Source organism: Flavobacterium anhuiense (assembly GCF_900101855.1).
Classification (GTDB): domain Bacteria; phylum Bacteroidota; class Bacteroidia; order Flavobacteriales; family Flavobacteriaceae; genus Flavobacterium; species Flavobacterium anhuiense.
Map to the genome: position 1 here is coordinate 554,941 of NZ_FMVC01000002.1, position 57,671 is coordinate 612,611.

Sequence of the window (57,671 nt, forward strand, 5' to 3'; positions counted from 1 at the left end):
ATTAAGAAAAACATCAATCAGAGAAGTTTAATAATTCTGTACACCAATTTTGAAACCATGGACGGTTTAAATCGTCAATTACCTTATTTAAAAGGAATTGCCAAAAGCCATTTATTGGTTGTGGTTTTCTTTAGTAATACAGAATTAAACGGTATCATCAACAAAAAAACCACTACAATTCAGGAAGTTTATGACAAAGTAATTGCCGAAAAATTCATGTTTGAAAAACGCCTAATCGTAAACGAATTGAAGAAATATGGAATCCATTCTGTCTTAACGCAGCCAGAAAATCTTACGCTTGACGCCATTAATAAATATTTGGAGATTAAATCGAGAGGAATTTTATAGTCTTGCTTAATCTGTTAACTTATGGTTATTTTACAGATTGGCTTTACTATTATCTCCATTATTAAATTAGTTTTGAAAGAAAATAACAATCTAAGAACACCAACTTAAAACAGATAAAATGAAAAAAACAATTCTAATTCTGTTCGTATTATTAGGCATTCAATCTCAAGCGCAAAAAACAGAAAATATCATCATCATTACAACAGATGGTTTTAGATGGCAGGAAGTTTTTAAAGGCATTGATCCCACAATTGCCAATGACAAAAAATTCAATCAAGGAGACAGTGCCTACATTTATAAAAAATATAGCGATGCTAATGTTAAAGAAGCACGTAAAAAACTAATGCCTTTTTTCTGGTCTGAAATTGCTTCTAAAGGTCAGATTTATGGAAATCGAGATTTAGGAAACAAAGTTGATGTTGCCAATCCGTACTGGTTTAGCTATCCTGGTTATAGCGAAATCATGACTGGAAATGTCGATTTAAAAGTCAACTCAAACGGATACAAAGCCAATCCAAACGTAAATGTTTTAGAATTTTTAAATCAGCAATCTAAACTAAAAGGCAAAGTTGCCGCTTTTGGCGCATGGGATGCTTTTGACCGAATTTTAAATGAAGAAAGAAGCGGTTTTCCTGTAATTTCAGCCTTTGACAAAGTAGGCGGAAATAAACCAACAGCAGCTCAGCACTTATTAAATGAGATGCGTGACAACTCATATAAACCATTTCATATGGATGAATGCCTAGATGTTTTTACGCATTATCAAGCTTTAGATGAACTAAAAAATAAAAAGCCAAAAGTGCTTTATATTGCATACGGAGAAACGGACGAATGGGCACATCATGGGCAATACCGTTCGTATTTGGACGCAGCCAATCAAGTTGACAAATGGATTCAGGAAATCTGGAATTTTGTTCAAAATGATCCACAATACAAGAACAAAACTACTTTATTCATAACCGTAGATCACGGACGCGGCGACAAAGTAAAATCGCAATGGACAGATCACGGTTCTGATGTTCCTGGAGCTTCAGAAATTTGGTTTGCCGCAATGGGACCTGAAATCGCTCCAAAAGGCGAAATAACAACACAATCTCAATTCTATCAAAAACAATTTGCTCAAACTTTAGCAAAATTGATGGGATATGATTTCAAAACCGATCATCCTGTAGAAACTGAGATTAAAGAAGTTTTTGAGAAATAGTTTTTTATAGCCACAAATTCACGAATTTTATTTTGATTATGAAACCAAATAATTCGTGAATTCGTGGCTATTTTAAATTATTGCGAGAAGAAAAAAACTCAGTACCTTAGCGCCTTAGAAACTTAGCATCTCAAAAAAAATGAAACAAATTACTTCAGTTCAAAATCCGTTTATCAAATCTTTGGTTTTACTTCAGGAAAAAGCCAAGGCCAGAAAACAAACCGGAACATTTTTGATTGAAGGACAACGCGAAATTTCATTAGCCATAAAAGGTGGTTATGAAATCGAAACGGTTTTATTTTTACCAGAATTAGTTTCAGAATCAGAAATCAATAAATTAATCCAAGCTCCTTTTCAGATTATCGAAATCAACAAGGAAGTTTACCAAAAACTGGCGTATCGCGACACTACAGAAGGTATTTTAGCCGTTGCCAAAACTAAATCTTTAAAATTATCTGATTTAAAACTATCTGATAATCCATTAATTTTGGTTGTAGAATCTTTAGAAAAACCTGGAAATATTGGTGCTGTTTTACGAACTGCCGATGCTGCCAATTTAGATGCAGTTTTGATCGCCAATCCAAAAAGCGATTTATACAATCCAAATATTGTCCGTTCGAGTGTTGGTTGCCTTTTTACGAATCAGATTGCAACTGGAACAACAGCAGAAATTATTGCTTTTTTGAAAGAAAAAAAGATCAATTTCTACAGCGCCACTTTACAAAATTCAACTTCATATCATACCCAGAATTTTACCACTCCAACCGCTTTAGTTGTGGGCACAGAAGCAACGGGTTTGACGCAAGAATGGCGTGACGAAGCAACTCAAAACATCATTATCCCAATGCAGGGAGAAATAGACAGTATGAATGTTTCTGTCGCTGCCGCTATTTTAATTTTCGAAGCAAAAAGACAGAGAGGATTCTAATTTAAAAGGTGCAAAGGAACAAAGATGCAAAGGTTCTGAGGTTCAAATTAAAAGTCTTCAACTTTTAATTTTTAATCTTTAATTTTTAATCAAAGAAAATGACTGCTTCAATGTCAGGCTGAGACGAGTCGAAGCCTTATTCCTACATGGAAAATCTAAAATCTGCACTCTAAAATCAACAATCTAAAATCTTGTGTATGTTCAAACTAATTCTTATTTTTAGTACTTGAACTATGCCGTTATGACAGAAATAGATATCGAAAAAGAAAACAAAGCTATTGCGCAGGAATACAAGGAATTACTTCGAATAAGTTACCAAACTTTAACCCCAGCAGACAAAAAATTAATTAGAAAAGCATTTGATGTTGCCGTCGATGCACACAAAGAGCAGAGACGTAAATCGGGCGAAGCTTATATCTTTCATCCTATTGCAGTTGCAAAAATTGTTGCCTCAGAAATTGGTCTGGGAGCGACCTCTATCGCCGCGGCTTTACTTCACGATGTTGTAGAAGATACGCCAATGACCGTTGAAGACATTGAGCGTTTGTTTAATCCTAAAGTGGCACAGCTGGTTGAAGGACTTACGAAAATCTCATTAGTTCAAAAAGATTTGAATGCTTCGATGCAGGCTGAGAATTTCAGAAAAATGATTCTGACCCTGAATGATGATGTTCGTGTAATTTTAATTAAACTTGCCGATCGTCTTCATAATATGCAAACCATGGATTCGATGGCGGAGTACAAACAAACTAAAATCGCATCTGAAACTTTATACATTTATGCTCCTCTAGCCCACCGTTTGGGACTTTATAACATTAAAACCAAATTGGAGGATTTAGGATTAAAATATACTGAGCCTGCGGTCTATGATGACATTGTAAGCAAAATTCGCGAAACTAAAGAACAGCAGGACGCATATATCAAAGACATTTCGGAGGTTTTGAAGAAATCTTTAGACAACGAAGGCATAGATTATATCATCAAAGGCCGACCAAAATCGATTTATTCTATTCGCCGAAAAATGCGTGCGCAAAACGTAACATTTGATGAAGTTTATGATAAGTTCGCACTTAGAATTGTGTACAAAGCCGATCCGCATGAAGAAAAATTCATAGCCTGGAAAATCTATTCTATCGTAACAGACCATTATAGACCGAGTCCGAGCCGTTTGCGTGACTGGATTTCATCTCCAAAATCAACTGGTTATGAAGCCCTTCACATCACCGTTATGGGACCAAAAGGACGTTGGGTTGAAGTTCAGGTGCGAAGCGAGCGTATGGACGAAATCGCCGAAAAAGGTTACGCAGCTCATTACAAATATAAAAATGGAGCAACAGAAGAAAGCGGCTTGGACACATGGCTAAACTTACTACGTGAAGCTTTAGAAAACCCAGAAACCAATGCAGTTGATTTTGTGGAAGATTTTAAAATGAATTTGTATTCTAAAGAAATCTTCGTCTTTACTCCAAAAGGAGAAATTAAATCGTTGCCAAAAGGTGCCACTTCTCTTGATTTTGCTTTCAGTATTCACTCTGAAATTGGAATTAAAACTCGCGGAACTCGGGTAAACGGACGTTTAGTCCCGTTGAATTATGAACTAAAAAGCGGTGATCAGGTCGAAGTAATTACTTCTCCAAACCAGAAACCAACGGTAAACTGGCTGGAATACGTAACAACTTCGAGAGCTAAAAATAAAATCAAAAACGTTCTGAACGAGAACACCAAAAAAATTGCAGAAGAAGGAAAAGAATTACTGGTTAGAAAATTAAAACACCTAAAAGTTACCTTTAACGAACAGGTTACAAACGAGTTAGTAAATTTCTTTAAACTAAAAACCAGTTTGGATTTATTTTATAGAGTTGGAATTGGTGCGATCGAAAATCAGCAGTTAAAAGATTATGCAGCGCAGAAAAGCAATTCGTTTATTAATTTCTTCAAAAATAAAATTAAACGAAATAAAGATACTGCAGCCGAAGATATTCATAAGCCAGTCATTAGCAGCAATTACGATATGCTTGTTTTTGGAACCGAACATGACAAGCTAGATTACAAACTTTCGCAATGCTGCAACCCTATTCCAGGTGATGACGTTTTTGGTTTTGTGACTATTAACGAAGGAATCAAAGTGCATAAAAAAGACTGTCCGAATGCAATTGGAATGCAGTCTAACTATGCTTACAGAATCATGAGTGCCAAATGGATCGATTCTTCACAAGAGGAATTCAAAGCCATTATCAATATTACAGGAATGGATGTTTTAGGACTTACCAACCAACTTACACGAGTAATTTCGAATAATATGAGCGTTAATATTCAAAGTATTTCTTTGAGTACAGACGCCGGAATTTTCCACGGTCAGATTGCGGTAATTGTAAAAAACAATACCATTTTGAAGAAAATGATCAATGCCATTAAGAAAATTGACGGGGTCGATAAGGTTACCAGAGAGTACAGAACCTAACTTTTTAGGGAAACTATAAGAATTTTGTAACGAAACTTTAAACCCGAAACTTTTATTCATTAAAAATAAAAAATTATCTTTGCCGGATATGACACTTATTTCAACTGACAACACTAAGAATCAAGAAATTGTAAAAAATGTTTTTACACTATATCTTGAACAAAAAGGGCATCGCAAAACTCCTGAGCGTTATGCTATACTTCAGGAAATTTACGATAGCGAGGAGCATTTTGATATCGAAAACCTTTATATCAAAATGAAAAACAAGAACTATCGTGTGAGTAGAGCTACTTTATACAACACGATTGAGTTATTGTTGGACTGCGCTTTGGTTAGAAAACATCAATTTGGACAAAATCAGGCTTACTACGAAAAATCATATTTTGATAAACAGCATGATCACATCATTATGACAGATTCGGGAGAAGTAATTGAATTTTGTGATCCAAGAATTCAAACCATCAAAAAGACTATCGAAGAAATTTTTGATATCGAAATTACAAATCATTCGCTTTATTTCTACGGAAACAAAAAGCAAAATTCAAATTCATAGTCTATTCAATTAGACTTTTTCAAAAAAAAATAAAAAAAAGAAAATTAACTACATAATCAGTAGGACAACTTTGATTGTCCCAACGCAAATTAAAACAGAATGACCGTAGATTTATTACTAGGATTACAATGGGGAGATGAAGGTAAAGGAAAAATTGTAGACGTACTTACCTCAAATTATGATATTATTGCACGTTTTCAAGGAGGACCAAATGCAGGACATACATTAGAATTTGACGGAATTAAACACGTACTTAGAACAATCCCTTCTGGAATTTTTCATAAAAACTCAGTAAATGTTATCGGAAATGGTGTTGTAATTGATCCTGTAGTTTTTCAAAAAGAAATTGAAGGTTTAGAAAAATTCAACCTTGATATCAAAAGCAAATTAATCATTTCGAGAAAAGCACATTTAATTTTACCAACTCACCGTTTATTAGATGCTGCTTCTGAAGCTTCTAAAGGTAAAGCTAAAATTGGTTCTACTCTTAAAGGAATTGGGCCAACTTATATGGACAAAACGGGTAGAAATGGTTTACGTGTTGGAGATATTGAATTAGAAGATTTTAAAGAGCGTTACAGAGCTTTGGCTGACAAACACGAAGCCATGATTGCTTTTTATGATGTTAATATCCAATACAATTTAGCTGAATTAGAAAAAGAATTCTTTGAAGCTATTGAAGAACTTAAAAAATTAGATTTCATCGACAGTGAAGAATACATGCACCAAGCTCAAAAAGCAGGTAAATCTATTCTTTGCGAAGGAGCTCAAGGATCTTTATTAGATGTTGATTTCGGAACTTATCCTTTCGTAACTTCATCAAACACTACTGCTGCTGGAGCTTGTACTGGTTTAGGAATTGCTCCTAACAAAATCAAAGAGGTTTACGGAATTTTCAAAGCTTACGTTACACGTGTTGGTAGCGGACCTTTCCCAACTGAACTTTTTGACGAAGTTGGCGCTACAATGGCAAAAGTAGGTAACGAATTTGGTTCTGTAACAGGAAGACAAAGACGTTGCGGATGGTTAGACCTTGTTGCTTTAAAATATGCAGTTCAAGTTAACGGAGTTACTCAGTTAATGATGATGAAAGGTGATGTTCTTTCTGGTTTCGAAACTTTGAAAGTTTGTACAGAGTACAACTACAAAGGACAAAACATTTCTCACTTCCCTTATAACATTGAACCAGAAAACGTTACTCCAATTTACAAAGAGTTTAAAGGATGGAAGCAAGATTTAACAGGATTGACAACTTACGATCAATTGCCAATTGAGCTAAAAGAATATATTGAGTTTATTGAAAAAGAAATCGAAGTGCCAATCAAAATCGTATCGGTTGGACCAGATAGAAAACAAACAATAACAAAATAATACATTTAAACGCTCTGATTATCAGAGCGTTTTTTTTGACTATTACCGACATGAGAAAAAATCCAGAAATTGAGATCACAGAAACCAAATTGTTATCCGACAATTGGTATATATTAAACAAAGTTACTTTTAACTATAAAAAAGAAAATGAAAAAGTAGAATCACATATTCGTGAAGTTTATGACCGCGGAAATGGAGCTGGAATTTTACTATATAATTCAACAAAAAAGACTGTTATTCTAACCAGACAATTTCGTTTGCCAACTTATCTTAACGGAAATAAAACGGGAATGATGATTGAAGTTTGTGCTGGACTTTTGGACAAAGACAATGCAGAACAAGCTATTATTCGCGAGACAGAAGAAGAAACAGGATATCGAATTTCTAAAGTTCAAAAAGTTATTGAAACGTATATGTCACCAGGTTCCGTAACAGAGATTTTGTATTTGTTTGTTGGCGAGTATGACGAAAGCATGAAAGTAAGTTCTGGTGGTGGACTTGACGCAGAACAAGAAAACATCGAAGTTTTAGAATATACTTTTGATGAAGCTTACGCTATGATTGAATCTGGAGAAATTACTGATGCTAAAACTATTATGCTTCTGCAGCATGCAAAAATTAAAGGCTTGATTTAAAAGTTTTTTGAGTATTTTAGATCAATCAAAAAATCTAAAATGCTCAAATTCAAAATAGCTCTTATTTTCTTTTTACCGCTTTTCGCTTTTTCTCAAAACGAAAAATGGCCAGCAGAAAAACTCAAGCAAGATTTAACCATTTTTAAAGAAATAAGAGAAAAAGCCAATTCTGGACTTTATAAATACAGAACAAAACAGCAGATTGACAGTATTTATTCTTGGGCTTTTTCGCAGATCAATACGCCCAAAAGCCTTATAGAATTTTATAAAATAGTTTTGCAGATTACCGATTTTGAAGGAAGTCTGCATAACGACACTACACTTCCTGAAGATTTTGAAAAGAAATATTCGTCAGGAAATGTTTTCTTTCCTTTTCCTGTAAAACTTATTAATGATCAGCTGGTTGTTAATTTTCAAAATTCTAAAATTCCGTTGGGCTCTCAAATTTATAGCATTAACGGAATCGAGACTTCAAAACTACTGTCAACTGTCTACAAATATTACACAACAGATGGTTATAACATCACAGGGAAATCAATTGGAATTGGGAGTTCTTTTGCCAAATATTTTGAAATGGAATATGGTCCGCAAAAGAGATTTACAGTAGAATATTCGCTTCCAAATCAAACCAAAAGATTAAAAAAAACAGTTTCAGCTGTTTCAAACGAAATTCGAAAAGAGAATTTCAAAAAACGCCATTCACTTCCCATTGATAGCATACAATACAACCGTGCAAAGGATAAATATTCTTTTAAAGTCATTTCTAATAATACCGCTTTACTTTCTGTCCATACTTTTGTAATTGGCCGAAATGCAAAACATAAAGAACATTTGGCTTATAAAAAATATTTGGATAGCTGTTTTAATTATCTTTCAAAAAACAATCAAATAAAGAATTTAATTGTTGATGTAAGAAATAATGGCGGCGGAACAGATCCTAACGACATTGTTACCTTTTCTTATTTAGCAGAAAAACCGTTTCGTGAAAATGCATCTGCATATGTTAATTTCCAGAAAATTCCATTTGCTGAATATTTAGTTTATGAAGAAACGGAACCGCAGAAAAAACAGGAAGAAAAAAAGGATTTTGAAGATGAATTGAAAGAAGAATTTCCAAAGTCGGAAAACGGGAAATACATTCAAGACGAAAAATTCAACCCATTATTACAGGCTGAGAAAAACAGTTTTAAAGGTCAGATTTATTTATTGATAAGTCCGAGAATTGCTTCTGCTGGATCACTATTTGCTTCATTAGTTGCAGGAAACACAAAAGGAATTGTTATTGGAGAAGAAACCATGGGCGGCTATTTCGGACACAATGGCCACACGCCTATTGAATATGAATTGCCCAATACAAAAATTAAAACACAATTTTCTATTGTAAATCTAGAACAAGATGTTCCTAAAAAGCCCAATCAGATTTTTGGAAGAGGCATAATTCCAGATTATGAAGTGAAGCAGACTTTTGAAGATTTTATGAAAAACAGAGATACGCAATTGGAATATACCTTGAAATTGATTGAGGAATAAATTGAATATTTTCGGAAATTTTTTTCATCAGAACACAATTTAAAATTCCTGAATACTCAAACAAAATTCTGATTATAAATCACTTAACTTTTTAATTTTTCTAAAAACAATAGCTATATTACCAACACTTCAGAAGAAAAATGAGCTATTTGAAATTTCTAAATGAAAATCCCGAAACCAATTCAAAAAATTATGTAACCCTTTTCAGCTATCAGATGTATAACTTTATATTCATAAAAATACCAACCTATGAAAAAGTTATATTACACAGCAAACGCCCTACTGATTTTAATGTTAGTCTTATTAGGTTCTTGCAAAAAAACCGATACTATAACATTGACTGAAAATAAAAAAGAAAAAAAGAAAGTAATTGAATATAAAAAGCCAGAAACAGTTTCTTATCAAATCACAAATACAAAAGAATGGCTGAAACTTAATGAAGCTGACAGTTCTAAAATGGACATTGTTTACGCTTTAAACAGAACAGATAAAGCCAATTTTAAAAAACTGGATTCTGTTGTAATTCCAGCAGATTTTAGCGGAGATTTGGTTTATTATCTTCCATTTCCATTACACGTTTCTGCATTAGAAGAAGTTTCAAAAATTATCCTTTTTTCTTATCCGACGCAGACCTTTGCCGCTTACGAAAATGGTGAATTGATGCGTACGGGTCCAACCAATATGGGAAGAAAAAAAGATCCTACTCCTACTGGATTATTTTTCACCAATTGGAAAGCAGAAAAAACAACCAGTACATTTAACGATGAGTGGGAACTAAAATGGAACTTTAATATTGAAAATAAACTAGGAGTTGGCTTTCATCAATACGATTTGCCAGGATATCCTGCTTCTCATTCTTGTTTGAGATTATTAGAAAAAGATGCCAAATATCTTTACACTTTTGCTGACGAATGGATTCTAAAAGACAAAGAAAATGTAAAAGTAAAAGGAACTCCTGTTGTAGTTTTTGGAAGTTATGATTTTGACGGACCAAAACCTTGGCTAAAATTAGCATCAGATCCGGAAGCTCTAAATATTCCAGAATCTGAAATTGAAAATCAGGTAAAACCGTTTTTAAAAGAGATTTTAGAAAATCAAAATCTAAGAGAAGCCGAGCCTACAAAAACAATATAAATATACTCTCGATATAAAAATCAGCTGAAATGATATACTTTATTTCAGCTGATTTTTTTATGTTTAAATATTTAGCTAAAAAACTCAGTACCTCAGCACCTTATAACCTTAGCGTCTTAAAAAAACAATTCATAAATAAGCGATCGTTCATTTATTATTCATATCTTTGTACCATAATTAATTAGAATTATGAGAACAAGAGATATTAATAAAGAAGAAATTGTAAAACAAAAAGCAATAGAAATGATCGTTAACCAAGGCATAGAAGGCTTTGGAATGAACCGTTTGGCAAAAGAATGCGGAATATCTGTTGCTACACTTTATATATATTATTCAGACAAGGAAGATTTGATTCGTAAAATTGGAATCGAAATTGGCCAAAACTTCTTTGAAAAGATGTTTGACGGTTTCTCGACAGATATGTCTTTCAGAGACGGATTACGAAATCAATGGGAAAATCGTATTTATTTTACTCAAAATTTTGCGCTCCAAGCCACGTGTTTTGAACTTTTAAGGCATTCTACTTATGGCGATGCAATCATACAAGAAGTGACAGGAGAATACAAACAAATGATGACTGAGTTTATGCTTTCGGCAATTGAAAGAAAAGAACTTATTTCTGTTCCTTATGAAGTCTTTTGGAGTATTGCTTACGGTTCGCTTTATTCTCTTCTAGAATTTCACAGAGACGGAAAATCAATGTCTGGAAAATCTTTTGTTCTTAAAGAAGAAATTAAAAATGAAGCTTTTAATTTGGTTTTAAAGGCGCTGACTCCATAAATAAATTCCAAATCCCAAATTCCAAATCCCAAATTCCAAATTCCAATCCTGGAACCTAAAGGCAAACTCCAAAAACTAAATTCCAAGTTCTAAATTCTAAATTCTCAATACTTTATCACTCTGTGCAAAGTGGCAGAGCAATTTCAATAATATTAATTTCAATAAAAATGAAAACTTCAATTATAGAAAATAAAAAAATTGCCATTATTGGCGGCGGTCCAGTTGGACTGACTACAGCTAGAATTCTTCAAATTAATGGTGCTGATGTCACTGTTTACGAAAGAGACATTAATGCCCAAGCTCGAACTTCGGGCGGAACCCTTGACATTCACTCAGATTCTGGTCAGTTTGCGATTCAGAAAGCAGGTTTAATGGAGGAATTCTACAAATATGCTCGACCAACTGGAGAAAAAATGGCTGATATGGATGGAAACATTACTTCTGACGAAATGCCAGATGAAACCAATGCTTTCTCACGTCCAGAAATTGACCGAAATGATCTTAGAAAAATTATGCTGGATAATCTTAAAGAAGGAACAGTTGTTTGGGACAGTCAACTGGTTAACATCGAAAAAACAGAAAATCAATATGTTTTAGAATTTAAAAACGGCACAAAAACAACCGCAGACTTTGTGATTGTTGCCAATGGCGGACGATCTAACGCTAGAAAATTTGTCAGCGATCAAGAACCTCAGCTTTCTGGAACGTATATTATTCAGGGTGAAATTGTAAATCCTGACCAAGATTATCCTGAGTTTAAGCCGAAATACGGAAATGGAAATGTAATGGCAATGGGCGAACACAAAATGTTTTATACGCATACCATGCGCGATGGTTCTGTGCATTTCGGAGTTTCATTTAAAGCTAATGAAGATTGGATTTCAAATCACGGAATCAACTTTGAAGATGATAAAGCAGTGATTGCTTTTTTAAATGAGACTTTTAAAAACTGGAACGATGATTACAAAAAATTCTTTGCTGCCTCGACTGAATTTTCTGGTTTGCCATTGCGTTTATTTTCTTTGGAAGAATCTTGGAAAGAACATTCAAATATTACGCTTGTTGGCGACGCAGCTCACTTAATGCCTCCATTTGCTGGCGAAGGCGTAAATATGGGATTGTTTGATGCTTTTCATCTAACGCAAAATTTAACCAACGGAAAATGTGAAACTATTGATGAAGCAATTGCCGATTACGAGAAAAAAATGTTTGGTTACGCATTAGAAGCGCAGCGTATGACAAAGAAAATGGAAGATTTACTGCATTCTGATATTGTGACTGAAGATATTTTAAATAGTAGATTCTAATTAAAATGAGATAATAAAATTAAAAAAGGCGTAAGAATTAAATCTTACGCCTTTTTCTATAGGTTAATTGATTAATATTTCAATTTCATCTAACAAGAGCTGTTTTCTTTTTATTCCATAAAGCCTTTTCAATAAATTCAAAATACTAAATGGATTACTTCCTATCATTGAATAAAACACAGCCATATCTTCATAATTATGAACTGAAATTTTATATTTCGATTTTTCAGTTATCTGAAAACTAAAAAATTTCACAGCTCTATTTCCGTTTTTATAATCTCTAACTTTAAGACTTTCCTCTCTCAGTAATATCGATTCATTTGTTTTTAAATCAAGTATTTCAACAAAAAAATCATCATTAACCTGAACATCAAAACCTCCTAAAACGTAGATATCATAAAACCCATAATACAAATCAACTTCAAGAACATCTTTTAACTTGAATTGCAAATTCATTATGATTATCTAGAATAATTTGGAGCTTCTTTTGTAATTGTTACGTTATGCGGATGGCTTTCAGTGATTCCACTTGAAGTGATTCTCACGAAACGTCCTGTTTCCTGTAGAGTAGGAATATCTTTTGAACCACAGTATCCCATACCTGCACGAAGACCTCCGATAAATTGAAGCATACTTTCGTTCAATTCTCCTTTGTAAGGCACACGTCCAACGATTCCTTCTGGAACTAGTTTTTTAACGTCGTCTTCAACATCTTGGAAATAACGATCTTTAGAACCAGTTTGCATTGCTTCAACAGATCCCATTCCGCGGTAAGATTTGAATTTTCTTCCTTCAAAAATAATAGTTTCTCCTGGAGATTCTTTTGTGCCTGCCAATAATGAACCTAACATTACACAGTCAGCACCTGCAGCGATAGCTTTAGGAATATCTCCTGTATAACGAATTCCACCATCTGCAATTACAGGAACTCCAGTTCCTTTAATAGCCGCAGCAACTTCTAAAACTGCTGAAAATTGTGGAAAACCAACACCTGCAACGATACGAGTTGTACAGATAGAACCAGGACCGATTCCAACTTTTACTCCATCTGCTCCGTTTTCTACTAAATATTTAGCAGCTTCTGGAGTTGCAATGTTTCCAACCACTACGTCTATTTGAGGGAATTTTGCTTTTACTTCTTTTAATACATTTACAACACCTTCTGTGTGTCCATGAGCTGTATCGATAATGATGGCGTCTACACCTGCAGCAACCAAAGCTTCAGCTCTCTGAACTGCGTCTCCAGTAACTCCAATTGCAGCAGCAACTCTTAAACGGCCAAAAGAATCTTTGTTTGCGATTGGCTTTTGAGTAAGTTTTGTAATATCTCTGAAAGTGATTAAACCAACTAATTCGTTTTTATCATTTACAACAGGTAATTTTTCAATTTTATGACCTTGTAAAACTACTTCTGCCTGCTCTAGTGAAGTTCCTTCAGAAACCGTAACTAAGTTTTGGCTTGTCATAACCTCAGCGATAGGTCTTGCTCCGTTTTTCTCGAAACGTAAGTCTCGGTTTGTAACGATACCTTTTAAGATTTTATTTTCGTCAACGATTGGAATACCACCGATTCCAAATTCTTTCATAGCATTTTTAGCGTCAGCAATTGTAGAGTTCATTGGTAAAGTTACCGGATCGATAATCATACCTGCTTCCGCACGTTTTACTTTTCGAACTTTTCCTGCTTGCTGTTCGATAGTCATATTTTTATGTAAAACACCAATTCCGCCTTCTTGCGCCATAGCAATTGCCATTGCGCTTTCTGTAACTGTATCCATCGCAGCTGATACAATTGGAACGTTTAATGTAATGTTTTTTGAGAATCTTGATTTAATGCTCACTTCGCGAGGAAGCACATTCGAGTAGTTAGGTACTAATAATACATCGTCGTAAGTTAAACCTTCGCCGATAATCTTGGAGTTGTGTGCTATCATGGTGCAATTTCTAGTTGAATTGCGTGCAAATATAGTGAATAAATTGCTAACTTGAATACTAACTTATTCATAAATTTGACTTTACACGAATCGTCTTACAAAACCGTATATCCTAGCCCAGATGGAAATGGAAAGCCACGAAAAGCTAAAATACATTTTTTTCTGGCTTAAAAAAGCGACCAACGGAAGCTCTTTTTATGCCTTGAAAAAAAGTATTTTGGCTCGAGTGCTTGAAATGGACAGCTGGAAATAGCTTCTAATTACCAAACTAATCGTCTTTGTCTTGAAACACAAAATTGATTCCGATTTGAAAGGCTGCACTGCTAGCCTTGGAGATATCTTTATATTCTAGAACATTATTGACTAAAGCATAAATATTTACTGGACCAATTGTTCCTGCGAGCCCTAAACCAATATTGGTATTTGAAAAAGTATCTAAGGTGTAAGTGGCTTTTAAATCTAATTTCTTAAAGATATTTCTTCTGTAAAAAGCTGTCAGGGCAAATAGAGGTGTTCGAGGGGCTGACATTGCAAAAAGCTGCGCTCCTACCGCATTTTTATAATATTTATTAACTTTTCCATGACAATTGCATTCGTCATAGGGGCGAGCCTCTCCAAAAGAATATTGAATGGAAGAATACAATTTTGTCGGACGCCAAGTGGTGTACTTATTATAAAGTGTATCTCTTGGTATGGCTTTATCAAATTCGTCAAAGACATTTTCTGGATCGTCTGAACCCAAAAAATCGGGATTAGCGCCATTGTATTGATAAGTTCCTTTATACGTGATCGTTTCTATGTCTTTGGTCTGTCGCACAAAACCCAAATCTATAATACTTGCCGTTAGCTGCAAATTGTCTTTTATATAGTAGGTAATTCCAGCATCGACACCAAAACCTAGGCTTCCGTTAAAAAAGGTATTATTGGCAATATCACGCGCTATGTTTCCTTCGTATTCATCTTTTGTAAATTTTGCAATTCCAGAAGTTTTTAATTCTAAATTGGAAGAAATAATCTGATTATAAAGGTTTGGAGTTCCAGATTCTTGTCCTGTATAAATGTATCCCGAATTTTTTGTAGAAGTTGCATTTGCGCCACTTGAATAGATTTTGGCGCGTCCTCCGTAAACCAATTTATCATTGACTTTTTTATGAAAACCTACGTGAAAAACAGAAAGCACTTCGGCTTTCATATTCAAATCGCCTAGATTAAATGATTTTCCGATATAATTTCTATTTCCATCTAAAGCTAATAATGCAAGATCTTTTGGAACAAACATAAAAAAATCGAATTCCTGATATGCCCCAAATGAAATATAAGAACGGCTTTCTCTTCCTCCTATTCTAAATCCACCAGAAAATATTTCCAATTGCTGATTGGTTACAACTTTGTCATTACTGGAAGATTTATTGATGACGTTTCTGACTTTTTGATTAAAATCGACACCATCATTGGCGAATAAATCATAGGCCGAGAAACTGCTGGAACCCACATTTGCTGAAATTCCAGATAAAACTGGAAATCCGAAATAATATTTATACGAAACATCCGCTCCAGGATTTACAAGAGAAGACTGCGGAATTGAAGTAAAGTTATATAAGAGTTCCTTGTTTTGGGCAAAACAAGATAAATGAAGAACCAAGCAAAAAATCAGTACCTTTCTCATTTAATTTCTAAATAAGCCGTTGCACTTGATCTTAATTTTAAATTTCCTTGACTCTCACTATTCAATGGAGGTCCCGCAGCAATTATTACGACAAAACCAATTTTCTGGGTTTGTTTTAAAAGATCTAATCGCGCGTTTTCGAAAACTTCTGTAGGGTATTTTATAACATTTGGAGTTCCTTTATAGGATGGAACTGTAAAAGATATGGTCTGTAAAACCTGATTTTGGTCGTTAAGCAAAAGCATGTTTAAAACGAAAGCACGGTCTATATTATTTTCGACTTCAAAATCAAAATCAGCTCTTTTAAGACGTTCTGTAAAAAATTTGTTTTTAAAAATATCAAAGTCTCTAGAATCATAGCCAATGTTAGTTCCTCCGTCGTCTACAAGTCTGCTTGCTGGAATATCGAAATAAGCAAGGTTTGCGACAAATACAGGTTCTAGCTTAAAATCGTTTACTTGATCAAAATCTAAATCGCTTGAACAGGAAAACAATAAAAAGACTGAAAATAATATACCTGAAATTTTACTTAGCGAACTTAATCTCATAAGAATAGTTATATCAATACTAAATGTAACGCATTATGTTTACATTCATTATCTAAGGTAAGAAAAATAACTATTTTTTAATGGAACTTTCCAAACAATTTTGAAGCTTCGTTATAAGCGCTCTCGAAACTAAGAGAATTAAGTCCTGTTGCTTTTTTATTGGCAGTAAAATACGAAATCAGTTTTTCTGTCGGCATGTTTCCTGTCAGTTTATCGGTTGCCATTGGACATCCTCCAAAACCTTGAATCGCACCGTCAAAACGTGTACAGCCTGCTTTTGCTGCTGCGTCTATTTTTTCGAACCAGCTTTCTGGAGTTGTATGCAAATGCGCGCCAAACTCAATTTCAGGATATTTTGGAATTAAATCTGAAAACAAATAGGTAATGACTTCTGGCGTAGAAGTTCCTACAGTATCAGATAGCGACAAAATTTTCACGCCCATTCCAGCCAATCTCTCGGTCCACTCGCCTACAATTTCAACATTCCAAGGATCTCCATACGGATTTCCGAAACCCATAGAAAGATACGTAACCACTTCTTTGTTTTTCTTATCTGCCACTTCAAGAATTTCTTGAAGCGTAACCAAAGATTCTGCAATGGTTTTGTGCGTGTTACGCATCTGAAAGTTCTCTGAAATAGAAAATGGAAAGCCTAAATATTGAATCTGCTCATAGTTTGCAGCCGTTATGGCTCCTTGTGTATTGGCAATAATGGAAAGTAGTTTGCTTGTGGTCTGCGAAAGATCTAATTGTGCCAAAACCTCAGCAGTATCCTGCATTTGCGGAATAGCTTTTGGAGAAACAAAACTTCCAAAATCGATAGTGTCAAAGCCAACTCTCAACAAAGCTTGTATATATGTAACTTTATTTTTTGTTGGAATAAAGGTTTTGATACCCTGCATGGCATCTCTAGGACATTCAATGATTTTGATTTCTTTATTCAAAGCTTATTCTTTTGTAAAGGCTAAGTTAGTTTCTTTTTTAATGAAATAAAAGATAATTTTAGCTCAATCCGATTATTACTGAATATTGTAATAGCCAACAATATTACTTAAAAACGTAATATTTAAAAGTATTACCAAAAAGCGTAATAATCATTTTTATTACTTATATTTGTAATAGAAAGTTTATAATTTTTTAATTATATTTGAGTTATGACTAGTGTTATTACAGCAGACATTATAGGTTCGAGACAGCAATCTGAACATTGGGTTAACAATCTAAAGAAAATCTTAGCACCATTGGGCAATACGCCAAGTCAGTGGGAAATTTACCGTGGAGATGAATTTCAGATTGAAGTAACAAATCCAGAAGATGCATTGCTGACTGCAATTTTAATAAAAGCGCAGTTAAGAGCTATAAAATCTGATGCTCGTATGAGTATTGGTTTTGGAGATAAAACACATAATGCTGAAAGAATATCTGAAAGCAATGGTTCTGCTTTTATACATTCAGGAGAACTTTTTGAAACTTTAAAAAAACAAAAAGTCACATTAGCACTTCGAACCGGAAGTACTGATTTTGACGAAAAATTCAATTTAATGCTGCAACTGGCATTGACTTTTATGGATAGCTGGCTGGTACAGTCGGCAGAATTTGTGGCATTGGCAATAGAAAATCCAACTTTATCACAAGAAGAATTAGGACAAAAACTAGGCATAAATCAAGCTGCTGTGAGCCGAAGACAAAAACGCGCTCAGTTTGATCTAGTTATGAATTTAGATCGTTATTTTAGAACACAAATAAAACAACTTACAGCCCCATGATTTTATTTATAAAACTGCTTCTCGCTCATTTGTTAGGTGATTTTATCTGGCAGCCTAATTCTTGGGTCGCCAACAAGGAACTCAAAAAACATAAAAGCGTTTATTTGTATATTCATATCTTACTACACGGAGTTTTAGCAGCAGTCTTAGCAGCCGAAATCAACTTTATACCTTATGCAGTTGTGATCGCTGTTACGCACGGAATTGTAGATTTAATCAAACTGAATTTCCAGAAACCTAAAACCAAACGCACTTGGTTTATAGTTGACCAAATCGCCCATGTTCTAATTTTAATTGGAATTGTACTTTTATACGAAAACAAGCCAATACCTGATTTTTGGAAAGATAATCAATTTTGGATTCTACTTACCGGATTTTTATTGCTCACAAAACCAACCTCTATTTTTATAAAGACCATCATTTCAATCTGGGCACCAGAAAGCAAAAACAGCAATCAGGATAACTCACTAATTGCTGCTGGAAATTATATTGGTATTTTAGAACGCTTGTTTGTTTTCGGATTTATCTTAACCGGACATTTTGAAGCAATTGGATTTCTATTGGCCGCAAAATCTATTTTCAGATTCGGAGATTTAAAAGAAGCCAAAGACCGAAAACTGACCGAGTATGTTTTAATCGGCACTTTAATCAGTTTTGGAATTGCATTACTTGTCGGATTGGCCGTTCAGGCGTTGCTTTTACAATTGCTCTAAGACTTTTTTGTTGATTGCTTTTATCAATGCTGGACCTTCGTAAATAAAGCCCGTATACAATTGCACTAGACTTGCTCCTGCATTTAGTTTTTCAATCGCATCATCGGCAGAATGAATTCCTCCTACTCCAATAATCGGGAATGCTTTATTGCTTTTTTCTGAAAGGAAACGAATTACTTCTGTAGAACGTTTTGTTAATGGTTTTCCAGACAAACCTCCCATTTCTTTTTGGTTCGAAGATTGTAAACCTTCTCTAGAAATAGTAGTATTGGTTGCAATTACACCCGCAATCTGAGTGGTTTTTACAATATCAATAATATCTAACAATTGCTCATCTGTAAGGTCTGGAGCAATTTTTAAAAGAATAGGTTTTACTTTTTGTGTGCTTGTTTTTTGCTTTTCGACATTTCTATTTTGCAATGTCTGCAATAAAGCCGTCAAAGGTTCTTTGTCTTGTAAAGCTCTTAAATTTGGCGTATTTGGCGAACTCACATTCACTACAAAATAATCTACATGATTAAAAAGTGCATCAAAACAAATGATATAATCTTTTACAGCATCTTCGTTATCGGTCACTTTATTCTTTCCGATATTTCCTCCAATCAAAACACCTGAGTTCTTTTTCAAACGCTCTACAGCTTCTAGAACACCTCCGTTATTAAATCCCATTCGATTAATAATGGCTTGGTCTTCTTTTAGACGGAATAAACGTTTTTTTGGATTTCCTTCTTGTCCAACTGGCGTTACAGTTCCAATTTCAATAAATCCAAAACCAAGATCGCTTAATTCTTTGTAAAGTTTTGCATCTTTATCAAAACCAGCTGCAAGTCCAACGGGATTTTTAAATTTAATTCCGAAAACTTCTCTTTCTAGTCGAGCATCTTTTACTTCATAAATCGATCTTATAATTGCCGAAACTCCAGGGATTTTTGAAATGAATTTTAAAAAAGAAAAAGTGAAATAATGTACTTTTTCAGGATCAAAACAAAAAAGTATCGGACGAATTATCAATTTATACATAATAGTTGTGTTGTTGTTATTTTGGCTGCAAATTTAAATATTATAGTTTAAAAAGGTGCTTTTTTACAAAAAACAAATAATTTGATTTTTGTTTCAATTCTTGAATTTATAAATCAATCATTTCTGTTTTTTTTACGTTGCAAGTTATAATATGAAACCAATTCAAGTTCTTTAATGACCAGCTCTGGCTTATTTATTATTTAATTTTGAGATGATTAACAAAATCTTTTATACAAACCTAAAGCTTATGTATAAAGAAAACAACTCAAATATAAGTCCCAAAATAGTCATTTTAATTCTGCTGCTATTAATTGGTTTTAAAGGATTTTCGCAACAAGAAAAAGATACCACAAAACTAATGAATGTTCGTTATGGCAGTAAAGGAATTGAATTGGAAACCAGAGACAAAAAATTTCTGTTTCAATTGGCAAGCCGTTTGCAATTTCGCTTTTCAACACCAAATGATACAGATCCATTAACTTACGATGACTATAGCCAAGATCCTAAAACCACTTTCAAAATAAACCGTGCCAGATTAAAAGTTGGCGGTCATGCTTTTGAACCTTGGCTTAAATATTATTGGGAATATGAATTGAGTCAGTCCAATTTGCTTGATTTCAGAATTATGATTGAAAAATGGGATTGGCTTAGTTTTAAAGTAGGACAATGGAAAACTGAATTTACTCGCGAAAGATTCATTAGTAGCGGTGAACAGCAAATGGTAGATCGATCTCTCATTAACCGACCTTTTACCGTTGACAGACAGTTAGGAGTTGAAGTTTATGGTCATTTGAAAGGAGCTGGAATTGCCGATTTCAATTATTGGGCCGCAGCATTGACAGGAACTGGACGAGGAAGCACTTCTAATGATGATAATCATTTAATGTATTTTGGAAGGGCGCAATGGAATTTTTTAGGAAGATTTCTTGATTTTGAAGGCTGTGACTTAGAATTTCATGAAAAACCCACTCCCGTTATTGCTTTTTCTGCGATAACCAATCGAAGTCCATACACTAGATTCTCACAAGCTGGAGGAGGTTCTCTGGACGGATTTGAAGATGGTTTGCCAGGACAGTACAGAGTCAATCAATGGAATTTTGAGACTGCTTTTATGTATCGTGGTTTTTCTTGGCAGAGCGAATTGCACACCAAGGAAATCATTGACAAAATAAATAACAATGACACCACCATAATGAAAGGGTATTACATTCAGGCAGGATATTTTTTTCATAATGTTTTTGACTGGTGGCCCAAACACTTAGAAATGGCTGGCCGTCATGCCGCATACAGACCTGATAATTCAATAAGAGAAAATAGACAGGATGAATCTACATTGGCTTTTAATTGGTTTTTTAAAGGACATAAAAACAAATTGACCTCTGAGGTAAGCTATTTTAGCTTTCAAGACAAAACACTTCCCTTACAGCAGGGATGGCGATTTAGAATACAGTGGGATATTTCATTATGATTCAAACTTTTAGCTCATTAACATAAATCGAACCTTTTTTTTCATAACTTTAAATCACATAAATTACTGAATATGAAAAACATATCCAAAACAGTAAAAAAACTGGCACTTTTAATGTGTTTGACCGCAACCTTTTTCTTTATCTCCATTGATGGTTTAGCTCAGCGTCATCGTGGTGGTGGCGGATTTAACAGAGGTGGCGGAGGAGCAGTCCATACCAGACAGGCAAGACCTGCTGCACAATCGAGACCAAACGTGACAAGGCCGAGTACGACTAGACCTCCGGCAACGACTAGACCAGGAGCTAATAACTCAGGAACTCAAATTACCAGACCATCAAACAATTCCAATAGAAATAATACTATAAACAGAAACAATGCTGCTAATAGAGACAATAGTATAAACAGAAATAATATAGGCAACAGAAATACCAACATCAGTGGCAATACTGTCAACCGAAATAGAAATAACATCAATGTCAATAACAACATTTATGTACAAAACAATCGTAACACAATAGTAAGACCTGGCCCTCGACCATATGTACGCCCTCCCTATGTCTATGGAGGTTATAGATACAACTGCTATCATCCGTATTACCCGCGTCCTTATGTCCCTTTTTATTGGGGACCGGTTTGGCATCCATGGGGATTTTTTGTAGCAACTCTGGCCACTACAGCTATTATTGTTAGTGTAGAAAATCAGAAATACCATTACGACCAAGGCGTATGGTACACCTCTACTAATGGTGGTTATACAGCAGTTCCTGCGCCAGTTGGAGGTACCGTTAATAATATTCCAAGTGGAGCTGAAACAGTAAATACCGGAACAGTAAATAATTACTACTATGGAGGAACATATTATGAAAAAGACGGAGGAAAATATACTGTAGTCGCTCCTACTGCTGGAACGATAGTAGAAAATCTGCCAGAAGGCGGAGAAGAAGTGACAATAGGCGATGCTAAATATGTAAAATTTGGCGAAACGTATTACCAGCCTGTAAAAATTGACGGAAAAGATAAGTATGAAGTTGTGTCAGTTGAGAAAGACAATTAATTTTATTAATTCTATAAAATTAATATAACTTAAAAGTTATTTTGCCTAATTTTATACCCGCTATTGATAACCATATAAGCTCAAAAATAATAAACCATGAAAAACAAAACCCTTTGGATTTTTGCATTACTCACATTATCCATTATTTCAATTGCTTACAGTTATACCAAGTTTTCACATAAAGTAGAAAAGACAGCCGTGGAGTGTCACGAAACTCCCAGTACTGTAGAATCTGAATTCAAACCCACTATAGAAAACAAATTTAGACCAGCAGAAAAAGCACCAAAAGGCATGGTTTGGATTCCTGGTGGCGAATTCTCAATGGGAACTAATGTTGAAGACGAAAGTTTGTGCAGCATAAAAGGCGTTACCAAAGATGCCGCTCCTATCCATAGAGTGTATGTTGATGGCTATTATATGGATGAAACTGAAGTCACAAACGAAGAATTTGAAAAATTTGTAAAAGCTACAGGTTACGTAACTGTTGCGGAACAAAAACCGACAAAAGAAGAATTTCCAACGGCTAACGAGGAAGATTTAATTACAGGATCTGTTGTCTTTACTCCTACACCATCTGCAGTTAATTTGAATAATTTCTTGCAATGGTGGCGTTATGAGCCGGGAGCTGATTGGAGACATCCAGAAGGTCCACAAAGTACTATTAAAGGAAAAGAAAAATACCCTGTTGTACATGTTGTCTACGAAGATGCTGCCGCTTATGCGAAATGGGCTGGCAAAAGACTTCCTACAGAAGCAGAATGGGAATTTGCAGCACGCGGGGGGAAAACTGGAAATTTATACGCTTGGGGGAATGATTTAAAACCTAAAGGAAAATTTCAAGCCAATATTTACCAAGGGCATTTTCCAATTAAAGACGGTGATACTGGAGAAGACGGATTTAAAGGAATTGCTCCAACAAAACAATACGCTCCAAATGGATATGGTTTGTATGATATGGCAGGAAATGTTTGGGAATGGGTAAACGATTGGTACAGCGTAGATTATTACAAATCATTAGCAGAAAGCGGTAAAGTAACAAAAAATCCGCAAGGGCCAAGTGCTTATTACGATCCTAATGATCCTTCTGAAATAAAACGTGTACATCGTGGCGGTTCATTTTTATGCACTGACCAATATTGCACTCGATACATGGTGGGAACCAGAGGAAAAGGCGAAATCAGATCTGCGGCCAATCACGTTGGTTTTAGATGCGTAAAAAGCAAATAACAAACTAAAAATACTAGAAAGGGATTCAATTTAGAATCCCTTTTTTTATAAATTCAGATATTGGGAAGCTAAATTTTGCAGCAGAAAAATTTTTCTATATTTGCTAAAAATCTAAAAAAATGCAACATATCATAGATCGTTTTATCAGTTATGTAACAATTGACACTGAATCGGATCCAAATTCTCAAACAACTCCAAGCACTCAAAAACAATGGAATCTTGCCAATAAACTAGTTGACGAACTAAAAGCAATTGGCTTAGAAGATGTAACGATTGATGACAAAGCCTATATTATGGCAACGCTTCCTAGCAATGTTGATCATGAAGTGCCAACAATTGGTTTTGTTTCTCACTTTGATACTTCTCCAGATTTTAGCGGAGCAAATGTAAAACCTCAAATCGTTGAAAATTACGACGGAAAAGATATCGTTCTGAATGCTGAAAAAAATATTATTTTATCTCCAGACTACTTCAAAGATTTATTGCAATATAAAGGTCAAACCATCATCACCACTGACGGGACGACTCTGTTGGGTGCAGACGATAAAGCTGGAATTACTGAAATTGTTTCAGCAATGGAGTATTTGATCCAACATCCAGAAATTAAACACGGGAAAATCAGAATTGGTTTTACTCCAGATGAAGAAATTGGACGCGGAGCACATCATTTTGATGTAGAAAAATTTGGAGCGCAATGGGCTTACACTATGGACGGAAGCCAGATTGGCGAGTTGGAATATGAAAATTTCAACGCCGCTGGAGCGAAAATCACTTTCAGAGGGAAAAGTGTTCACCCAGGTTATGCAAAAGGAAAAATGATCAATTCTATGCTTTTGGCAAATGATTTTATCAACGAACTTCCGAAAGGCGAAACTCCACAAGAAACAAGAGGTTACGAAGGTTTCTTTCATGTGCATCACATAAAAGGAAACATTGAAGAAACAGTTTTAGAGCTAATTATTCGTGACCATAACAAAAAGAAATTTGAAAAACGCAAAGAATTAATTCACAAATTAGCAAAACAATTCAATAAGAAATTCGCAAAGAAATTTGGCGAAGATATTGTAACTGCCGAAGTGAAAGATCAGTATTACAATATGAAAGAAAAGGTTCTGCCAGTTAAATATATTGTAGACATTGCTGAAAAAGCGATGAGAGAATTGAATATTAAACCAATCATAAAACCAATTCGAGGCGGAACTGACGGTTCTCAATTATCATTCATGGGATTGCCTTGTCCTAACATTTTTGCGGGTGGACATAATTTTCATGGAAAATACGAATATGTTCCAGCAGAAAGCATTCAGAAAGCGACTGATGTTATTGTAAAAATAGCTGAATTAACCGCAATTCCTGGAATTTTTGACGCACCTGAAAAATCTAAGAAAAGAAAATAATGGAATCAAAATCCGAACATAAAGGCATTTGGAAATACGGCGATCAATGGGAAGAAGAATTACTTTTTCTAAAATCGATTATTGATAAAACCGAACTGACTGAAACCACAAAATGGGGAGGTCCAGTTTATGTTTACGAAAAGAAAAACGTAATTGGCCTTGGCGGATTTAAAGATTATTTTGCAATATGGTTTTTCAACGGTGTTTTCTTAAAAGACGAGAAAAAGAAATTAATAAATGCTCAAGAGGAAGTTACAAAATCTTTACGACAATGGCGTTTTACTTCTAAAGATCAAGTGAACGAAAAAGACGTTTTAGAATATATTCGTGAAGCCATTGAAAACGAAAAACAAGGAAAAGTAATTAAGCCTGCAAAAAAAGAAGCCATAATTTCAGAACTGCTAAATGCAGAAATGGCTAAAAACCCAGACTTGAAATCAGCTTTCGAAAAATTTTCTCCGTATAAACAATATGAGTTTTTAGAATATATTGAAACAGCTAAACAGGAAAAAACAAAACTTTCTAGAATCGAAAAAGTTGTTCCGATGATTTTAGCGAATGTTGGATTGAATGATAAATACAGGTAATTTAATTTTCAATATTTAAATTCCAAATTCCAATCTATACGAGACCTTTGTCAAAGTTTTAAAACTTTGACAAAGGTTTTGTCTTTTTTTGTCATCCTGACGAAGGAAGGATCACAATAGTAACTCCGCAAAGTATGGCGAAAAATCTTTGTCGATTCACACGTGCGATCCTTCCTTCGTCAGGATGACAAGATTACCGTGAATAAAAAAATCCCAAACTCCTATTTGGAATTTGGGATTTAAATATTGTAATTTAAAATTTATGCTTTCTTATTCAAAGCAGCGCTCAATTCTAAAGAGATAGCAGAACGCTCTAATTTTAATTTTCCAGACATAGTTTCGATTACAACAGTAGTTTCTGCAAGTTCAGCGATTTTACCGTGGAAACCACTTTTTGTAACTATTTTATCACCTACTTTAAGGTTGCTTTCAAATTCTTTTTCGTTTTTAGCTCTTTTTTGCTGTGGTCTAATCATGAAGAAATAGATTACCACGAACATTAAAAGGAATGGCGCAAATTGAGATAATTGTCCCATAATTTAAATTTATTTTTGATTTATATTTAATATTTTCTTTTGACTCTTCGACTCCGCTCAGAGAGAAAAAGCAGTTGGAATTTGTCATTTAAAAATTGGTATTTACCAACTTTTACATTAACCCTCTTCCCGTTTTTAGCATCTTCTTATTAGCCGTAAGCTCTTTAACAAGATTATCCAAAATTCCGTTGATAAAAATACTACTTTTTGGTGTAGAATACTCTTTTGCAATTTCTAAATATTCGTTAAGAGTTACTTTTACTGGAATTGAAGGAAATTTAACAAACTCGCAAATTGCCATTTTCAAGATAATGGTATCAATTTCAGCAATACGGTCACTGTCCCAGTTTGGTGTTTTGTCTTCGTACTCTTTTGCAAAAGCGCTTTCATTTAAAACTGTTCTTCTAAACAGATCTTTTGCAAAATCTTTATCTTCAACATCTTTATACAATTTTGGCACTCTAAAATCGTCTGGATTTTCAGTTTTAATAGCTTTCAACTGTTTAATGATGTGCGTGTTTACAACCGGAATATCATCAACCCAAGTCAATTTATCATCTTCTAAATACTCATATAATTTTTCATTCGGAACAATAACATTTTCAAATAAATCAATGATGAATTGTCTGTCCTCTTCAAACGTGTTAACGTTATTGCTCATGTATTTTTTGTAGATATCGCTTGCTTTAATGTCATTTAACAGCAAAATAATATAATCGTCGTTTAAAGACCAGTTATTGATTTTACGGTTTTCTAAAGCAATACTAAGAGAATTACTTTCTGCTAAAAGCTGGAAGATTTTGTTTTTGATGAACTTTTCGTTCGGATTACGTTCTGCTGGAGTAGCAAGGTGTTTTTTACTTGATAGATGCAAATAGACAGCTTCTTTTTTGCAAATTTCTATCAATGAAGAAAGCATTATAAGATATAAGTCCTGAATATTATCTATGCTATAAAAAAGGAATTTCTCTTCTTTTTCCATATTATCAGAACCGCTTTGGTGCATTGCATAAATGGATTGCATTACTTTAACGCGTATGTGTCTTCTATTTACCACCTTGTAAGAACATTTAAAAATTAGTCTGCAAAAGTATAACTTTTGATGCGTATTTTAAAATTAATTCGTAAAAAAGTCGCAGTTTTCAGTCGCAGTTTTCAGTTTTCTTTAAAATAGTAGTTGCTGGTATGCAGTATTCAGTCGCAGTTTTCAGTCGCAGTTTTCGGTATTAAGCGAAAACAAAAAGTCTCAGTTTCCAGTAGATCTGAAAACTGAGACTGAGACTGTAAACTCAAAAATTACTTAGAAGCGTTCTCTTTTCTTCTCTGATCAATTCTGTTTTGAGCAATTGTAAGAGCAGCTTTATGAGTTGTGATATTATTTTTAGCAGCAAAATCTATAATTTCTAAAGTTGTATTATAGATATTTTCTGTTTTGCTCATGATTTCAGCTTTACCATAGTTTGCCAATTCAGCATAAACATTAATAATTCCACCAGCATTGATTAAGAAATCTGGAGCGTATAAAATTCCTCTTTCTTGTAATCTTGCTCCGTGAACATTTTCGTCAGCTAATTGGTTGTTTGCTGCACCAGCAATAACTTTAGCTTTAATTTTATCTACTGTACTATCATTGATTGTTGCTCCCATTGCACATGGCGCGTAGATATCAACATCTGCAGTATACAAATCTTCACCAGTATAAATGGTTGCATTGTATTTTGAAGCAACTTGGTATAATTTTTCTTCGTTGATATCAGAAATAGTTACCTGTGCTCCTTCTTTAGTTAAATACTCAACCAAAGTTTCTCCCACGTGTCCAATTCCTTGTACCAAAACTTTTTTACCGTCTAAAACATCAGTACCAAACTGACTTTTAGCAGCAGCTTTCATACCTAAATAAACACCATAAGCAGTTACAGGAGAAGGGTTTCCAGAACCACCTCTTTCTTCAGAAATTCCCGTAACATAAGGGGTTACATCTCTTACAGTATCCATGTCTTTCGTTTCCATTCCGACATCTTCTGCAGTAATATATCTTCCGCTAAGTGAGTGAACAAATTCACCAAACTTACGCATTAATTCAGGTGTTTTTTGAGTTTTAGCATCACCGATAATAACGGCTTTACCTCCACCAATATTTAGTCCAGTAATGGCAGATTTAAACGTCATACCTCTAGAAAGGCGTAAAACATCGTTTAAAGCTTCCCATTCTGTGTTATAATTCCACATTCTGGTTCCTCCCAAAGCTGGCCCCATAACCGAATTATGAATACCAATAATTGCTTTTAAACCTGTATCTTTGTCATTGCAAAATACAATTTGTTCGTGATCGTCAAAAGATAATTGACCAAAAACAGGATCCATTTTTTGAAGTTCCTTTCCAGTTGCGAAAATTGCATCCATAGCGCTAGTATTAATTAGGTTAAAATTATGAATTTGTCAAAAAGACATCTCAAACATAATTAAAAAATACATATGTGCTAATTTTTTATCTTTAAAATAACAATTTTACAATATAATTGTTTTGATTAAATCGCAAATTATTATAATTTTATTTAATAATAATTCTTAAATCCAAATCAATTCAATATCATATTTCTTAAAAAAATGAAAGAATTAAGCTATTTAAACAAATATTTCATCAAATATAAATACAGTTTCTCGCTAGGAATTTTAATCACCATAATCGCACAAATATTTTCTCTATTTACTCCAAAGCTTATTAGCAAGTCTTTAAACGCTATTGAAAATTTTGACAAACTTTCTGCTGCAGAGCAAAAATCAGAAATAGTAATCGCAACTTTTCGTCAGGATCTTATTCATAATGTGCTACTTATCATTGGAACGACTATCGTTGCAGGTTTTTTGACCTTCTTAATGCGCCAGACTTTAATTGTAATGTCGCGCCATATTGAGTTTGACTTAAAAAATGAAGTTTTTAGACAATACGAGAATCTTTCACAAAATTTCTACAAACAAAATAGAACAGGAGATTTGATGAACCGCATCAGCGAAGACGTTTCAAAAGTCCGTATGTATGTTGGGCCAGCCGTAATGTATACTATAAATACAGCTATCCGTTTTGCCATCGTTATATTATATATGTATAATGTATCGCCGTTGCTTACCTTATATACTATATTGCCGTTGCCAATTCTTTCGTATTGTATTTTCAAGTTAAGCTCAGAAATCAACAAACGAAGCACCACGTTCCAGCAATATCTTTCTAAAGTTTCTAGTTTTACACAAGAAATATTTTCAGGCATTCGAGTTATAAAAGCGTATTCTTTAGAAAATCAGCATCAAAATAATATGGTTGACCTTGCCGAAGAAAGTAAACGCAAAAGTTTAAGTCTAGCAAGAGTTCAATCTTTATTTGGCCCATTGATGATTGCGCTTATTGGAATCAGTAATTTGGTTGTAATTTATTTTGGAGGTGTCATGTACATCAACGGAAGCATTCCAAATATCGGAACCATCGCAGAGTTTATATTATATGTAAATATGCTGACTTGGCCTGTTGCTTCTTTAGGATGGGTTTCTTCTATGGTTCAAGAGGCAGAAGCTTCTCAGAAACGTTTGAATGAATTCTTGAAAATTGAACCAGAAATCAAAAATAACAACGAAAATACTTCAGAAATCCAAGGAAATATCTCTTTTGAAAATGTTTCTTTCACCTATCAGGATACTAATATCGAAGCTTTGAAAAATGTTTCTTTTACAGTAAAAAAAGGAGAAACATTAGCTATTTTAGGGAAAACGGGGTCTGGAAAATCGACTATTCTTTCTTTGATTTCAAGATTGTATGACGTAACCGAAGGAGAAGTTAAAATTGACGGAAATGAAATCAGCGCCTTAAATTTAAATGATCTTCGCAATAATATCGGAATCGTGCCACAAGATGCTTTCCTGTTTTCTGATACGATTAAAAACAATATCAAATTCGGAAATCAAAACGCTACTGATGAGGAAGTAATCGAAGCGGCTAAAAATGCAGTTGTTCACGACAATATTATTGCATTTAACAAACAGTACGACACCGTTTTAGGAGAAAGAGGAATCACGCTTTCTGGTGGACAAAAACAGCGTGTTTCTATTGCAAGAGCCATTATTAAAAATCCAGCCATTTTACTTTTTGACGACTGTTTGTCTGCTGTAGATACCGAAACCGAAGAAATGATTTTGAATAATTTGTTCGAAATTTCTAAAGACAAAACCACCATAATTGTGAGCCATCGAGTATCATCGGCCAAGAATGCAGATAAAATTATTATACTCGAAGATGGTAAGATAATTCAACAAGGTTCTCATAATCAATTAATAAATCAAGAAGGATATTACGCATCGTTATATTTAAAACAACTTTCGGAAAAAGAATTACTTTAATTGTTGCGTAATAGATAATTTTTTATGATTTTTGAGTACTATTAATTCCAAAAATGATAGAACGTATTATGAGAGAAAATGACATGTTAGAAAAAGAAGAGATTTTTTCTAAAGTATTACGCGCAGGAAGAAGAACTTATTTCTTTGATGTGAGAGCTACCAAAGCCGATGATTATTATATCACGATTACAGAAAGCAAAAAATTTACTGAAGAAGATGGTTCTTTTCACTTCAAAAAACACAAAATCTATTTATACAAAGAAGATTTCAGTGCTTTCTCCGAAATATTAGAAGAAATGACCTCTTATGTTTTAAACCACAAAGGCGAAGAAGTAATTTCTGAAAGACACCAAAAAGATTTTAAAAAAGAATACAGCTCTGAAAAGACTGAAAGCCAAAGATCTAGTTTTACAGATATCGATTTTGATGATATTTAATCAAAAATCATCTACATAAAGTAGGAGTCCAATTTGTTCTGCATTTTGGACTTTTTTTATATATTTATGTTTTAAGATGTGAATTGTAAAATGTGAGACGTACGATTCATGTAGCTTTACTTCTAAATAATTTTACAAATTACACTTTACCTCTAATGAAAAAATTAATTATTCTCCTAAGTTTCTTCCTTTACGGAATTTCACTATCTGCCCAGAATATAGAATATGAAACGAAAAATAATATCCAATATTATAGTGCAGCTGTAAATAAGTCCGATAAATATATCAGCGAAAGATGTGTTTTGGATATTTATTACCCTAAAAACAAAACAGGATTTGCTACAATCGTATGGTTTCACGGCGGCGGATTGACTGGCGGAAACAAAGAAATCCCAGAAGCTTTAAAAAACAAAGGTTTTGCAATTATTGGAGTAAATTATAGATTGTCTCCAAAAGCAAAAGCCGAAAAAGCTATTGAAGATGCTGCCGCAGCTGTTGCTTGGGCTTTTAATACTATTTCAAATTATGGTGGCGATAAATCGCAGATTTTTGTTTCTGGACATTCTGCAGGAGGATATTTAGGAATGATGATTGGCTTAGATAAGAAATATCTTCAAAAAGAAAACATTGACGCCAATCAAATTGCTGGACTTATTCCGTTTAGCGGGCAATGCATTACGCATTTCGAAATTAGAAGAGAAAACGGAATTCCTGAAAAACAACCAACAATTGACCAATTTGCTCCGTTGTATCATGTTCGTGCAGATGCTCCGCCAATGTTATTAATTACTGGAGATCGTGAACTGGAAATGCTTGGGCGTTATGAAGAAAACGCATACATGGCCAGAATGATGAAACTGATTGGACATACGCAAACAAAATTATACGAATTGGATGGTTACGGGCACGGAATGACAGAACCTGGTTTTCCGCTTTTGGTTAATGAAGTAAACCGAATTTTAAAAGAACGTAAAAAATAATCACTAAATAAAAATTCCACGGCAATGGAGACACAACTATTAATTATACCAGGACTTGGTGATTCTGGAGAAAAACACTGGCAAACCTTTTGGCATAAAAAATTCGAAAACTCAATTCGTGTTGTACAAGATAATTGGGATGAACCAATTCGCGAAGAATGGCTCGACAGATTAAACGAAAATATTTCTAAACTTAACAAACCTACTATCTTAGTAGCACACAGCTTGGCTGTTTCATTGGTTTTACATTGGGCAGAAAAATACAGTAATCCGAATATTATCGGCGCTTTTTTAGTCGCTCCTGCTGATGTTGACTCACCTCAACACACACCAGAATCCATAAGAAATTTTTCACCAATACCTCTTTATAAATTACCATTTCCGTCTGTAGTCGTTGCAAGCGAAAATGATCCTTATGCTTCTTTTGAAAGAAAAAAACTCTTCGCTGAAAAATGGGGAAGCGATTTTGTAAATATCGGTCAGCAAGGGCACATCAACTCCGATTCTGATTTGAAATATTGGGAAGAAGGACAATTGATTCTTAAACAGTTTATTGAAAAAATTGGTTAAGTGTTCAGTCGCAGTCTCAGTAAACAGTCCAAAACTGAACACTGCGACTGCGACTGAAAACTAAAAAAACTATCCAATTCTTAATCCATTTGGTATTCTAAAATCTGGAGCTAATAAAATCACATCTCCTTCCTCGCCTACCGCTCCTAAAACAAGACATTCACTCATAAATTTCCCAATTTGTTTCTTTGGGAAATTCACAACTGCAACAATCTGGCGATTTAACAAATCTTCTTTTTGATATCTTTTGGTAATTTGTGCCGATGATTTTCTAATTCCGATTTCTGAACCAAAATCAATTGTCAGCTGAAAGGCAGGTTTTCTAGCTTCAGGAAAATCGTTTACTTCTATAATAGTTCCTACGCGCATATCGCTGCGCTCAAATTCGTTCCAGGTTAAATCCATTTTTAAATTGTATTATTTACAAACCTATAAATTTTGTAATTAATGCACCTAATTCTATAACCTGTTTCTTTTCCTTAAATCTAACTTTACGTGAAGAAAAACGAAAATACTCACGTAAAAAGATATAACATGGAACATACTGAACCAAATGCATGCATGTCAATTAAAGATTTTGAATCTAATCTAAAACAGGTTCACACGGATAAATATATAGAAACCGCTCAAAACGTAAGGCTTTATGTGAAAGATTATGGTCAAGGGAAACCGGTAATTTTGATTCATGGCTGGCCTCTCTCTAACGAAATGTGGGAATATCAGATTGATCATTTGGTCCAAAACAATTATCGTGTAATTGCCTATGACCGACGCGGATTTGGAAAATCTTCTCAGCCTTGGGATGGTTACGATTATGATACTTTGGCAGATGATCTGAAAGAAATTATCGAACAATTGGAACTAGAAAACGTAACTCTTGTAGGTTTTTCTATGGGTGGCGGTGAAGTAGTTCGTTACTTTAGCCGTCATGGCGGAAAAAGCGTTGTTAAAGCAGCTTTAATTTCGTCCATTATTCCATTTCTTTTAAAAACTCACGATAATCCAGATGGGCATCCCAAAGAGAAAAGTGAAAATACAGCAGCAGCAATAAAAGAAGATAGAATTGGTTTTGTAGATAATTTCGGGAAAACCTTTTTTGGAGTTAATATTATAAACAAACCACTCAGCACTCCATTATTAGAATACTATAGAAACTTATGCTCTGTAGCTTCTCCAAGAGCCACTTTAAAATGTGCCGAATCGTTTTCGTATACTGATTTTAGAGACGAGTTGGATTTTATAAAAGTTCCAACTCTAATTATTCACGGTGACGATGATAAAATTGTACCTATAGACCTCACTTCAAGAAAAGCGGCAAAATCTATTGCAAACAATACTTATATCGAATATGCAGGAGCTCCTCATGGTTTATTTTATACTGACAAAGAAAAGCTAAACGAAGATTTATTGGAATTCCTAAATTCATAAAAAAATAAAAAAAGTATCCAAAGAAGCAAGCTCTATAGGCTAACTGCTTTCTTTGGGTATTTTTTATTCTTGTGCTCTTTTATTTACAGTTTTTTAAAGCTATTTTTGGGAATCAAATTTCAGATAAAATGGCACGAACAGAATCAACAATGCTTCCTTTAGGGACAGTTGCACCTGACTTTTATTTAAAAGATACTAACTCGAACAATACTTTTTCTTTTGAAGATTTAAAAGGTTCAAAAGGCACTTTGGTTATGTTCATTTGCAACCATTGTCCGTTTGTGCATCATGTGATCAGCGAAATTGTTATGATTGCAAATGATTATCGTGTTCAGGGATTGGGAGTAATTGCTATTTCTAGCAATGATGTGGTCAAATATCCTCAAGATGCTCCAGAATTAATGACAGATTTTGCAATGGAAAATAAAATTGATTTTCCTTATCTATACGATGAAACTCAGGAAACTGCAAAAGCGTATCAAGCCGCTTGCACTCCAGATTTCTATTTATTTGACAATCAAGCCAGATTATTTTATCGCGGGCAATTAGACGATTCAAGACCTGGCAATGGAATTCCACTTAGCGGAAACGATTTGAGAGGCGCAATCGATGCCTTAATTTACAACCGAAGTTTAAAAGAACCGCAGAAACCAAGTTTGGGTTGTGGCATTAAATGGAAGTAAAACCTCACTAAATTCAAAAAGATTACGTATCTTTGCAGTTCAAATTAACAAATCCTTGTGGGAAATATAATATCATATACAGCCGCTACGAAAGCGTTTTGCATAGCAAAACCGATTCCTGCTGTAATTATTTCGCATAATAAGGCCTTTATTAATTAGGCCTCCGTCTACTTCACTTTTTTTCTTCTTTTGACGGAGGATTTACATCAGCTTAAACATTTCCTTATTTGACAAAAATCATTTTTTGATCAGATATTTTTTTGTTTTTCCAGATTAAGCGTTTTTGATTCTTTGCCATTTTCAGGACTTAGAAATCTTTTGTTTGTAAATATTCGAAAGAAGAATAAACCATTTAAATTTTATAACAATAAATTCAATATAGATATGAAACCAACACCCACATTCTGTAAATCAGATTATCAATTTTTAAGAGAATTGATTTTAAAAAGTAAAAATTCAACAAATACTAAAGAAGCCAATCAGCTTTCGCAAGAATTAGACCGCGCTGTAATTAGCAAAGAAAGCGAACTAGACTCAGTTATAAGAATTAATTCTATTGTAACAATTGAAGATGTAAAAGCCAAGAAACAAATGAAAATTCAAATCGTTTTACCTTCGGCAGCAGACGTAAAACAATCTAAAATTTCAATTCTAGCACCTTTAAGTGTTGCTATTATTGGTTTTAAAGAAAATGATGAAGTAGATTGGGAATTGCCTGCCGGAATTAAAACTTTAAAGGTAATTGCTGTAGACAATTCGGCTGTACATCATTCTTAAGTTTCAAAACACCTCATTCTGTGACGGTGTTTTTTTTTATATCTATCTGAAAAATAAAAAACTGTTCAATTGAACAGTTTTTTTATGCTTATTTCTCAAATCCAGATTACAATTGTGAATCAATATAATTCGTAATTGATGCCATTTGAGTTTCGTCTAATTTTGCTTTTTTACCCATTCTTACCAAAATCGGCGTCCATTCTTCTTTTGTGAATTTTTTAGGTTCATACAATTTGTGACATCTTGCACAACTATTATCATACAAATTTTTGCCTGTTTCTAATTCAGGCGTTAAAGCAACCGTTTTTGGAGCTTCAGCAGGAGTTGATGCAACTGCAGCTTTTTTTTGAGTTCCGCAAGAAACCACAAATAACGCAAGTCCTGCTAGGATTAAAAAGTTTTTCATTGTCTTAATTTTATATAGTAAATATAAAAAAATCCCATATGGCATAACATATGGGATTATTATTTAAAACAATGCTAAATTGCTTGTAAAACTCTTATTTTACGTCCATTAATTCAACGTCGAAAATTAAAACTGCGTTTGGCGGGATAACTCCTCCAGCACCAGATGGACCGTAAGCTAAATCAGAAGGAATTACAAAACGAGCTTTGTCACCCACTTGCAATAAAGCAATACCTTCGTCCCATCCTTCAATAACTTGTCCAATTCCTAATTTGAATTCGATTGGTTTTTTACGTGGGTAAGAAGAATCAAATACTTTTCCGTTTTCTAAAGATCCTTCGTAGTGAACAGAAACTGTTTTTCCAGCTTCAGCCTTTTTACCTTCACCTTTTTGAATCATTTTATAACGTAAACCGCTTTCTGTTTTATCAAAACCAGCAGCCAATTGTTCCATTTTTGCTTCAGATTCTGCTTTTAAAGCTGCCTCACGTTTCATACGAGCACCTTTTAAACCAATGAAAGCTTCAATTGCATTCCATTTTTGAGCTTCTTCACCTACTCTGATAATTTCAACAGACTCTAAATTGTCACCTTGAGCAACTGCATCAACAACGTCTTGTCCTTCAACAACATGTCCGAAAACACTATGTTTGTTATCTAACCAAGGAGTCGGAACGTGAGTAATGAAAAATTGAGAACCATTGCTTCCAGGACCAGAATTGGCCATAGACAAAACTCCTGGACGATCATGTTTTAAACTTGGGTGAAATTCGTCATCAAATTTGTAACCTGGATCTCCTGTTCCAGTTCCTTTTGGACAGCCTCCCTGAATCATGAAATCAGCAATTACTCTGTGGAAAGTTAATCCGTCATAGAATTTTTGTCCTTGAGGTTTCACTTTGTTTTCCATATTTCCTTCTGCAAGAGCAACAAAGTTACCTACAGTTCCTGGTGTCAAATCGTGAGTCAATTTTACTAAAATTGAACCTTTGCTAGTATTGAATTTAGCGTATATTCCGTTTTCCATGTTGTTATTTTTAATTTGAACGCAAATTTACAAATTAATTTTTTAATCAATTTGCGCTTTCGCTTTTTTAGATTTTGATTTATAAGTAAGTCCGTAAATTGTCAATGATAATAAAGATAAAGCCATACAGCCGATTGTTACAGCTGGCCATCCGCCAAATTTCCATAATAATAAGCCGTAAGCAGATCCTGCCGCTGTCCCTAAAAATGTTAGCGACATAAATACGGTATTCAATCTGTTTCTTGCTTCTGGCAATAAGGAATAAACTCTCGTTTGATTGGAGATGTGAACGCCTTGAATTCCGATATCGATAAATACAATTCCGATTGCAATTCCGATTACGCTTTCAATGGCAAAATAAAAGACAACGAAACTTAATAATACCAACAAACAGCCGTAGCCAACTGCAATTCTTGAGTTCCCTTTGTCTCCCAATTTCCCAACAAGAGGTGCTGCCAAAGCTCCAGATGCGCCAACAATTCCAAATAACCCGATTGTAGCACTATTAAAATCGAAAGGTTTTCCAGAAAGCAAAAGCACCATTGTAGTCCAAAACGCTCCAAATTGAGCAAAACTAAAAACATTGATTACTGTTGCCTCACGTAAAACTGGTTGTGTTTTTATAAGCGTAAACAATGACTGAATTAACTGTGCGTAAGTCCCTTGAAATTGCGGTTTGTTCTGTGGAAATTTGCTCTGAATCACAAAAAAGATCAAAAGACAAATTCCTGCCGCAATATAAAACATCGATCTCCAGCCCAGAACCTGACCAATAAACCCACTCAATGTTCGCGAAAGCAAAATACCGACTAAAAGCCCGCTCATAATAGTCCCTACAACTTTCCCACGCTGATCAGGCGCGCTTAAAGAAGCTGCTAATGGTAAAATAAGCTGTGGCACAATCGAAGTGATTCCGATTAACAATGAAGCAATTTGTAAAACAAGAAAACTTTTGGCAGTTGCAGCAATTAGTAATGCAATTACAGTAGCAAAAGTAGTCATCAAAATTTGCCTTTTTCGCTCTATTTTATCGCCAAGAGGCACCATAAAAAACAATCCGATAGCATAACCCGCCTGAGTCAGATAGGTTATTGTTCCGGCACTTTCTTCAGGAATTTTAAATTCGTTGGCAATTAAAACAATCAAAGGCTGGCAGTAATAAAGATTTGCAACTATAAGACCAGTGCAAACTGCCATAAACAGTACATTAGTTTTAGATAAATTCATGCTGCAAAAATACCACTCTAATCTTTAGCAAAACTTTAAAAAAAGTATAAATTTTAAGTTTTTTTTAAACCATATAGGTGATATAAGTTCATTTAAACTTAAATACTTAATAAGTTTATTTCTTCAAAAAACATATTAATAGTTTAAAAAATCTTCTCTAGCAGGGCTAAAAACATCTGTTAACATGCCTGTTTCCAAACAAACAACACCGTGTATAGCATGTGGCGGAATATAAAAACTATCTCCTTCTTTTAATGTCTGTGTCACACCGCTGATTGTAACATCAAATTTGCCGCTTGCAATGTATGTAACTTGCGAATGATAATGATCGTGCAAAGTGCCGATTCCTCCTTTCTCAAAATGAACATTTACCAGCATCACTCTTTCATCAAAAGCTAAAATTTTACGTTTGATTCCCTCACCGACTACTTCCCATTCGATTTCCTCTCCTTTTATAAATTCTTTGCTAGTACTCATTTCTATTTATTTTTAATTTTCTCAAAATCTTTTTTCATCAATGCCAATCCTTCATCTAGATTATTCTTTTGAAAGAACGCTTCAAGCTCCTTTAATCTCTTTAAATTATCATAATTAAATCCCGAATTTAATTTTCTTTGACAAAGAGAACACAATCTAATAGAATGCGAATCTGTTTCTATCATACTATTGGTTCCATTCATAACGCAACTGGCTTCAATACAATGATGCAGACCAAACATATGCCCTATTTCATGAGAACAAATTTTCAGCAATCGTTCTAACCCTAAATTAAAATCGGCTTCTTTTTGCATTCTATACATCGAACTTACTGCAATTTTATCTCTGTAAGATGCCAATCCAAAAACGTAATTCCATTCGGGTTTTGGATACAAATCTTTTTCAGTTATTGCCATTAAAGCAATTCTTTTGTTAGGATTTTCTTCTTTTAAAACATCAGTTAAAATGTATCCCGCCAAAAACTGTTCTTGTCCGACATCTCCAATTCGTCTAGCATGATTCGGAATAATATCATTTGAAACATTTTCTAAAACCTTAGTTTCCAATTGAAAAAATATTTGCAAATACTGACGAACTAATTCAATTTGTTTTATTTGCATTGAATTGAACTTTCCTATAGGCTGCAGATAAATAATATTTTCTTCTTTGGTTGGAACAACATGTTTAGTTCTCACAAATTGTTCGAAACTTTGTCCGTTTTCTTTATGAGAAAACAACCAATCTCCATAAGCTGGTTTCCCAAGTTTAACATCATTTGCTTTAATATCTACAAAATAAGGCGCGGGTGGTAAAATTTTCTGCGGAATCGATTGTATCTTTAAATTTGCCTTTTCTTTTTTATCAGATTGACATGAACAAAGAATTACAAATACTACCAAAAGAAGCTTCCTCATATAGATGAATTAGATTAGACTTTTCGAAATAAAATCACAGCTCGTTTGTATAGAATCAAAAGAATTTGAAGCAAAATTATTTTCCTGTTCTACAAAAAAATGAACCATTCCAGATTGTTTTGCTGCCGAGAAGAAAGGTTTAAAATCAATTGTTCCAGAACCAACTTCAGTATTCAAATCGTTATTATTTTTATCCTTATCTTTCACATGCCACATTTTGAAACGCCCTGGATTTTCTTTAAATAGTTTTAAAGGATCATTGCCAGAATGAACTATCCAGTATAAATCTAGCTCGAAATACACCAAATCTTTATCGGTTTCCTTTAATAGAATTTCGTAACCTGTAACGCCATCATACTTCTTAAACTCAAAATCATGATTGTGATAAGCCAGTTTTAAACCTGCTTTTTTGCACATTTCTGCGGCTTCATTTACGCTAGCTGCGATCTTTTTATAATCTTCTATACTTCTTCTAAAAGGCTCATCTATCCACGGAACAGTCAGAAATTCATTTTTAAGAACTTTTGCAGCCTCAATTGCTGCGATTAATTCTGCAGTATTTCCGTCATATAAAAAGCTTCCCAAATTATAATGTCCACTAACCGCTTTTAATCCATTATCATCTAAAATCTTTTTTAATTCTTTAGGCGTTAATCCCCAAAATTGATCTTTAATTGAAAAACCGTATGTCTCAACAGTCGTATAACCTGCTTTGGCAACTTTTTCTAAAGTTCCTTTTACATCTTTAGGCAGTTCATCACGAAGCGTATACAGCTGTAAACCTATTTCTTTTTTATTCATAGTAAGTGCAAATGATGGTGAAGCCAAAACTGCCGTTGCAGCAAGACCTGTGGTTACGATAAAATTTCTTCTACTGATCATTTTAATGATTTAAATTTCAGAAAGTAAATATATTATAAAAATTGATTTTTAAAGTTTTCTGCGAAATTTTGAAGTGCATTTGCAGTTTCTTCCGAAACAATTTCTCCTTCAGCATTCACTTTTCCTCGCACTCCCTGAATTAAAAGCTGTGTTGTGTCGTCAAATTTAGCTTCGAGTGTTTTCATAACCAATAGCAATTGCTCATGCCCCATTTCACCAGAGACAGAAGCGGTAATAAGACCTGCTTTTTTGTTTGAAAAAATAGTTGTTGAAACACACCACTCTAAAGCATTTTTCAAACTTCCCGGAATACTGAACACGTATTCTGGAGTGCAAATGATAACTCCATCGGCACTTATAATTTTATTTCTAAATGTAGTGATTTCTTGCGGAGGATTATCTGTATCTAAATCTGGATTAAAATGAGGAAGGCGCTCTAAATCTTCAAAAATTTCCACCTCAAATTCAGGTTTTAAGTAATTTGAAATGTATTTCAGAATTTTAAAGTTACTGGAATTACTTCTCGTACTTCCAGATATAGCAAGAATTTTTATTTTTGTTGATATCATATTTAGATTAGGCAATTTTAGATTAATTCCTTGAAAATAAATTTTTCATCATAATCGACTTCAAATTTTTCAAGAAAGTTAATATACTCTTCTCTAAATGTTTTCTTTTTATGATGCTGTTCTTGATTTTCGATATATTTTATAACAGCATTTAATTGAGATTTACTATACGAAAATGCTCCATATCCTTCTTGCCACTCAAAATGACTATTTGCAAATTTATTTTCATTTATCCATTTTGATGAATTTTGCTTTACGCTTTTCATCAATTCTGATATAGACTGCATAGGTCTTATTCCTATTAAAATATGGATATGATCTGAAACTCCGTTTATAGCCAAAAGTTTATGATTGTTATTTTTTATAATGCCTGAAATATACTTAAACAATTCATCTTTCCAATTTTTGTGAATCATCGCCTTTCTATATTTTACAGCGAAAACAAAATGAATATGTATTTGCGTATATGTGTTTGCCATTATTTAGTCCCTACGGGACATTAATTCTTTAATTATTATTATTTTTTCTACCGATATTTTATTCCTAACGGAATATTTTTATGACGTGCAAACATAAGTAAAAAAGAAAGAATTATCTTGCGTATTTTTAATATATTCTAAACTGCTCTGTTCCGTTGGAATAAATACTGGTAGTATAAAAATCCACAAAACAATCCGATATGTTTTGAAAGAATAGAGGAAACTGTTCCGTTAGGAACAAAATATTGGTAGAAAACAAATATCATAGCACAAAAAAAATCAATCGCATCGATTTTGTCCCGTTAGGGACTACGCCTATTTCGCCGTCAGCAAATTCAATCCTTGCATTTTTTGAGAATCAATTGCTTGAGGCGGATAATTCTGTTTTTCTTGTCGTGTCGATGTGACTTTCCCATCTTTATTTATATATACATAATTGTAACGCCAGTAATTTGATCCAGCCAATGACGTACCATCATCAGTAAAAACCTGATCTGCATAAACCAGAATTTCTCCATTTTGATTATTATCTAAAGTCCTTATAGGATTTCCTAAAGTTTTAAGCACTTTCGATTTGGCTTCTCCTACAGCTACTGTAGCAGAATTAGTGCTTGCACAGGAAAAAAATAGCGCAAGTACTACAGGCAGTAATATTGTTTTTTTCATAATAAGGGATTGAATTTATGTTTTGGATTTTGGCTATTAAACCTTGATAATTAGGATTGTAATAATACTTAAAGTTAATACAATAAATTTTACACAATTTATTAAGTATGTTATATAATTATTATCAAACCACTCAATAGCATTATTTGTATCTTTGCCAGCAAGAAATTATCGAATAGAAATGCGAATTGACATTATTACTCTTTTACCTGAATTATTAAGAAGTCCGTTTGAGGCTTCTATTATGAAACGCGCCATTGACAAAGGTTTGGTCGAAGTGCACTTTCACAATCTTCGTGACTATAGCACTAACAAACAGAAAAGTGTAGATGATTATCCTTTTGGTGGAGGTGCTGGAATGGTAATGACAATTCAGCCGATAGATGACTGCATTACACATTTGAAAAGCCAACGCGAATATGATGAAGTAATTTATATGTCTCCTGACGGTGAAACTTTAAATCAAAAAATGGCGAATAAAATGTCGATGTATGAAAACATTATTATTTTATGCGGACATTATAAAGGTGTTGACCAAAGAGTTAGAGATCACTTCATTACAAAAGAAATTTCTATTGGGGATTACGTTTTATCTGGAGGAGAATTGGGTGCCATAGTTTTATCTGATGCTTTAATCCGATTAATTCCTGGCGTTTTAAGTGACGAAACCTCAGCATTGACTGATAGTTTTCAAGACAATTTGTTATCAGGTCCAATTTATACAAGACCTGCAGACTATAAAGGATGGAAAGTTCCAGAAGTACTAACCAGCGGGCATGCAGCCAAAATAGATAAATGGCGTGAAGACATGGCCTACGAACATACTAAAAATAGACGTCCAGATTTATTGGAAGGACATTAAATTTAGTTTCAAGTTTAAAGCTGTTTTTGTTTCAAGTTAAAACTCTAGACAGCAACAACTTGAAATCTTAAACTTGAAACAAAAGAAACTAAAAATAATTTACAATTTATAATTCATAATTTATAATTATTTTTTACATTTGCACCCGAATTTGACCAACCTCTGGCGAGATCCGTGAATGTTGCTCTAATATAAAAACCATAATTTAAATTATCATGGCAGATTTATTAAAATTCGTTCAAGACGAATTCGTTGCTAAAAAAGATTTCCCAGATTTCGGAGCTGGAGACACAATCACTGTTTTCTACGAAATTAAAGAGGGTGAAAAAACAAGAACTCAGTTTTTTAAAGGAGTTGTTATTCAAAGAAGAGGTTCTGGTGTTACAGAAACTTTTACTATCCGTAAAATGTCTGGATCTGTTGGTGTTGAGCGTATCTTCCCAGTAAACTTACCAGCTTTACAAAAAATCGAAGTTAACAAGAAAGGTGCTGTACGTAGAGCTAGAATTTTCTACTTCAGACAACTTACTGGTAAAAAAGCTAAGATTAAAGATAAAAGAAGATAATCATTTATCAAAATGTTATAAAAAACTCGTTTCATACTTTTTGAAACGAGTTTTTTTTATGTTCCATTTTCAACACTAACAAAACCGTAATTTTTTAATACCAAAATCATCGATTTAGCAATTTAACGAGCTCGAAATAACAATCTGTTAATTTCGTCTTTTCTCGGGAAAACTCAACCGTTTTCGTTGTGATTTTATTATATTTGCTCCGCTCATTTTGAGCCGAATATATCTTTTACATCGTTAACTCCTGACGATACGATTATAAAAAAAAAAGAAAATGACAAAATCAAAAATTTTTTACACCTTAACTGATGAGGCGCCTTTATTGGCAACTTACTCTCTTTTACCAATTGTTCAAGCTTTTACAGCAACAGCTGGAATTGAAATCGAAACCAGAGATATTTCGCTGGCAGGAAGAATTTTATCAAACTTCCCAGATTCTTTGACAGATGCTCAAAAAACTGGAGATGCATTGGCAGAACTTGGCCAATTAGCAACTCAGCCAGAAGCTAACATTATTAAATTACCAAATATCTCAGCATCTGTACCGCAATTAAAAGCGGCAATTGCTGAATTACAATCACACGGATACAACGTACCAAATTTCCCAGAAGATCCGCAAAACGATGCTGAAAAGGAAATTAAAGCAAAATATGCAAAAGTATTAGGCTCTGCTGTAAACCCAGTTTTACGTGAAGGAAACTCTGACCGTAGAGCTCCAAGAGCAGTTAAAAACTTTGCAAAAGCAAATCCACACTCAATGGGTGCTTGGTCTGCTGACTCAAAAACTAAGGTGGCTTCTATGTCAGGCGGTGATTTCTACGGAAGTGAAAAATCATTGACTGTAAACGAAGCTAATGATGTAAAAATCGAATTTGTTGCTAAAGACGGAACCGCAACTGTTCTTAAAGCTAGTACTCCATTAAAAGCTGGAGAAATCATTGACAGCTCTGTTTTAAGTGTAAACAAATTAAAAGCTTTTGCTGCTGACGTAATTGCTGAAGCTAAAGCTGCAGGAGTATTACTTTCTGTACACTTAAAAGCTACTATGATGAAAGTTTCTGATCCAATTATCTTTGGCGCTATCGTTGAAGTATATTTTGCAGATGTTTTCAAAAAATACGCTTCTTTATTCGCTGAATTAAACGTTGACACTAGAAATGGTTTAGGTGATATCTACGCTAAAATTGCTGGAAGACCAGAACAAGCAGAAGTTGAAGCCGCTATCGATCAAGCAATCGCAAACGGGCCAGCTTTGGCAATGGTTAATTCTGAAAAGGGAATTACAAACTTACACGTACCTTCAGATGTAATCGTTGATGCTTCTATGCCAGCAATGATCCGTACTTCTGGACAAATGTGGAACAAAGAAGGAAAACAGCAAGATACATTTGCAGTTATTCCAGACAGATCTTATGCTGGTGTTTATACTGCAACTATCGATTTCTGCAAAAAACATGGTGCTTTTGATCCAAAAACTATGGGAAGTGTTCCTAACGTTGGGTTAATGGCTCAAAAAGCTGAAGAATATGGTTCTCACGACAAAACTTTCCAAATTAAAGGTGATGGTGTTGTGCGTGTGGTTGACCAAAACGGAAATGTTTTAATGGAACAAAACGTTGAAACAAATGATATTTTCAGAATGTGTCAGGCAAAAGATGCTCCTATTCAGGACTGGGTTAAATTGGCTGTAAACAGAGCTCGTTTATCTAGTACTCCTGCTGTTTTCTGGTTAGACGAAAACAGAGCGCACGATAGAGAATTGATCGTAAAAGTTCAAAAATACCTTAAAGACTACGATACTACAAACTTAGATATCCGTATTTTAAACCCAGTTGCTGCTACTGAATTTACTTTAGATAGAATCATCAAAGGTTTAGATACAATTTCTGTAACTGGAAACGTATTACGTGACTATTTAACAGATTTATTTCCAATCTTAGAATTAGGAACTTCTGCAAAAATGCTTTCTATCGTTCCGTTAATGAACGGTGGTGGATTGTTCGAAACTGGTGCTGGAGGTTCTGCTCCTAAACACGTTGAGCAATTTACAGAAGAAGGATACTTACGTTGGGATTCATTAGGAGAGTTCTTAGCTCTTGGTGCTTCTTTAGAGCATTTAGGGCAAACTTTAGACAATTCTAAAGCAATTGTTTTATCTGAGACTTTAGACCAAGCTAATGATAAATTCTTAGCAAACGATAAATCTCCAGCACGTAAAGTGGGTCAGATTGACAATAGAGGTTCTCACTTCTATTTAGCTTTTTACTGGGCTCAGGCTTTGGCTGCTCAAACTAAAGATGCTGAATTGAAAGCCATTTTTACTCCAATTGCTGCTGAATTTGAAGCTAACGAAGCTAAAATCGATGCTGAATTAATCGGTGCACAAGGTAAACCTCAAAACATTGGAGGTTACTACCAGCCAACTCCAGAATTGGTAAGCAAAGCAATGCGTCCTAGCGAAACTTTCAACGCTATTGTTGCTAAAATCAAATAATTCAGAATACATCTGTATTTGTAAATAAACAAAAGGACAACTCGAAAGGTTGTCCTTTTTTTATCTTAACTTATGTTTAACAAAAGTTCCGCGAGATTATTTAGTAAGAATTGTTAACTATGTAAATCAAAATCAATATAATGATTACAAAAAATACCTGCACATTTTTTCTTTTTATTTTAACGATTTTCACCTCATTTGCGCAGGAAAAATTCACTCTAAGCGGAACCATCAGCGACAGCAAAAACAATGAAACTTTAATCGGAGTAAACATTTTTATTCCATCTTTAAAAACAGGAACCACAACAAACGAATACGGTTTTTATTCGCTTTCAGCTCCAAAAGGAGAATACGAAATCGAAATCAGTTATGTTGGCTATCAGACTATTCAAAAGCACATTTCCTTAAATCAAAATACAAAAACCAATTTTTCTATCAGCGAGGGAAATGGCGAAGAACTTCAAGAAGTTATCATTACAGAAAACAAAGGCAAAATAAACGTCAAATCGCCAGAAATGAGTGTGAATAAACTCTCCATTTCTACCATAAAAAAAATGCCGGTAGTTTTAGGCGAAGTAGATGTTTTAAAATCTATTTTATTACTTCCTGGAGTAACCAATGCAGGTGAAGGCGCTTCTGGATTTAATGTTCGCGGAGGCGGTGCCGATCAAAATCTAATCCTTTTAGATGAAGCAACAATCTTTAATTCGTCTCACGTTTTCGGATTCTTTTCTGTTTTTAATCCTGATGCTATTAAAGATTTAAAATTATATAAAGGCGGAATTCCGGCACGCTATGGCGGACGAGCTTCTTCTGTTTTAGAAATTTATCAAAAAGATGGAAGCAGTAAAGATTTCCATATGAATGGCGGAATTGGGTTAATTTCAAGTCGCTTATTAGCTGAAGGCCCAATTGTAAAAGACAAAGGTTCTTTCTTGATTGGCGGACGAGCTTCTTATGCACATCTTTTTCTCAAATTTTCTGAAGATGACAAAGATAATGCCGCCTATTTTTATGATTTAAACACCAAATTAAGCTATAAACTCAATGACAACAACAGTCTTTATTTATCTGGATATTTTGGACGAGACGTTTTCAGGCTGAACAAAAGTTTTACTAATACCTACGGAAATTCAACTTTAAACCTGAGATGGAATCATCTGTATTCCAATAAATTATTCTCCAATCTCTCTTTAATTTACAGCGATTATTACTATGGTTTAGATCTTGATTTTGTGGGATTCAACTGGGACTCTGGAATCAAAAATTATAATATTAAATACGATTTCAAACATTATCTTTCAGATAAACTAAAACTAAATTATGGTGTAAACGGAATTTACTATGATTTCAATCCCGGAACCATAAAGCCAACTGGCGAAGATTCAGGAATCAATCCAGATCAATTAGACAAAAAATACGCTTTTGAACCTTCTGTTTATTTAGATGCTGAAAGTCAGATTTCTAAAAAAATCACCGTTGCATACGGATTGCGTTACAGCTTATTTTACAGATTAGGCGCATCCACTATTAATTATTACGACAACAACCAGCCAGTGGTTTTTAATAATGATATGCAGATTTACGAAAAAGGTACGCCAACTTCAACAAAATATTTTGGCAAGAACAAAGTCATTCAGAGTTATAATAATCTTGAACCGCGTTTTTCTCTTTCTTATCAATTAAATGAAGACCAATCGATCAAAGCGAGCTATAACCGAATGGCGCAATATCTTCAATTGATTTCCAACACCTCTTCTCCAACTCCTCTTGATGTCTGGATGCCGAGTGACAATTACATCAAACCTCAGCTTGCAGATCAAGTAGCTCTGGGTTATTTTAGAAATATCTATGATGACGCCTATTCTTTGGAAGTAGAAACCTATTACAAGAAAATACAAAACCGATTAGATTATATAGACGGAGCCGATTTAATTGCCAACAATGCCATCGAGCAGGTTATCTTAAACGGTCATATGCGCTCATATGGTTTAGAATTGATGGTAAAGAAAAACAAAGGCCGATTTAATGGCTGGATTTCCTATACCATTTCAAGATCAGAACAGCAGACTCCAGGAAGAACACCAGAAGAAACAGGCATTAATAATGGCAAATGGTATGCTTCGGCTTATGACAAAACACATAATTTAGCCATTACATCAGCTTATAATTTAAACGAAAAATGGTCTTTTGGCGCTAACTTTGTATTGCAGTCAGGACAGCCTGTAACATATCCGAACGGACAATATGAATATTTAGGAATTGTGGTTCCGAGTTATGGCTTACGAAATGAAAACCGACTTCCTTCTTACAATCATTTGGATATTTCTGCCACTTTAACGCCAAGAAAGAACAAAGACAGAAACTGGAAAGGCGAATGGGTTTTCAGCATTTACAATCTTTATAATAGAATGAATGCTGCATCAATCAACTTTAGGCAAAATGTAGACACAGGTGTAAATGAAGCCGTGAAATTATCTATTTTCGGAATTGTTCCAGCGGTAAGTTATAATTTCAAATTCTAGAAAATCAGTTCAAAAACTAAAAATATACTTATGAGAAAATTAGTTTTTTTAATCGCATTTTTTACGTCCCTATTCTTCACTAGCTGTGAAGAAGTAGTTGATGTCGACTTAGACACCGCGCCTCCGAAATTGGTAATTGAAGCTGCTATCAATTGGGAAAAAGGCACTTCTGGAAAACAGCAGGTTATAAAACTTTCTACGACAACAGGCTATTTTGAGAGTCAGATTCCTGTCGTATCCAATGCTATAATTTCCATAAAAAATAGCAAAAATCAGACGTTTAATTTCGTTGAATTCAATAAATCTGGACGCTACATCTGCAATGACTTCATACCTCAGCTTAATGAACAATATACCTTAACCGTTATCAGCAAAGGAAATACATACACAGCGACAGAAACTCTAAAATCGGTTGCGCCAATTATAAGAATCGAGCAAAAAAATGATGGCGGTTTTACAGGCAAGGAAACCGAAATAAAAGCTTACTTTACAGATCCTGGAGACGAGGATAATTTTTATTTATTTAAATATGTTTATTCGAATAAAATAACTTCCAATTATTATGTTTCTGAAGATAAATTCTATCAAGGCAATGAAATTTTCAGCAGTACCGTTGATGAAGATTTAAAAACTGGAGATGAAGTCGAAATAACGCATTACGGAATTTCAAAACAATATTATAATTACATGAATATTTTAGTCAGCATTGCGGGCAGCAATGTTGGAGGTCCCTTTCAGTCGCCACCCGCAACGGTAAAAGGAAACATTATCAATACAACAGATAAAAACAATTATCCGTTGGGTTATTTCTCCCTAAGCGAAACCAGTACAAAAAAGTACAAAATAGAGTAATTATGCAACCTATAATCAAAAACTTAACCGAGAAAAAACTCATTGGACATTTTTTAGAAATGTCTTTTATAGAGAATAAAACTTTTCAATTATGGAATGGTTTTATGCCAAATCGAAAAAAAATTAGCAATACAATTAATGCTAATTTATATTCTTTAGAAGTCTACGCAGAAAATCATTTTGATAATTTTGATCCTAGTGACAGTTTCCAAAAGTGGGCTGCTGTAGAAGTCTCAGATTATTCAGCTATTCCCGAAGGAATGGAGATGCTAATTGTTCCTGACGGTTTGTATGCTGTTTTTCTTCATATAGGCCCCGCCTCAGAAGGACATAAAACGTACCATTACATTTTTACGGAATGGCTTCCAAATTCTGAATATACGGTAGACGACAGACCGCATTTTGCCGTTATGAATGAAAAATATAAGAAAGACGATCCAGCTTCTGAAGAAGAAATCTGGATTCCGATAAAAAACAGAAATTAAGTATGATACTAGAAACGCTAAAAACACTTTTCAATCGAGATTTAAACAAACTAAAAAGCGAAATTGAATCGTATCAAACTGAAAGTTCGATCTGGACAATTGATAAAAAGATCTCCAATTCAGCAGGAAATCTTTGTCTTCATTTAATTGGAAATCTAAATACCTATATCGGTGCAGAAATCGGCAAAACGGGATATATTCGAAATCGTCCTTTAGAGTTTTCGTTGAAAGACATTCCGAAATCAGAATTAGTTCAAAAAATTGAAGACACCACTTCAATTGTAAACATCGCCCTTGACAACTTAACAGAGGCCGATTTAGAAGCGATATACCCGCAGATTGTTTTCGAAAAAGAAATGAAAACTGGATTTTTCTTAATTCATCTTTCAACTCATTTAGCCTATCATTTAGGCCAAATTAATTATCACCGAAGACTTTTAGATTAAAAAACAGCTTCTCAACATATGTAAATGTTTTAAAAATTAGAATTACGAAATCTTTGTAATCTTAATTTTAATTTTTAAAACATGAAATATTTAATTTCTCTTTTATTATGCGCCTTTACATTCCAAACAAAAGCGCAAACTTTTAAAAATCCTGATTCATTATTTAATCCAGCTCCATATGGTTTCAGCCATGTATCTTCTGTAAAAACACCTGGCGAATTTATTTATATTTCAGGGCAAAGCGGCGGTTTGGGCAAAGAACATTTTTTAAACCCTGACTTTAGAATACAAGTTAAAACTGCCCTTGAAAACCTAAAAATAATTTTAAATAGTTATCAGCTAAAACCAGAAAATGTAATGAAAATTACAATCCTGATTGTTGATCACTCTCCTGAAAAATTAAAAATATGGGAAGAAGAAATTAGCAAGGTATGGAACGGCAAACCATTTCCTGCCAGCACATTAATTCCTGTTCCTAAATTAGCGCTTGATGGAATGCTCATCGAAGTGGATGCAATTGCTTTTAAAGCCAATTAACTTAAGACATTTTCTGCCAAAGACTATATCTTTTGTACATTTGTAATTCATTCAAAAAAACTTACATGTCATCACATCATATAGTCCGAGACGATCAGGAACCTGCTTTAATCATTGCTAATGGCGCTGCTTGCGATCCTGAATTATTAGGACAATTGCTAGAATGGTCTCCTTTGGTTGTTGTTTTAGATTCGGCTATCGAAAGAGTGATTGAATTGGGCATAAAAGTCGATGTTCTTTTGGGCGATTTTGATCGCGGATTTGATCCAGAAATTTACAAATCACAATTCCCAATCGAAATCGTTCATACACCAGATCAGGATAAAACCGATTTAGAAAAGGCTTTTGATTATCTTATCGAAAGAAAAATTCCAGCCGTAAATGTCGTCTGGGCAACCGGAAAGCGTGCCGATCATACAATTACAAACCTTACACAAATTGTTCGTTACCGAGATTTACTAAAAATTGTAATTCTTGATGACCATTCTAAAATATTCCTGCTGCCTACAAAATTCGAAAAATGGTATACGGCAGACACCCCAATTTCGCTTATTCCAATTGGAATTGTAAATGGAATTTATTCAACGAACTTGAAATATGAACTAAAAAACGATACGCTCACAATGGGCTACAGAACCGGAAGCAGCAATTCGGTCGAAAAAGACGGAATCGTGACCATTACACATCGTGAAGGTGATTTGCTTTTAATGGAATGTTTTGATTAGGAGAATTAAAAAATAAAAAGTCCCGGCGGGACGAAATATTTATAGATTATAATGCTTTAATTAGATTAAAGCTCCAGCGGAGCGACATAACAGATGTCGCTCCGCTGGAGCTTTTGTTGTAATAATAAATTAAACTAGCTATAAACATTACGCTCCTCCGGAGCCATTCTTCAAAAAAGGAATCCCTATCTTTGCAATCGAAATCAATGAAAATGAAAGCAGAAAACAATTCGCAAAAAGACAATTTACACCCAAGAAATCTTCATAGAAACCGATATGATTTCGAAAAACTGATTTCAAATTGTCCCGAATTAAAAACTTTTATTTCCATCAATAAACACGGAATCGAAACGATTGATTTCAGTAATCCACTTGCTGTAAAAACTTTAAATAAGGCTTTACTTCAAACCTATTACAATATTCAAAACTGGGATATTCCTAAAAATTACCTTTGCCCGCCAATTCCAGGACGTGCCGATTATATTCACTACATCGCCGATTTATTGGCAGAAAGCAATAACAATCAAATTCCTGAAACTAGTACAGTTTTAGGATTAGATATCGGAACGGGTTCAAATTTAATCTATCCGATATTAGGGAATTCTATTTACAACTGGAGCTTTGTCGGAACCGATATTGACAAAAAATCAATTGAAAATTGTGCCAAAATTATTGAAGCTAATCCAAAATTAATCGATTCTATCAGTTTGCAACAACAAACAGAACCCCGATTTATCTTTAAAAATATTATCACGCCCGAAGATCGTTTTACATTCACAATGTGCAATCCGCCTTTTCATGCATCAGCAGAAGAAGCCAATAAAAGCGCTTCGAGGAAAACTTCTAATTTAAATCCGAAAGAAAAAAAGAGTGCAAATCCTGTTTTAAACTTTGGCGGACAAAATGCAGAATTATGGTGCAATGGCGGTGAAATCGGATTTATAACCCAAATGATTTACGAAAGTGCCAAATATCCTTCGCAGGTTTTATGGTTTACCACTTTAGTTTCTAAAAAAGAAAATCTTGCTTCGATTTATAAAATCCTGAAAAAAGTAAATGCCACTTCGGTAAAAACAATCGAGATGTCTCAAGGACAAAAAAACAGCAGAATTGTGGCTTGGAGTTTTTTAAATAGTTCAGAGCAGTACTCTTGGAAATTTTAAGACTTTCAAAACCAATAGTATGGTTATCTTTTGTAACTTCGATAAAATTATGCAATCATGAACACTCTTGAACTTAAAACTATTTTAATTTCTGAAATTGAAAAAATTGATGATGATCAATTTTTATCAGCATTAAAAACAATTTTAGATAGTCGCAAAACTCCTATCAATTATTCTGAAAGATATAATGAAGATTTAAAAGTTGCCGAAGAAGATATTCAAAATGGCAATTATTATTCTCATAATGAAATTAAGGATCAAATTGAACAATGGAAAAAGAAATAATCTGGTCAAAAGCTGCTAAAAATCAGCTTGAAAAAATATACTTCCACATATTTAAAGAATCTAAAAGCAGAAACATTTCAAACAAAGTAATTGAGACTATTTATAGCTCTGTTACAATCTTAAAAACAAATTGGGAAATTTACGAATTGGATGAAATGAAGATTCCAAACGATGTAAATTATCGTGCATATGAAATTTATAGCTATAGAATATCTTATAAAATAACTTCAAAAGAGATTCACATTCTAAGAATTCGACATACAAGTCGTAATCCTAAAAAACTGTAATCATTTACTAAAACATCATAGTAATCTAATTTCCAAAACCAAAACCTTGATTTTACAATTTACTTTTGCTACATTTATTGTAAACTATTTAAAATCAAGACCATGGCAGAATATATTGGTTATCTCGCATCTGTATTTATTGTTGGCGGTTTTTTGCTGAAAAATCTTCGAACAATCCGATTCATTAATATGTTTGGCTGTATCTGCTTCGTAATTTACGGCATCTTTTTAAACGATTACAGAGATTTCAACCAATGGCTTTGGCCTGTAATTATTCCGAATGCGATTTTAGCGTTTGTTCAGATTTATTATCTGACTTCCAAAAACGATAAATCTTAAAATTATGATATTTTAAAATAAAATTCTGATACACTTTTCGCCCACTCTACCCGTAACTTTAAGCTGAAAATTGAATTTTATTACCATGTCAAAACTATATTCCCGAGTAGTCATTATACTTTTTTTAGTGACAAGTTGCGCTTCAAAAAAAACGAAATACGAAGACTATGTTTTTAAAACCAAAAGCGAAGAAGTAAATTATCAAACCTCTTACGATAAAGCTTTAAAACTTTGGAACATTCCGTACACCGAAGAAGATGTAAAAACAAGTTTCGGAACAGCGCATGTTGTAATGGCTGGCCCAAAAAACGGAAAAGATCTGGTTTTGCTTCACGGAATGGATGCCAGTTCTACCATGTGGTATCCCAATATTAAAGCTTTTTCTAAAAATCATCGCATTTACGCAATTGATTTCATCATGGAACCCAATAAATCCAATTTGACAGCAAAACCGCTTTCGTCAGATGATATTGTTGCTTTTTACAACGAAGTTTTTACTCACTATAAATTAAAGGATTTTGATATTATTGGCGCTTCACGCGGTGGCTGGATTGCCACCTTATTAGCCGTTCAAAAACCAAATTCAATTGATAAAATTGTTTTACTGAGTCCTGCCCAAACTTTCAAATTTCTTGACAAACCTAGAAAAACGACTTCGGCGTTAATGCTGAAACTTTTTCCTAGCGAAAAGAAATTCAGTAAAACATTAAACACTTTTTCAACTCATCCAGAAAATATAAGCCGCATTTACAAAAGGCAGTTTTATTTGGCCAATAAATATGCAAAATCCAATTCCAGCATGCTCAAAATGATGCCCTTTTCAGATAAAGAATTAGAATCTATTCAAAACCCCGTTTTAGTTTTAATTGGCGACAAAGACGTTATTAATTCGGAAGAAAGTTTAGAAAGAGCACATAAACATCTAAAAAACAGTAAAACCAAAGTTGTACAAGATGCTGGGCATTTTCTAACTATCGATCAGCCCAAAACGGTGAATGATGCTGTAATTAATTTTTTAGAATAAGATTTTACTGGATCTAATTTTATGAACTTTGACAAATTAGCTTTGAATAATAGTGCAAATTAGTACAATTCGGGACAGACTTTAAATTACTTACTTACACAAACTTCGTATCTTTACAAAACCAAATTTTCAGTATACGCAAATGAAATTTCAAGTTTCCTCAGAATATAGTCCAAAAGGAGATCAGCCTCAAGCCATACAAAAACTGGCGCAAGGTGTAGTCGACGGAGATAAATACCAAACTTTATTGGGAGTTACAGGTTCCGGAAAAACTTTTACTGTAGCCAATGTAATTCAGGAAGTGCAAAGACCAACTTTGGTTTTGGCGCACAATAAAACATTGGCGGCACAGTTATATTCAGAATTCAAGCAGTTTTTTCCAAATAATGCTGTTGAATATTTTGTTTCGTACTACGACTACTATCAGCCTGAAGCTTTTATGCCCGTAACCGGAGTTTTCATTGAAAAAGATTTATCTATCAATGAAGAATTGGAGAAAATGCGTTTAAGCACCACTTCTTCTTTACTTTCAGGGCGTCGCGACGTTTTGGTCGTGGCATCAGTTTCCTGTCTGTATGGTATTGGAAACCCAGTTGAATTTAAAAAGAACGTAATTGAAATCAAACGCGATCAGGTTATTTCAAGAACTAAATTATTGCATAGTTTAGTACAGAGTTTATACGCCAGAACAGAAGCCGATTTTAACCCTGGAACTTTCAGGATTAAAGGAGATACGGTTGAAGTTTATCCGAGTTATGCAGATGATGCGTATCGAATTCATTTCTTTGGAGATGAAATCGAAGAAATCGAATCATTTGATGCCAAGACTTCTCAAGTTATAGAGAAATTTCAGAGATTAACCATTTATCCAGCCAATATGTTTGTGACTTCGCCAGAAGTTTTACAAGGTGCGATTTGGCAAATTCAGCAGGATTTGGTGAAACAGGTTGATTATTTTAAAGAAATCGGAAAACATCTCGAAGCCAAACGTTTGGAAGAAAGAACCAATTTTGATTTAGAAATGATTCGCGAATTGGGCTATTGTTCTGGAATTGAAAATTACTCGCGCTACCTGGACGGACGTGAAGCTGGAACAAGACCTTTCTGCCTTCTAGATTATTTCCCAAGCGATTATTTGATGGTTGTAGATGAAAGTCACGTAACCGTTTCGCAAGTTCATGCCATGTACGGAGGCGACCGCAGCCGTAAAGAAAATTTGGTTGAATACGGTTTTAGATTACCTGCCGCCATGGACAACCGTCCGTTGAAATTCGAAGAATTCGAAGCATTGCAAAATCAGGTGATTTACGTCTCAGCAACTCCTGCCGATTACGAACTACAGAAATCTGATGGAATTTATGTAGAACAAATTATTCGCCCAACCGGGTTATTAGATCCAGAAATCGAAGTTCGTCCAAGTTTAAATCAGATCGATGATTTAATTGAGGAAATTCAGGTTCGTTGCGAATTGGACGAAAGGGTTTTAGTGACCACTTTAACCAAAAGAATGGCCGAAGAATTAGCTAAATATTTGACAAAAGTTAGCATCAGATGCCGTTATATCCATTCTGAAGTAGACACTTTAGAACGTATTGAAATCATGCAGGATTTACGAAAAGGCCTTTTTGATGTTTTAATTGGAGTAAACTTGCTTCGTGAAGGTTTGGATTTACCAGAAGTTTCGCTTGTTGCCATTTTAGATGCCGATAAAGAAGGTTTCTTGAGAAATCACAGATCTTTGACGCAGACTATTGGCCGTGCGGCGAGAAACTTAAATGGTAAAGCCATTATGTATGCTGATAAAATCACAGCGAGCATGCAGCGAACAATCGACGAAACCAATTACAGAAGAACCAAACAGATTAATTTCAACGTAGAAAACAATATCGTTCCGCAAGCGCTAAACAAAAAAATCGAAAGCGCATTTACCAAAAATCCGTTGGTAGAATATGAATTAGGACATCCGATTCCTGTTGCAGCTGAACCAGAAACAGCTTATTTATCTAAAACAGAGTTGGAGAAAATGATTCGCGAAAAACGCAAAACGATGGAAAAAGCGGCTAAAGAATTGGACTTCTTGCAAGCTGCCAAACTTCGTGACGAAATTAAAAAACTACAGGAACAGCTGGCTTAGTTATGCTGTCCCTTAAAAATCTCTAGCAAAACTATTGGATTGATTACAGTATTGGGAGATTTTTTCATCATTTCTAAAACACGTTTCACCGCAGCAAGATTCAATCCCATTTGTAAAGCAATCTGCTGAATGGCTTGAAATTCTCTTTCATGTAAAACTCCGTCGCAATGCATTAGCAAAGCCAACCTGTAAAACTGATTAATGCGTTGCATCTCAGATGGAATGGGCAACGATTTGGTTTCCTGATGAAATAAATCCTGAAATTCTTCTTCGCTAATATTCAATTCTACAGCTACAAGTCTTAAAAATTCAAGCTCACGTTTGTGCAAATGTCCGTCTACAGTGGCCAATGTAATCATTTCTAAAAGTAAACTTCTTTTTTCTGCTTCTGTATTCATCAATTTCTTATTTTTAGCTAAAATATTGCTTTTAAATAAAAATACAAAACACGGATAATGAAGAAGATTTTCTTGATAATTTTACTTCTATTAACTTTTATCGGAAAAGCACAAAGCACCGCTTCTAAAAATGTATCGACTTTTACGATTGAAGCACCTCAGCTCAATACTTCAAAAAAAATCTGGATTTATCTTCCCGAAAATTATTCTAAAAATATTCAGAAAAAATACAGCGTTATTTACATTCACGATGCTCAAAACCTATTTGATGCTAAAACTTCGTATTCTGGTGAATGGAATGTTGACGAAAAATTGGACAGTTTAAAAGCAAAAGTAATTGTAGTAGGAATCGAACATGGAAATGAAAAACGGATTGACGAATTAACGCCTTTCAAAAATGAAAAATATGGAGGAGGAAATGCCGATAATTATATAGAATTCATTGTAAAAACATTAAAGCCACACA

61 protein-coding genes (2 of these 61 only partly in view) are annotated in these 57,671 nt (G+C 34.1%); 41 read left to right on the top strand and 20 right to left on the bottom strand.

The window, feature by feature from the left end:
- The 11 genes from BLP44_RS06935 to BLP44_RS06985 all read left to right on the top strand — a co-directional run.
- Positions 1–348, top strand: partial view of a DUF58 domain-containing protein gene (locus BLP44_RS06935; RefSeq protein WP_091130908.1) — the final stretch only. 984 nt of this gene lie to the left of the window's left edge; 348 of the gene's 1,332 nt are visible here — the last part of the coding sequence; the start codon falls outside the window, past its left edge; it ends in the stop codon at positions 346–348.
- Between the two features lie 118 nt (positions 349–466).
- Positions 467–1,552, top strand: a complete 1,086-nt coding sequence (locus tag BLP44_RS06940; RefSeq protein WP_091130912.1) for an alkaline phosphatase family protein — start codon at positions 467–469, stop codon at positions 1,550–1,552.
- A gap of 139 nt (positions 1,553–1,691) precedes the next feature.
- Complete coding sequence (locus BLP44_RS06945) at positions 1,692–2,480, top strand: TrmH family RNA methyltransferase (protein ID WP_008462218.1); 789 nt, start codon at positions 1,692–1,694, stop codon at positions 2,478–2,480.
- A 241-nt stretch (positions 2,481–2,721) separates the two neighbouring features.
- On the top strand, positions 2,722–4,941 hold the full coding sequence (locus BLP44_RS06950) for a RelA/SpoT family protein (protein ID WP_008462217.1): 2,220 nt from the start codon (positions 2,722–2,724) through the stop codon (positions 4,939–4,941).
- A gap of 88 nt (positions 4,942–5,029) precedes the next feature.
- Entirely contained in the window at positions 5,030–5,494 is a 465-nt protein-coding gene (locus BLP44_RS06955) for a Fur family transcriptional regulator (protein ID WP_008462215.1), read from the top strand.
- 99 nt (positions 5,495–5,593) lie between these two features.
- Entirely contained in the window at positions 5,594–6,865 is a 1,272-nt protein-coding gene (locus tag BLP44_RS06960; protein ID WP_008462214.1) for an adenylosuccinate synthase, read from the top strand.
- 50 nt (positions 6,866–6,915) lie between these two features.
- The gene (locus BLP44_RS06965) at positions 6,916–7,500 is read left to right on the top strand and encodes an NUDIX domain-containing protein (protein ID WP_091130915.1); all 585 of its coding nucleotides are present in this window, start codon (positions 6,916–6,918) and stop codon (positions 7,498–7,500) included.
- Between the two features lie 39 nt (positions 7,501–7,539).
- Positions 7,540–9,030 carry a S41 family peptidase gene (locus BLP44_RS06970; RefSeq protein ID WP_091130918.1) on the top strand — a complete coding sequence of 497 codons (1,491 nt, stop codon included), beginning with the start codon at positions 7,540–7,542 and terminating at the stop codon, positions 9,028–9,030.
- 249 nt (positions 9,031–9,279) lie between these two features.
- Positions 9,280–10,164: a L,D-transpeptidase gene (locus tag BLP44_RS06975; protein ID WP_091130922.1), complete on the top strand. Its 885-nt coding sequence runs from the start codon at positions 9,280–9,282 to the stop codon at positions 10,162–10,164.
- 189 nt (positions 10,165–10,353) lie between these two features.
- Positions 10,354–10,944: a TetR/AcrR family transcriptional regulator gene (locus BLP44_RS06980; protein ID WP_091130925.1), complete on the top strand. Its 591-nt coding sequence runs from the start codon at positions 10,354–10,356 to the stop codon at positions 10,942–10,944.
- Positions 10,945–11,111: 167 nt separating this feature from the next.
- Positions 11,112–12,251 (top strand): FAD-dependent oxidoreductase, encoded by a 1,140-nt coding sequence (locus BLP44_RS06985; RefSeq protein WP_091130929.1) that lies wholly within the window; start codon positions 11,112–11,114, stop codon positions 12,249–12,251.
- A 63-nt stretch (positions 12,252–12,314) separates the two neighbouring features.
- Here BLP44_RS06985 and BLP44_RS06990 read toward each other — a convergent pair whose 3' ends face one another.
- From BLP44_RS06990 to BLP44_RS07010, 5 genes are all read right to left on the bottom strand, one after another.
- Positions 12,315–12,707, bottom strand: a complete 393-nt coding sequence (locus tag BLP44_RS06990) for a hypothetical protein (RefSeq protein ID WP_091130933.1) — start codon at positions 12,705–12,707, stop codon at positions 12,315–12,317.
- Between the two features lie 5 nt (positions 12,708–12,712).
- Complete coding sequence (gene guaB / locus BLP44_RS06995) at positions 12,713–14,185, bottom strand: IMP dehydrogenase (RefSeq protein ID WP_008462205.1); 1,473 nt, start codon at positions 14,183–14,185, stop codon at positions 12,713–12,715.
- Positions 14,186–14,453: 268 nt separating this feature from the next.
- Entirely contained in the window at positions 14,454–15,851 is a 1,398-nt protein-coding gene (locus BLP44_RS07000) for a DUF5723 family protein (protein WP_091130936.1), read from the bottom strand.
- On the bottom strand, positions 15,848–16,399 hold the full coding sequence (locus BLP44_RS07005; RefSeq protein ID WP_008462201.1) for a hypothetical protein: 552 nt from the start codon (positions 16,397–16,399) through the stop codon (positions 15,848–15,850). Before BLP44_RS07005 ends, BLP44_RS07000 begins: the two co-directional genes overlap by 4 nt.
- A gap of 77 nt (positions 16,400–16,476) precedes the next feature.
- Positions 16,477–17,343, bottom strand: coding sequence for a hydroxymethylglutaryl-CoA lyase (locus BLP44_RS07010; RefSeq protein ID WP_091130939.1), 867 nt, complete (start codon positions 17,341–17,343; stop codon positions 16,477–16,479).
- Positions 17,344–17,553: 210 nt separating this feature from the next.
- On the opposite strand from BLP44_RS07010, the gene BLP44_RS07015 reads away from it, so the two are divergent.
- Positions 17,554–18,165, top strand: coding sequence for a hypothetical protein (locus tag BLP44_RS07015; protein WP_066032425.1), 612 nt, complete (start codon positions 17,554–17,556; stop codon positions 18,163–18,165).
- Complete coding sequence (locus BLP44_RS07020; RefSeq protein WP_066032426.1) at positions 18,162–18,878, top strand: DUF3307 domain-containing protein; 717 nt, start codon at positions 18,162–18,164, stop codon at positions 18,876–18,878. Before BLP44_RS07015 ends, BLP44_RS07020 begins: the two co-directional genes overlap by 4 nt.
- On the opposite strand, the gene BLP44_RS07025 is transcribed toward BLP44_RS07020, so the two are convergent.
- A complete protein-coding gene (locus tag BLP44_RS07025) occupies positions 18,864–19,898 on the bottom strand; it encodes a quinone-dependent dihydroorotate dehydrogenase (protein WP_008462193.1) in 1,035 nt (344 codons plus the stop codon). The genes BLP44_RS07020 and BLP44_RS07025 overlap by 15 nt on opposite strands.
- A gap of 247 nt (positions 19,899–20,145) precedes the next feature.
- Between BLP44_RS07025 and BLP44_RS07030 the strand changes: the two genes are divergently transcribed.
- The 5 genes from BLP44_RS07030 to BLP44_RS07050 all read left to right on the top strand — a co-directional run bounded on the left by BLP44_RS07030 (position 20,146) and on the right by BLP44_RS07050 (position 25,633).
- The gene (locus BLP44_RS07030; protein ID WP_091131393.1) at positions 20,146–21,366 is read left to right on the top strand and encodes an OprO/OprP family phosphate-selective porin; all 1,221 of its coding nucleotides are present in this window, start codon (positions 20,146–20,148) and stop codon (positions 21,364–21,366) included.
- 72 nt (positions 21,367–21,438) lie between these two features.
- Entirely contained in the window at positions 21,439–22,422 is a 984-nt protein-coding gene (locus BLP44_RS07035) for a DUF6515 family protein (RefSeq protein ID WP_091130944.1), read from the top strand.
- A 96-nt stretch (positions 22,423–22,518) separates the two neighbouring features.
- Positions 22,519–23,649 carry a formylglycine-generating enzyme family protein gene (locus tag BLP44_RS07040; RefSeq protein WP_091130947.1) on the top strand — a complete coding sequence of 377 codons (1,131 nt, stop codon included), beginning with the start codon at positions 22,519–22,521 and terminating at the stop codon, positions 23,647–23,649.
- A gap of 119 nt (positions 23,650–23,768) precedes the next feature.
- Positions 23,769–25,046 (top strand): peptidase T, encoded by a 1,278-nt coding sequence (gene pepT / locus BLP44_RS07045; protein ID WP_091130950.1) that lies wholly within the window; start codon positions 23,769–23,771, stop codon positions 25,044–25,046.
- Positions 25,046–25,633, top strand: a complete 588-nt coding sequence (locus BLP44_RS07050; RefSeq protein ID WP_091130952.1) for a YdeI/OmpD-associated family protein — start codon at positions 25,046–25,048, stop codon at positions 25,631–25,633. The genes pepT and BLP44_RS07050 overlap by 1 nt, the downstream gene beginning before the upstream one ends.
- A 260-nt stretch (positions 25,634–25,893) precedes the next feature.
- Here BLP44_RS07050 and yajC read toward each other — a convergent pair whose 3' ends face one another.
- From yajC to BLP44_RS07065, 3 genes are all read right to left on the bottom strand, one after another.
- Entirely contained in the window at positions 25,894–26,169 is a 276-nt protein-coding gene (yajC, locus tag BLP44_RS07055; protein WP_008462186.1) for a preprotein translocase subunit YajC, read from the bottom strand.
- 112 nt (positions 26,170–26,281) lie between these two features.
- Complete coding sequence (gene nusB / locus BLP44_RS07060; RefSeq protein ID WP_008462184.1) at positions 26,282–27,193, bottom strand: transcription antitermination factor NusB; 912 nt, start codon at positions 27,191–27,193, stop codon at positions 26,282–26,284.
- A 272-nt stretch (positions 27,194–27,465) separates the two neighbouring features.
- Positions 27,466–28,572: a Glu/Leu/Phe/Val family dehydrogenase gene (locus BLP44_RS07065; protein ID WP_091130955.1), complete on the bottom strand. Its 1,107-nt coding sequence runs from the start codon at positions 28,570–28,572 to the stop codon at positions 27,466–27,468.
- 204 nt (positions 28,573–28,776) lie between these two features.
- On the opposite strand from BLP44_RS07065, the gene BLP44_RS07070 reads away from it, so the two are divergent.
- The 4 genes from BLP44_RS07070 to BLP44_RS07085 all read left to right on the top strand — a co-directional run bounded on the left by BLP44_RS07070 (position 28,777) and on the right by BLP44_RS07085 (position 32,542).
- Positions 28,777–30,555 carry an ABC transporter ATP-binding protein gene (locus BLP44_RS07070; RefSeq protein ID WP_008462180.1) on the top strand — a complete coding sequence of 593 codons (1,779 nt, stop codon included), beginning with the start codon at positions 28,777–28,779 and terminating at the stop codon, positions 30,553–30,555.
- A gap of 68 nt (positions 30,556–30,623) precedes the next feature.
- Complete coding sequence (locus tag BLP44_RS07075) at positions 30,624–30,992, top strand: PUR family DNA/RNA-binding protein (RefSeq protein WP_008462177.1); 369 nt, start codon at positions 30,624–30,626, stop codon at positions 30,990–30,992.
- 155 nt (positions 30,993–31,147) lie between these two features.
- Complete coding sequence (locus BLP44_RS07080; RefSeq protein ID WP_091130960.1) at positions 31,148–31,972, top strand: alpha/beta hydrolase; 825 nt, start codon at positions 31,148–31,150, stop codon at positions 31,970–31,972.
- Positions 31,973–31,996: 24 nt separating this feature from the next.
- The gene (locus tag BLP44_RS07085; protein WP_008462175.1) at positions 31,997–32,542 is read left to right on the top strand and encodes an RBBP9/YdeN family alpha/beta hydrolase; all 546 of its coding nucleotides are present in this window, start codon (positions 31,997–31,999) and stop codon (positions 32,540–32,542) included.
- A gap of 69 nt (positions 32,543–32,611) precedes the next feature.
- On the opposite strand, the gene BLP44_RS07090 is transcribed toward BLP44_RS07085, so the two are convergent.
- Positions 32,612–32,947, bottom strand: coding sequence for a tRNA-binding protein (locus BLP44_RS07090; protein WP_091130964.1), 336 nt, complete (start codon positions 32,945–32,947; stop codon positions 32,612–32,614).
- 129 nt (positions 32,948–33,076) lie between these two features.
- Here BLP44_RS07090 and BLP44_RS07095 point away from each other — a divergent pair, with 129 nt between their 5' ends.
- The 3 genes from BLP44_RS07095 (at position 33,077) to BLP44_RS07105 (ending at position 35,430) form a co-directional block, all read left to right on the top strand.
- Positions 33,077–33,970 (top strand): alpha/beta fold hydrolase, encoded by an 894-nt coding sequence (locus tag BLP44_RS07095; protein ID WP_083219896.1) that lies wholly within the window; start codon positions 33,077–33,079, stop codon positions 33,968–33,970.
- A 128-nt stretch (positions 33,971–34,098) separates the two neighbouring features.
- Positions 34,099–34,653, top strand: coding sequence for a thioredoxin family protein (locus BLP44_RS07100; protein WP_091130968.1), 555 nt, complete (start codon positions 34,099–34,101; stop codon positions 34,651–34,653).
- 384 nt (positions 34,654–35,037) lie between these two features.
- Positions 35,038–35,430, top strand: coding sequence for a GreA/GreB family elongation factor (locus BLP44_RS07105; protein ID WP_008462169.1), 393 nt, complete (start codon positions 35,038–35,040; stop codon positions 35,428–35,430).
- Between the two features lie 106 nt (positions 35,431–35,536).
- On the opposite strand, the gene BLP44_RS07110 is transcribed toward BLP44_RS07105, so the two are convergent.
- From BLP44_RS07110 to BLP44_RS07150, 9 genes are all read right to left on the bottom strand, one after another.
- A complete protein-coding gene (locus BLP44_RS07110) occupies positions 35,537–35,836 on the bottom strand; it encodes a cytochrome C (RefSeq protein ID WP_066032440.1) in 300 nt (99 codons plus the stop codon).
- Positions 35,837–35,930: 94 nt separating this feature from the next.
- Complete coding sequence (locus tag BLP44_RS07115) at positions 35,931–36,863, bottom strand: peptidylprolyl isomerase (protein WP_008462165.1); 933 nt, start codon at positions 36,861–36,863, stop codon at positions 35,931–35,933.
- 42 nt (positions 36,864–36,905) lie between these two features.
- On the bottom strand, positions 36,906–38,060 hold the full coding sequence (locus BLP44_RS07120; RefSeq protein ID WP_244511694.1) for an MFS transporter: 1,155 nt from the start codon (positions 38,058–38,060) through the stop codon (positions 36,906–36,908).
- 165 nt (positions 38,061–38,225) lie between these two features.
- A complete protein-coding gene (locus BLP44_RS07125) occupies positions 38,226–38,567 on the bottom strand; it encodes a cupin domain-containing protein (RefSeq protein WP_091130975.1) in 342 nt (113 codons plus the stop codon).
- 2 nt (positions 38,568–38,569) lie between these two features.
- The gene (locus tag BLP44_RS07130; RefSeq protein WP_091130979.1) at positions 38,570–39,481 is read right to left on the bottom strand and encodes an archaemetzincin family Zn-dependent metalloprotease; all 912 of its coding nucleotides are present in this window, start codon (positions 39,479–39,481) and stop codon (positions 38,570–38,572) included.
- Between the two features lie 9 nt (positions 39,482–39,490).
- A complete protein-coding gene (locus tag BLP44_RS07135; protein WP_091130982.1) occupies positions 39,491–40,363 on the bottom strand; it encodes a sugar phosphate isomerase/epimerase family protein in 873 nt (290 codons plus the stop codon).
- A gap of 32 nt (positions 40,364–40,395) precedes the next feature.
- Complete coding sequence (locus BLP44_RS07140) at positions 40,396–40,932, bottom strand: NADPH-dependent FMN reductase (protein WP_091130986.1); 537 nt, start codon at positions 40,930–40,932, stop codon at positions 40,396–40,398.
- Positions 40,933–40,949: 17 nt separating this feature from the next.
- Positions 40,950–41,411 (bottom strand): IS200/IS605 family transposase, encoded by a 462-nt coding sequence (gene tnpA, locus BLP44_RS07145; RefSeq protein ID WP_066032445.1) that lies wholly within the window; start codon positions 41,409–41,411, stop codon positions 40,950–40,952.
- 315 nt (positions 41,412–41,726) lie between these two features.
- On the bottom strand, positions 41,727–42,077 hold the full coding sequence (locus BLP44_RS07150) for a hypothetical protein (RefSeq protein WP_066032447.1): 351 nt from the start codon (positions 42,075–42,077) through the stop codon (positions 41,727–41,729).
- 181 nt (positions 42,078–42,258) lie between these two features.
- Here BLP44_RS07150 and trmD point away from each other — a divergent pair, with 181 nt between their 5' ends.
- The 15 genes from trmD to uvrB all read left to right on the top strand — a co-directional run bounded on the left by trmD (position 42,259) and on the right by uvrB (position 56,807).
- Positions 42,259–42,939, top strand: a complete 681-nt coding sequence (trmD, locus tag BLP44_RS07155; protein ID WP_008462158.1) for a tRNA (guanosine(37)-N1)-methyltransferase TrmD — start codon at positions 42,259–42,261, stop codon at positions 42,937–42,939.
- 215 nt (positions 42,940–43,154) lie between these two features.
- A complete protein-coding gene (gene rplS / locus BLP44_RS07160; protein WP_008462155.1) occupies positions 43,155–43,505 on the top strand; it encodes a 50S ribosomal protein L19 in 351 nt (116 codons plus the stop codon).
- A 280-nt stretch (positions 43,506–43,785) separates the two neighbouring features.
- A complete protein-coding gene (locus BLP44_RS07165) occupies positions 43,786–46,005 on the top strand; it encodes an NADP-dependent isocitrate dehydrogenase (RefSeq protein ID WP_091130989.1) in 2,220 nt (739 codons plus the stop codon).
- Positions 46,006–46,145: 140 nt separating this feature from the next.
- Positions 46,146–48,530, top strand: a complete 2,385-nt coding sequence (locus BLP44_RS07170) for a TonB-dependent receptor (RefSeq protein WP_091130992.1) — start codon at positions 46,146–46,148, stop codon at positions 48,528–48,530.
- Between the two features lie 30 nt (positions 48,531–48,560).
- The gene (locus BLP44_RS07175; protein ID WP_091130996.1) at positions 48,561–49,382 is read left to right on the top strand and encodes a DUF4249 domain-containing protein; all 822 of its coding nucleotides are present in this window, start codon (positions 48,561–48,563) and stop codon (positions 49,380–49,382) included.
- Positions 49,383–49,384: 2 nt separating this feature from the next.
- The gene (locus BLP44_RS07180) at positions 49,385–49,867 is read left to right on the top strand and encodes a GyrI-like domain-containing protein (RefSeq protein WP_091130999.1); all 483 of its coding nucleotides are present in this window, start codon (positions 49,385–49,387) and stop codon (positions 49,865–49,867) included.
- A gap of 2 nt (positions 49,868–49,869) precedes the next feature.
- Positions 49,870–50,313, top strand: a complete 444-nt coding sequence (locus BLP44_RS07185; RefSeq protein WP_091131003.1) for a DinB family protein — start codon at positions 49,870–49,872, stop codon at positions 50,311–50,313.
- A gap of 81 nt (positions 50,314–50,394) precedes the next feature.
- Complete coding sequence (locus BLP44_RS07190; protein WP_091131006.1) at positions 50,395–50,850, top strand: RidA family protein; 456 nt, start codon at positions 50,395–50,397, stop codon at positions 50,848–50,850.
- A gap of 65 nt (positions 50,851–50,915) precedes the next feature.
- Positions 50,916–51,575 (top strand): thiamine diphosphokinase, encoded by a 660-nt coding sequence (locus BLP44_RS07195; RefSeq protein ID WP_066032454.1) that lies wholly within the window; start codon positions 50,916–50,918, stop codon positions 51,573–51,575.
- Between the two features lie 212 nt (positions 51,576–51,787).
- Positions 51,788–52,738 (top strand): 23S rRNA (adenine(1618)-N(6))-methyltransferase RlmF, encoded by a 951-nt coding sequence (gene rlmF, locus BLP44_RS07200; protein ID WP_170830221.1) that lies wholly within the window; start codon positions 51,788–51,790, stop codon positions 52,736–52,738.
- Between the two features lie 57 nt (positions 52,739–52,795).
- Positions 52,796–53,023: a hypothetical protein gene (locus tag BLP44_RS07205; protein ID WP_066032455.1), complete on the top strand. Its 228-nt coding sequence runs from the start codon at positions 52,796–52,798 to the stop codon at positions 53,021–53,023.
- Positions 53,008–53,310: a type II toxin-antitoxin system RelE/ParE family toxin gene (locus tag BLP44_RS07210; protein WP_066032456.1), complete on the top strand. Its 303-nt coding sequence runs from the start codon at positions 53,008–53,010 to the stop codon at positions 53,308–53,310. The genes BLP44_RS07205 and BLP44_RS07210 overlap by 16 nt, the downstream gene beginning before the upstream one ends.
- A 102-nt stretch (positions 53,311–53,412) precedes the next feature.
- Positions 53,413–53,649: a hypothetical protein gene (locus BLP44_RS07215; RefSeq protein ID WP_026728847.1), complete on the top strand. Its 237-nt coding sequence runs from the start codon at positions 53,413–53,415 to the stop codon at positions 53,647–53,649.
- A gap of 85 nt (positions 53,650–53,734) precedes the next feature.
- Positions 53,735–54,673: an alpha/beta fold hydrolase gene (locus BLP44_RS07220; protein WP_091131015.1), complete on the top strand. Its 939-nt coding sequence runs from the start codon at positions 53,735–53,737 to the stop codon at positions 54,671–54,673.
- Positions 54,674–54,815: 142 nt separating this feature from the next.
- Positions 54,816–56,807: an excinuclease ABC subunit UvrB gene (gene uvrB, locus BLP44_RS07225; protein ID WP_066032458.1), complete on the top strand. Its 1,992-nt coding sequence runs from the start codon at positions 54,816–54,818 to the stop codon at positions 56,805–56,807.
- Here the strand turns inward: uvrB and BLP44_RS07230 are convergent.
- Positions 56,804–57,205 (bottom strand): TerB family tellurite resistance protein, encoded by a 402-nt coding sequence (locus tag BLP44_RS07230; protein WP_091131018.1) that lies wholly within the window; start codon positions 57,203–57,205, stop codon positions 56,804–56,806. The two genes, uvrB and BLP44_RS07230, sit on opposite strands and share 4 nt — an antisense overlap.
- A gap of 57 nt (positions 57,206–57,262) precedes the next feature.
- Between BLP44_RS07230 and BLP44_RS07235 the strand changes: the two genes are divergently transcribed.
- A protein-coding gene (locus BLP44_RS07235) for an alpha/beta hydrolase (protein ID WP_091131022.1) crosses the window boundary here: on the top strand, positions 57,263–57,671 show its 5' portion. Its footprint extends 389 nt past the window's final position; only the first 409 of its 798 coding nucleotides appear in the window; its start codon is at positions 57,263–57,265; its stop codon lies beyond the right edge, outside the window.

What these genes read in the sequence shown, in the direction of transcription:
- BLP44_RS06965 (WP_091130915.1), top strand. Translation starts at nt 6,916, where the DNA reads ATGAGAAAAAATCCAGAAATTGAGATCACAGAAACCAAATTGTTATCC.
- BLP44_RS07165 (WP_091130989.1), top strand. Translation starts at nt 43,786, where the DNA reads ATGACAAAATCAAAAATTTTTTACACCTTAACTGATGAGGCGCCTTTA.
- BLP44_RS06955 (WP_008462215.1), top strand. Translation starts at nt 5,030, where the DNA reads ATGACACTTATTTCAACTGACAACACTAAGAATCAAGAAATTGTAAAA.
- BLP44_RS07150 (WP_066032447.1), bottom strand. Translation starts at nt 42,077, where the DNA reads ATGAAAAAAACAATATTACTGCCTGTAGTACTTGCGCTATTTTTTTCC.
- BLP44_RS07090 (WP_091130964.1), bottom strand. Translation starts at nt 32,947, where the DNA reads ATGGATTTAACCTGGAACGAATTTGAGCGCAGCGATATGCGCGTAGGA.
- BLP44_RS07215 (WP_026728847.1), top strand. Translation starts at nt 53,413, where the DNA reads ATGGCAGAATATATTGGTTATCTCGCATCTGTATTTATTGTTGGCGGT.
- BLP44_RS07035 (WP_091130944.1), top strand. Translation starts at nt 21,439, where the DNA reads ATGAAAAACATATCCAAAACAGTAAAAAAACTGGCACTTTTAATGTGT.
- BLP44_RS07100 (WP_091130968.1), top strand. Translation starts at nt 34,099, where the DNA reads ATGGCACGAACAGAATCAACAATGCTTCCTTTAGGGACAGTTGCACCT.
- BLP44_RS07095 (WP_083219896.1), top strand. Translation starts at nt 33,077, where the DNA reads ATGGAACATACTGAACCAAATGCATGCATGTCAATTAAAGATTTTGAA.
- BLP44_RS07130 (WP_091130979.1), bottom strand. Translation starts at nt 39,481, where the DNA reads ATGAGGAAGCTTCTTTTGGTAGTATTTGTAATTCTTTGTTCATGTCAA.
- BLP44_RS07205 (WP_066032455.1), top strand. Translation starts at nt 52,796, where the DNA reads ATGAACACTCTTGAACTTAAAACTATTTTAATTTCTGAAATTGAAAAA.
- BLP44_RS07030 (WP_091131393.1), top strand. Translation starts at nt 20,146, where the DNA reads ATGTATAAAGAAAACAACTCAAATATAAGTCCCAAAATAGTCATTTTA.
- BLP44_RS07015 (WP_066032425.1), top strand. Translation starts at nt 17,554, where the DNA reads ATGACTAGTGTTATTACAGCAGACATTATAGGTTCGAGACAGCAATCT.
- BLP44_RS07125 (WP_091130975.1), bottom strand. Translation starts at nt 38,567, where the DNA reads ATGAGTACTAGCAAAGAATTTATAAAAGGAGAGGAAATCGAATGGGAA.
- BLP44_RS07185 (WP_091131003.1), top strand. Translation starts at nt 49,870, where the DNA reads ATGATACTAGAAACGCTAAAAACACTTTTCAATCGAGATTTAAACAAA.
- pepT (WP_091130950.1), top strand. Translation starts at nt 23,769, where the DNA reads ATGCAACATATCATAGATCGTTTTATCAGTTATGTAACAATTGACACT.
- BLP44_RS07005 (WP_008462201.1), bottom strand. Translation starts at nt 16,399, where the DNA reads ATGAGATTAAGTTCGCTAAGTAAAATTTCAGGTATATTATTTTCAGTC.
- BLP44_RS07170 (WP_091130992.1), top strand. Translation starts at nt 46,146, where the DNA reads ATGATTACAAAAAATACCTGCACATTTTTTCTTTTTATTTTAACGATT.
- BLP44_RS07025 (WP_008462193.1), bottom strand. Translation starts at nt 19,898, where the DNA reads ATGTATAAATTGATAATTCGTCCGATACTTTTTTGTTTTGATCCTGAA.
- BLP44_RS07195 (WP_066032454.1), top strand. Translation starts at nt 50,916, where the DNA reads ATGTCATCACATCATATAGTCCGAGACGATCAGGAACCTGCTTTAATC.
- BLP44_RS07120 (WP_244511694.1), bottom strand. Translation starts at nt 38,060, where the DNA reads ATGGCAGTTTGCACTGGTCTTATAGTTGCAAATCTTTATTACTGCCAG.
- tnpA (WP_066032445.1), bottom strand. Translation starts at nt 41,411, where the DNA reads ATGGCAAACACATATACGCAAATACATATTCATTTTGTTTTCGCTGTA.
- BLP44_RS06945 (WP_008462218.1), top strand. Translation starts at nt 1,692, where the DNA reads ATGAAACAAATTACTTCAGTTCAAAATCCGTTTATCAAATCTTTGGTT.
- trmD (WP_008462158.1), top strand. Translation starts at nt 42,259, where the DNA reads ATGCGAATTGACATTATTACTCTTTTACCTGAATTATTAAGAAGTCCG.
- BLP44_RS07075 (WP_008462177.1), top strand. Translation starts at nt 30,624, where the DNA reads ATGAGAGAAAATGACATGTTAGAAAAAGAAGAGATTTTTTCTAAAGTA.
- BLP44_RS07020 (WP_066032426.1), top strand. Translation starts at nt 18,162, where the DNA reads ATGATTTTATTTATAAAACTGCTTCTCGCTCATTTGTTAGGTGATTTT.
- BLP44_RS07230 (WP_091131018.1), bottom strand. Translation starts at nt 57,205, where the DNA reads ATGAATACAGAAGCAGAAAAAAGAAGTTTACTTTTAGAAATGATTACA.
- rlmF (WP_170830221.1), top strand. Translation starts at nt 51,788, where the DNA reads ATGAAAGCAGAAAACAATTCGCAAAAAGACAATTTACACCCAAGAAAT.
- BLP44_RS06960 (WP_008462214.1), top strand. Translation starts at nt 5,594, where the DNA reads ATGACCGTAGATTTATTACTAGGATTACAATGGGGAGATGAAGGTAAA.
- guaB (WP_008462205.1), bottom strand. Translation starts at nt 14,185, where the DNA reads ATGATAGCACACAACTCCAAGATTATCGGCGAAGGTTTAACTTACGAC.
- BLP44_RS06950 (WP_008462217.1), top strand. Translation starts at nt 2,722, where the DNA reads ATGACAGAAATAGATATCGAAAAAGAAAACAAAGCTATTGCGCAGGAA.
- BLP44_RS07080 (WP_091130960.1), top strand. Translation starts at nt 31,148, where the DNA reads ATGAAAAAATTAATTATTCTCCTAAGTTTCTTCCTTTACGGAATTTCA.
- BLP44_RS06970 (WP_091130918.1), top strand. Translation starts at nt 7,540, where the DNA reads ATGCTCAAATTCAAAATAGCTCTTATTTTCTTTTTACCGCTTTTCGCT.
- BLP44_RS07135 (WP_091130982.1), bottom strand. Translation starts at nt 40,363, where the DNA reads ATGATCAGTAGAAGAAATTTTATCGTAACCACAGGTCTTGCTGCAACG.
- BLP44_RS07210 (WP_066032456.1), top strand. Translation starts at nt 53,008, where the DNA reads ATGGAAAAAGAAATAATCTGGTCAAAAGCTGCTAAAAATCAGCTTGAA.
- BLP44_RS07140 (WP_091130986.1), bottom strand. Translation starts at nt 40,932, where the DNA reads ATGATATCAACAAAAATAAAAATTCTTGCTATATCTGGAAGTACGAGA.
- uvrB (WP_066032458.1), top strand. Translation starts at nt 54,816, where the DNA reads ATGAAATTTCAAGTTTCCTCAGAATATAGTCCAAAAGGAGATCAGCCT.
- BLP44_RS06990 (WP_091130933.1), bottom strand. Translation starts at nt 12,707, where the DNA reads ATGAATTTGCAATTCAAGTTAAAAGATGTTCTTGAAGTTGATTTGTAT.
- BLP44_RS07115 (WP_008462165.1), bottom strand. Translation starts at nt 36,863, where the DNA reads ATGGAAAACGGAATATACGCTAAATTCAATACTAGCAAAGGTTCAATT.
- BLP44_RS06985 (WP_091130929.1), top strand. Translation starts at nt 11,112, where the DNA reads ATGAAAACTTCAATTATAGAAAATAAAAAAATTGCCATTATTGGCGGC.
- rplS (WP_008462155.1), top strand. Translation starts at nt 43,155, where the DNA reads ATGGCAGATTTATTAAAATTCGTTCAAGACGAATTCGTTGCTAAAAAA.
- BLP44_RS07175 (WP_091130996.1), top strand. Translation starts at nt 48,561, where the DNA reads ATGAGAAAATTAGTTTTTTTAATCGCATTTTTTACGTCCCTATTCTTC.
- BLP44_RS07050 (WP_091130952.1), top strand. Translation starts at nt 25,046, where the DNA reads ATGGAATCAAAATCCGAACATAAAGGCATTTGGAAATACGGCGATCAA.
- BLP44_RS07190 (WP_091131006.1), top strand. Translation starts at nt 50,395, where the DNA reads ATGAAATATTTAATTTCTCTTTTATTATGCGCCTTTACATTCCAAACA.
- BLP44_RS07105 (WP_008462169.1), top strand. Translation starts at nt 35,038, where the DNA reads ATGAAACCAACACCCACATTCTGTAAATCAGATTATCAATTTTTAAGA.
- BLP44_RS07085 (WP_008462175.1), top strand. Translation starts at nt 31,997, where the DNA reads ATGGAGACACAACTATTAATTATACCAGGACTTGGTGATTCTGGAGAA.
- BLP44_RS07070 (WP_008462180.1), top strand. Translation starts at nt 28,777, where the DNA reads ATGAAAGAATTAAGCTATTTAAACAAATATTTCATCAAATATAAATAC.
- BLP44_RS06940 (WP_091130912.1), top strand. Translation starts at nt 467, where the DNA reads ATGAAAAAAACAATTCTAATTCTGTTCGTATTATTAGGCATTCAATCT.
- BLP44_RS07220 (WP_091131015.1), top strand. Translation starts at nt 53,735, where the DNA reads ATGTCAAAACTATATTCCCGAGTAGTCATTATACTTTTTTTAGTGACA.
- BLP44_RS07110 (WP_066032440.1), bottom strand. Translation starts at nt 35,836, where the DNA reads ATGAAAAACTTTTTAATCCTAGCAGGACTTGCGTTATTTGTGGTTTCT.
- BLP44_RS06975 (WP_091130922.1), top strand. Translation starts at nt 9,280, where the DNA reads ATGAAAAAGTTATATTACACAGCAAACGCCCTACTGATTTTAATGTTA.
- BLP44_RS07000 (WP_091130936.1), bottom strand. Translation starts at nt 15,851, where the DNA reads ATGAGAAAGGTACTGATTTTTTGCTTGGTTCTTCATTTATCTTGTTTT.
- BLP44_RS07180 (WP_091130999.1), top strand. Translation starts at nt 49,385, where the DNA reads ATGCAACCTATAATCAAAAACTTAACCGAGAAAAAACTCATTGGACAT.
- nusB (WP_008462184.1), bottom strand. Translation starts at nt 27,193, where the DNA reads ATGCAATCCATTTATGCAATGCACCAAAGCGGTTCTGATAATATGGAA.
- BLP44_RS07040 (WP_091130947.1), top strand. Translation starts at nt 22,519, where the DNA reads ATGAAAAACAAAACCCTTTGGATTTTTGCATTACTCACATTATCCATT.
- yajC (WP_008462186.1), bottom strand. Translation starts at nt 26,169, where the DNA reads ATGGGACAATTATCTCAATTTGCGCCATTCCTTTTAATGTTCGTGGTA.
- BLP44_RS06980 (WP_091130925.1), top strand. Translation starts at nt 10,354, where the DNA reads ATGAGAACAAGAGATATTAATAAAGAAGAAATTGTAAAACAAAAAGCA.
- BLP44_RS07065 (WP_091130955.1), bottom strand. Translation starts at nt 28,572, where the DNA reads ATGGATGCAATTTTCGCAACTGGAAAGGAACTTCAAAAAATGGATCCT.